The following is a 45200-nucleotide window of genomic DNA, read 5'->3' on the forward strand; positions in this document are numbered from 1 at the left end:
AGACACCCTAATCGTCAGACTGCCTATTTTTTATTTGTCGAATATGCCACTTGCTTAACGTACATATTACGTTTGTTAGGAATGACAAGGGGGTATTCGAATGAACAAACAACGGGCAAAAGAGATCGCCGCATCACCCGTCATGGCCAATGTTACTTGCGACGGAGTTCCTGTCTATATTCAGCATGTCGATGAGGAATCGGAAATGGCTAGAATCTATCCGCTCAATCAACCGGAAAACGAACAAAGCGTGCCGGTGGACAGCTTACGAGAACATCATTAAGTTTGGTCTGTTCCCATCATCATGCCCCACACTATTCAGGGACTCCCTGCTTGTACAATCTCGTTCAAGCGGCGAGTCCCCTCTATGTGTTCTCTTCTATTGTTCTTGCTGGCTTCCTCACTGAGGTCCCACTCGGCATGTCGTACTGGGCCATTCTTTCTAGCACCAAGCATTACTCTCTCGTAGAATTTTGCGCAAACGCTTGCCGCCCATGGCTCAGTAACACCAGGCATTACTCCGAATTTCTTTGTACGGCTTCGAGCCTTCAGGTCCAGGATTCGATATCATCATCATCGATGTCATCTTCGGCAGGATGCTGCTCTCGCTCCTTGCTCGCCGCAGCTTCTTCATGTGCACGAGATTCTGCTGGTACGTAATTGGCGGATTGGCCAGCTCTCGTATCCACCATTCCAATCTCGTGCCACATGGCAGCAGCTCCCCCGATCGAAACTGCCCTTTCTGCCGGGATGTATTTTTGCAAATTCCGGATGCCGTTTGCCGCTACTTCATTTTCAATCAAATAACGAATCGAATCCATCAAATTGGTTTGACTATTGATCCAATCCAAAACGAGCGGGGATTCATTCTTCTTGGTTTTCATGCTGATGTTGTCCCCTGGCTTTTTAGGCTTTTTCATGACGCTCTCCCCCCTCCATGCCTCGTTTTGGCAGCTTCAGGCTACACCGCTTGTTTCGCCCTTTCCTTGAGAGCTTCGTAAATTTTGCCCCGTACAAAAGCATCCAGACCCTTTGCATTCATCGTGACGGCATACTGCGGCGGGATGTACAGCAGCTTGATTTCCCTCTCTTCGCACAGCTCCTTCAGCATGGGATGCAGGATGGAACGCATCAGGATACTTCCCCCGCCATACACACAAATCACGTCAATTTCGTTTCTCGCTTTGGTGAGCTGCTTGCGGATGTTGGTAATGATCTGTTTCGCTTGTCCTTCGAGCGGCCTGCGCAGCGTTTTAATCGCCTTTGCATGGTACTTGTGGGTTGGATTTTTGATGACGTCGCTAAAAAATTGTCTAGGGCTGTCTGGCAGATGAATCAAGCCATTGAATTCATTCAACGCTTCCTCAATGGCATAGCCCGCGCCGTGATTGCTTCCATGGACAAATTGACGCAAGAGCTTGTTGCCTTCCGTAATCGGGTACTCCGTGGATCCATCTCCGATATCCGTGTGCAGGATCCGTTTATCCTTAAAATAGCTGCCGTTGAAATTGCCCTGCAGCTCATAGCTATTTGCAAACTCGTCAAAGATATCCCCTTCTCGCCAATTCCCTTCTTCATCTTTTTGAAGGGCAAAGGTCACCGGGGTTGCCTCCGGTACTACTTTTGCATAATCAAATACGACCTTCACCGTCACCCGCAGCTTTCCCAGGTGAACGGTCACATAATGGGGACCCACCGTGAATTTCCGCTCAAACTTCGCGGATGCTTCGTCCGTATGCTGTGTGATCGGGAGCGCTGTTGCCATGTCCACCTGCACTTCGATCATTTCAGGAATGCCCTTGTCTTCTTCAAACGCTTTTTGCACCGCGACCGACGCGATCTGCCCCAGCGTATTGACGATCGGCAAATCGACATCGTATTTGTAATCTAGTCCCACTTGCATGGCATCCAATAACTCTCCGCTATCTAATGCAAACTTTCCGATGTAATACATCCCAGGTCGTGCAGAAGGTGAATCGATGGTGACAATCAGTTGATCCTGGAGATTTTTCACGATGCCTTCCGGAGCTTGTTCTTCGCTCCAAGGAAGCTCATCGACCGCACAATTCACATTTGGCTGCTGGATCAGTTTTCCGTCAACGAAAATATCATGCTCGCTATTGCCATTGTCGTTCCCCACAAAAAAGTGAAATTGCATACGTAATTCCTCCCCTTGGGTTTTTTTCATTGGACGTAGCCTAAGCCTCGGTAATGCCAAGTGGTATATGGCAAAACATTATATTACATAGTTTTAGTCACCACTGTGCTTGATCCTAATTCGCTTGTTATCTGCGTTGTCCTGCCCTCCCGCACGGAATAGAAACTATCGACCTATCAGCGGTGCAATCTGGTTTTTGCTCAGTAAAAAAGGCATGGATCTTTTTCCATGCCGACTTTCGCCCCAGAAATTCTACCCTTGAAAATACAAAAAACCCGCAAGAAGTCTCCGTTTCACAGGAGCCTTCCGACGGGCCATCGTTTATTCAGTCTCTTTTTCCCACTTCGCTACTTCCTCCCGCACTCGCGGCGCCACTTCTGTACCCAGCAATCGGATTGCATTCATGACATCCTCATGAGGCATCGTGCCCACTGGTACGTGCAGCATAAAACGCGTGACGCCGACGTTTTTGCGCAGGTGAATGATTTTCTGCGCTACCGTCTCGGGATCCCCTACATACAGCGCACCTTCAAAGCTGCTCGCCGCATCGAAGGTCGAACGATCGTAATGCCCCCAGCCGCGTTCACGTCCCAGCACATTCATCGCTTGCTGGGTAGATGGGAAGAATTTATCAGCTGCCGTCTGGGTGTCCTCCGCGATGAAACCGTGAGAGTGCGAGGCAATGGTCAGCTTGGATGGATCGTGGCCCGCTTGAGCAGCCGCCCTCTTATAAAGATCCACGATTGGCGCGAATTGAACCGGACGCCCGCCAATAATCGCGAGCACAAGCGGCAGACCCAAGAGCCCTGCGCGAATAGCCGACTGCGCGTTGCCGCCGCTGCCGATCCACACCGGCAAAGGATCCTGCACCGGACGCGGATAGACACCTAGATTGTTGATCGCTGGCCGATGACCGCCTCTCCAGGTCACTTTCTCTGACGCGCGAATCTTGAGGAGCAGCTCCAGCTTTTCATCGAACAGCTCATCGTAATCCTGCAAGTCATAACCGAACAACGGGAAGGACTCGATAAACGACCCTCTCCCTGCCATGATCTCTGCTCGCCCATTGGAGAGCGCGTCGAGCGTCGCAAAATCCTGAAAGACGCGTACCGGGTCAGCAGACGACAGCACGGTGACTGCGCTCGTCAGCCGAATCCGTTTGGTCTGCGTTGCCGCTGCCGCCAAAATCACCGCTGGAGAAGAAGCCGCATAATCTTTTCGATGATGCTCGCCCACCCCGAAAACGTCCAGACCTACCTGATCGGCCAGGATGATTTCCTCCACCACTTCACGGATGCGCTGCGCATGGCTGATCACCTCACCCGTCTTCACGTCCGGCGTGGTTTCAACAAATGTACTCAAACCTATTTCCACTGGGAAGTCCCCTTTCATCTATCTCGTTTTCATTATTTCTGGCTTGGAGAGTATTTATCATATGACGATATCTCTATTTTGAGATATTTTATATCAAAATACAAGTCATTGACAAGGACAAACTTCAAAACGATCATCAACACCCCCATGCATGCCATCAGGAAGCCATATAAAAAAGAGACTGCGATGTAGCAGTCCCAACTTTTATATATTCCTACTACGGTACAGATCCCGACTCTTGTAACCTGCTCCGAGGATCATTTTCATTTCTTCGCTCCGTTTCGCCCTCGTTGCCTCTTGCTTTGCACTATATACTTATCGGGCCTAATCATTACGGTAGCCCGAAGTAAATGATTGGTAGAGAGAAAGCAGCTCGGGGGTGTCTTACTTATGATAAGGCTCACCCCGACTAATCCGAAACGCCCGATAAACCTGCTCCAACAGCACCAATCGCACCAGCTGATGAGGAAACGTCATCTTAGAAAACGACAACAGCACATCCGCCCGCTTAAGCACGGCATCTGCCAGCCCCAGCGATCCACCGATCACAAACGCCACCTGGCTTTTGCCGTGCAGCGCCAGCCTGTCCATCTCCGCTGACAGCTTTTCCGAGGACCACATCTGCCCGTCGATGGCCAATGCGATAACATACTGATCCTGCTTGATCTGCGCGAGGATGCGCTCGCCTTCCTTGCGCTTCACCTGCTCCATCTCCGCTGCGCTCATCTCTTCCGGCGCCTTTTCGTCGCTGACCTCCACGACCTGCAGCTTGCAGTAAGCGGAGAGGCGCTTGCTGTACTCCTCGATCCCCTCGCGTAAGTACTTTTCCTTCAGCTTTCCTACGGTAATGATCGAAATCTGCACGTGTCTACATTCCCTTCTCTTTCAAAAGCGCGATCTTGGCTGGGGCTCCGCATGCCCGGCAGCGCTTGTCCATGCTCTCGTCTTCGATCAAGTCAGCCCGGTACGTATCGGGAGCGGCCTCGAAATCATTCACATAGTCGTCCAGCTCCTCGTCGAAATGCTCAATGCACGCAAAACGAACCGGAAATTCCGGGAGCAGCTCAACGTCCTTGCCCTCGATTTTCAAGTGATCCAGCTTTCTGTCCATCTCATTGCCTCTTTTCCGTCCATGAATTGATATCGCTCTATATTCTACCCCACATCCGTGAGAAAACAAATCGCCTGCGCAAGAATCGCTACTACTGTGAGCAGGGATTAACCCTGCGGAGCTTGCCATAACAACAACGCTCTGCGCGTCCCCGTTGACTGTTGTCCACCCAAACAAAAAAAGAGCGCCGATCTCTCGGCGCTTTCAAGAAGGGATCTATTAAAAAATAGATAGAGGGGAACTAGGAACTACATATATGCAAACGGGACAAATTTCATCCCGGAATTGCCCGAAAAGGGTAGGGATTGCTACAATATCGCACGCATTTTATGGATTACTCAGGCGTCTTGGTCAGTTTCACAGTGGCTGTTTTCTTGAAGCCATCGCGATAGTAAGTGACCTCTACGGAATCACCAGGCTTTTTGTTCAAGGTCAGGAATTTGCGCAGCTGGGCACCTGTATTGATATCCTTGCCATCCAGCTTGACGATGACGTCGTACTGTTTCAGACCTGCTTCACCAGCCGGCGAGAACTTGCCTACCTCGTTCTGGATCACGACACCCGCTTGGACATCATCCGGAAGATTCAGCGTTTCCTTCCAGTTGTAGCGCGGCACATTCGTCAGGTCGAACGGTTGGACACCCAGGTATGAGCGCTCCAGTTTGCCTTTCTCCATCAGTTCGGCGACGATGGCCTTCACATCGTTGATCGGGAGGGCAAAGCCCAAGCCCTCGACACCTTCTTTGGAGATTTTGAGAGTATTGATCCCGATGACCTGTCCTTGGATATTGACCAATGCGCCACCGCTGTTACCTGGGTTGATCGCGGCATCTGTCTGCAGAACATCCAATTCCCAGTCATCCTGACCATCTTCGTTGAAGTCCATCGGCATCGAGCGCTCCAGGGAGCTGATGATCCCTTGTGTAACGGTACGGGAGAACTTCATGCCCAGCGGGTTCCCGATGGCAATCGCCGGTTCGCCCACCTGCAGGGTAGAAGAGTCACCCAATTCAGCTACGGCACCCACCTTTGCTCCATCGATCTCCAATACAGCCAGGTCGGCGTACATATCGGCACCCAGGATTTTCGCCTCTACTTTTTCACCGGTAGGAAGAGCGATCTCCAGCTTTTGTGCCTGATCGATGACGTGGTAGTTGGTGATGATATGAGCTTTTCCACCCTTTTTCTCAAAGATGACGCCCGAACCTTCGCCCTGCTCGACATCTTGTGAGCTATTACTCATCCAGTTCGTTCTGGTGCGTCCGATGTTGATGACGCCGACGACCGCATTTTCCACTTTCTTGACGGCGTCTACGGTACCTGTGTCCACCTTGACGGAGACCGGTGTCGCAAACAGATTCGCTGCTGGATTGCTCATCACATTCGTGTTGCTTGGCTTCACCATATTGATGTAACCGGCGTTGGAGAGAGTCGGCAGTGCGAGTAGTACGACCATTCCCCCAATCACCGCAGAAGTGACAGACGTCATGATTGTACGTCCTACACCCGACCCACGTCGATTTTTTCGTTCCACGTGAGTTAAATCATCATAAAAACCCATGATTCACACTCTCCTTCCTTACTTATTACTAGGGTAGCAGGATTGCTGTACTCCTATACTTTGGTTGGACAATTTGGAAAACTTACTTTCATGATTTCAATTTCGAGCTTTCCTTTTGACATCCTTAGTATACGAATCGTTTTCGGCAAAATAGCGTGAGAAATAAGGAAAGGTTGTGGAAACGCAAAAGCCCCCGGAATATTTCACCGAGGGCGCGGATATGATAGATTAAAAGCTTTCGAAAGGATTGATAGAACGTGAAAGAAGTGAATCTGATCGCCAAGCTGGCCGACCTCCAAGAAGTAGACTATCAAAATACGCTAGTCCTGCACGCCGTGATCGAACTGCTGGTGGCAAAGGGCCTTTTTACCCGCGATGAGCTCGCCGGCAAAATGAGCGAGCTGGACACGCAGCTATCCTTTCACATCGATACGTATGCCAAGCTGACCGATGCCGCCAGCAGTCGTCAGATGCAGATCAAGCCGCTCCTATAGCTCTTCCAGCTTCGTCGGGCGATCCGGGTACGTATCACGCAAATGGACATCGTCACCCACGACCAGGCCCTTCTCTTCCAAAATGCCCTTCACGGTCAGTCTCGCCAGGTCGATCATGTTGTTTTCCTTGCTCAAGTGAGCCAAATAGACACGCTCGGCTCCTCCACCCAGACAATCAATCAGCGCTTCTCCCGCAGACTCGTTGGACAAGTGTCCCACGTCACTCAGGATCCGTTTCTTGATGCTCCACGGATACCCCGACATGCGCAAGAGCTCCACGTCGTGATTGGATTCAAACACATACGCATCGGCCCCGCGGATCGTCTCCTTGATCTTGTCGCTGACATAGCCGAGATCGGTCGCGACGCTGAGCTTCTTCGAGCCATGGTAAAAGCAAAAGCCCATGGGCTCCGCCGCATCATGGGAGATCCCGAACGATTCGATGCCGAGATCTTCCAGTTCCTGTTTTTCCCCTACTGCAAACAATCGACGCTGCTCTTCTTTGATCGTCCCGATCTGACTGTCCAGCTCGCCCCATGTCTTAGCATTCGCATAGATAGGCAGTCCGTAGCGCCGTGCCATCACACCGACCCCTTTGATATGGTCGACGTGTTCATGCGTGACGAGTATGGCAGAAAGATCCCCCGGGTTCACCCCAATGGTCTGCAGCGCCGCTTCGGCTTGTTTCCCCGTTATCCCTACATCGATCAGCACAGAGACACGGTCAGTGGCCACATAGATGGCATTGCCCGTGCTTCCGCTTGCCAGTACACTAAATCTCACCAAACATCCCTCTTCCCGTTACGTTCCCTGCTGTCTGTCTTTTTCCGAATTCGATATATGCTAGCGCTGCGTCACCATCGGCCTCTCCAGCGCACCTGTAAACGCGTTGATAAAATGCTGTTTGCCGTCGTGAATGACACGCCACACGGGAGCGAGTGCCTGAATATCCGCATCATAGGAGCCGTAGTAGCCGAGACTCACGCTTTCGATCCGCTCTCCCGGCCCAATGATCTGCTTGTCTACCAGCGAACGCAAGGCCGTATACCCTGAGATCACCTGACGGCCGTTCTCTTGCTTGCGCATATGGAAATACGTCTGTCGATATCCCAGGATCGAACCGTTCTCCAGATAGACCTCCAGTGGCGCCACGAACACAGGCATCTTTTGATAGACCTGCCAATACAGCAGTCTTCCTTGGTTGGACTGATACATATCCGCCGTGTAATGATCGGCATACATCAGGCGCGGACCAATTTGCTTCAGCAGCTCGTTTGGCGTAATTTGCCCGCGAATTTGCAAAGGCGGGTTCAGCTTGGCCGCCAGCGACATCTTTTCCATCGTCGCCGTCAGACCGGATATCTCCTGCAGATTCAGCGGATTGATTCCGACGTACTCCGCGTTCAAGTAAGACATCTCCGGTGTTTCCTGCGGCACTTCGGTCACCAGAGCGATATTTTGCTGCTTTAAATACAGCTCCATATCCCACTTGTCTCCCTGCGCTACTTCTTGATTGTTCCAAAAGTTGATTCTCGTGACGTACACCTGATACCCGAGGAACAAATCAAGGAGAAGAAAGGCCCAGATTAGAATGGTTTTGGTTCTACTCCAATCCATGTGCCCCTCCTCCTCTCTGATTGGCTGCAGCAGAAATGTACAAGTCAGCCTGATTGGCCATGACCACTACCCAAATGGGCGTCAGGTCAACGTACCTATCGCCTACCTTGGTTTGATAAGCCAGAAAAGCATTCGTGATTTGATCTGTGTTTCCGAGCTTTTTATCGCGAATGTATTGATAGAGCTCCGGTCCTGACATGACATATGATTCCTTATTGCCGATGTACTTGTCCAAGCTGAGCAGCGAGCGACTGAGCGTCACCACCTGTCCAGCCTCAGAGGTGATCTGGATCGAATCGATCGGTTTATCCCCCTGGCTAAACAGCGGATAAGAACCTAGATACTGACGGAACGTAATCAAGTCTTTCTCGTTGTAGCTTTTTTTCATTCGCTCAAAATGGTAGTCGTCCAGCCAACCCAAGTGCTTGTTGATGAAGTTCACTGCCCCTTGGACCTTCTCTTCATCAGACTGCTCCTGGGCGCGCTGCTGATAAGCCGGATCCGTAAAGGTAAACGCCTGCTGCTCCGACCTCAGCTGAATCGAGCGGCTTCCATCCGTAAAGATAACGGTCTTGTCCCGCTCCATGATCTGCCGCACCAAGGTAGGATCGAGGAAGTAGCCTTCGATCAATTGTTCGTTGCTGATGGTTTCATAGCTATAGCGGAATTGCTGCATGCGCATTTGATTTTTCGGTAGGTAAAAGGTGCTCCATACCGGAAAAGCGCCTTCCACTGCCGAGTAGTTCCGTTCCGGCTTGATTACCTTCATGATTTGCTCGGGCATTTGATTCCCAGTAGCCAGGTACGATTCCCGCAAGTCTTTCGGACTGATGGAGGTCCGCGAGCGCATCATCTGGCCTTCCTCTGCGGAAAGGAACAAGGCGTAGACGAGATCCTCATCCTCTTCATAATACAGCCAGAGACGATCGATTCCTTTTATGCGGGTATCGTACTCATCCCGAAAAGTCACCAGACGCCCGACGATCGACAAGGGTACCGTGCTTTTGAAACGTACTTCCAGCCCCATCTTTTCCCGGGCAATTTCCCCCCACTTATCATTCGAGAGCATGTACGGGGAAAAATCGAGAAAAATCCATTTGGACATTTCCTTCACGACCATGCTATAGGGACCGTCCGTCGCCACCGCTTTCGTATGCCGATCCCCACCATAGTGAAACACGACCGATTCCGGTGTCACCAGCTGCACGAGCTGTTTTTCCTGGACGGGCTTTGATTCCGTGTATTGGGCAGGTTCGATAAATTGAAATTTCGGCTGGTTGCTCCACAGCATCGCAGTCAAGCAAAAGCTCGCCAGCACCAGCAAATTGAGCAATACGGTCTTCGCAGGCTCCAACCACCGCTTCATGCCGTCTTACCCCTTGGGCAAATGGGACCCAGAACGTGACGGTTGTCCCTATGTTCCATTCGCTGGTGATCTCGATATCTGCTCCGTGTGCCTGCACCAATTCTCGGGCAATGGCCAACCCAAGCCCGTACCGCCCTGTCCGCGTGAACGCGCTTTGTCTACGCGATAAAAGCGTTCAAAGATTCGCTTGAGATCACGGCTGGGAATCCCGATCCCGGTATCTTCAATCGAGATGAGAACCCGCTTTTGATGGTTATTGAGCTTGGCACGCAAAACCACCTTCCCCCCTTGGGGCGTGTACTTGATCGCATTGGACAGCAAATTGTCCAACACCTGATTGATCGCATCCAGATCAATGTAGACTGGCGGCAGCTTGGCGGGTACCTCCAAGGTCAGCTGTACGTCCTGTTGCTCGCCAAACATGGAAAAGCGATCTGCGGCATAGCGCAGCAATCGATTGAGATCGGCTTCCTTGCAGTGCAAGCGCACGCCTTGTGAGTCGAATCGGGAAAGCTGCAGCAAGTCATTGACCAATCGAATCATTCGTTCGGTCTCTGACATGGTCACGCGCAAAAAGCGATTGGATAGCTCTGGTTCCTCTACGGCACCGTCCAACAGCGCTTCCACATAGCTTTTGATGGTCGTCAGCGGCGTCCTAAGCTCATGGGATACATTCGCCACGAACTCCCGGCGTTGCTGCTCCAGACGCTGCTGTTCGGTCACATCCGCCAACACGGCGATAATACCGCCCTTTTTGCCGCTGTCATGCTGCAGGGGCGTAAACGTCACACGGAAGATGACCTCATCCCTGTTGGGCAGCAGCATCTCGATGAATAACGGTTCGACCTGTTCGTACAGCGGCATCTCTTCCTCTGGAGGCAAACTCAACAAGTCGTACAGCGTCCGGTCCTTGATCAGGACATCCGCCATCGTCACCTGCAGCATTTCTTCCGCTGCGCGATTGAACAAAATGATCCTGCCCTTCCGATCGGCTGCAATCACCCCGTCCGTCATGTTGCTCAAAATGCCGGCGAGCTTTTCCCGTTCTTCCTCCTGCTGCAAGATCGCTTCCTGCAGCCGGATGGTCATATGGTTAAAAGCCATCCCAAGCTGTCCGATTTCATCGCCGCTGTAAACTTTCACATTTCGATTAAAATCCCCGTCGGCTACGGCTCGCGCTTGGCGTGTCATTTCTTTCACGGGCTTGGTAATGGTCCTGGCGAGCACGACGCCCAGTGCAGCGGTAATCAGCAACGCGAACATCGTCCCCGTGCCTAAGATCCCGTTCATCTTTCGGATCGTCGTATAGGTCCCTTCCATTGATGCGACCATGTAGACTGCTCCGTAGACGATCTGATCTCCCTTGACCGGCAGCACCAGCACTTTTACACGCGCTCCCGTCCGCGGGTCTATCCGCATCGACTCACTGCGCGTTCCCAGCAAGGCGATGGTCACCTCCGGCTGCGACGTCCGCTGACCAATTCTGCTCTTATCCTCCGTGGTGCTCACCACAGTCCCCGTCTGATCGATGATCTGCACGTTCGCTCCATTGATTTTGACCAGGTTGTTGATCAGGTTGTCGATGTCCTGGCGGTTCTGCTCCGAATTTTGTTCCTTTCCGTCTCTCGGCCGCAAATCACTCTCCAGGAGGGTTGCCAAGAGGCTCGCTTGACCGTTCAACGCCTCCGAGAAGTTGTTGATGTAATAGCTCTCCACTTCCCGGGCAAAGTAAGCGCCAATGAATTGCATCGCCAGCAAGATCAGCAGCATGTAAATAACGACCATTTTCCATTGAATCGTTTTGAACAGCCGCCTCATCCAGGCGTTCCTCCCATGCCAGGGTTGCGCAGCGTATAGCCCAAGCCACGGCGCGTAATGATGTATTTCGGCTGGCTCGGATCGTCCTCGATTTTTTCCCGCAATCGGCGGATCGTCACATCCACCGTGCGCACATCGCCAAAGTAATCAAATCCCCACACCGATTGGAGCAAATGCTCACGGGTCAAGACTTGTCCCTGATGACGAGCCAAGTAGACCAAGAGCTCGAATTCTCGATGGGTCAGATCCAGCAGCTCTCCCATTTTCTCTACGGTATACGAATGCAGGTCGATCTCCAGCTCATGGACTCTCACCAGATGCTGCTGTTCCTTTTCTTCGTTCTTTGGCTGATGCCTGCGCAAATGGGCCTTGACCCTTGCCACCAGCTCCCTTGTACTGAAAGGCTTGGTGACGTAATCGTCTGCGCCCAATTCCAGCCCCAGCACTTTGTCCAGCTCGGAGTCTTTGGCGGTCAGCATAATAATCGGCACGTCATGGGATTGCCGAACGGCCCGGCACACATCCATACCGTCTCGCCCGGGCAGCATGACGTCCAGTAAAATCAGGTCGGGCCGCTCGTTTTTTACGACGACCAGCGCTTCTTCTCCATCATAGGCACACACGACCTGATACCCTTCCTTTTCAAAGGTAAACTTCAAAATATCGGCGATTGGTTTTTCATCGTCTACAACTAGGAGTTTTGCCATCTCGCACCCTCCTTTTCTCACGTAAGGATTCCACTTGCAAAGAGTCTATTCCTCTACAATACACCATGTCCAGACTGTAAAGAAGCCCTCTGGAAACCAGTCCCTCGCGCCAGCTGATTCACAAGTGCAAAAAAAAGGGTAATCTCGCGTGGAGACACCCTTTTTCCCTATTCCCAAAAATTACTTATCTATTGTAAGAAACGCATGGGGTTCTGGATTCGTCCATTTTGATGAACCTCAAAATGAAGGTGAACGCCAGTAGAGTCCCCAGTGGATCCTTTGATTCCGATTTTCTTCCCTTGAGCAACCACATCGCCGACCTTGACGCTAATGGTGCTCATGTGACCATACAGAGTCTCCATGCCATTCCCGTGATCGATAATGACGGCTTTCCCATAGTCGCCATCCCATCCGGCAAATTTGACACGTCCGTTATCGGCAGCCAAAACGGAACCAGAACCTGCGATGTCGATCCCTTTGTGCATACGGCCCCAGCGCGTTCCGAATCCGCTGCTGACATAGCCACCCGCCGGCCAGCTCAGACGGCCTGTCCCACGAGATGGAATCACCTTGGTTCCTCGCTCCACGATTTTGGCAACCGGTTGAGCTATCACGTCTTGCTTGATGATGTTTCGTGCAACAACTTGTCCATTTTCCTTGATGACTTCATAATGAACCATCTTGCTGCCGTCCCGACCTTCCTGGACGACCTTGGTTTCTCCCTTAGGCAACTTTTCGTTGTTGTTGATTTGCGTGGAATACGCGATGGTTTCCTTTTGCGATAGATCTTCTTTGACCTGCACCGTCACGAAAGGACGGATGGCAGTCACATTGATTTGTTGCCCCAGCTGGAGCAGCGAGTTTTCTGTAACGCCTGGATTGTTGGCATAAATATCATTCGAGGTAATCCCGTACTTTTTGGCAATACAACCGATGCAATCACCTTCGACAACGGTATGCGTCATCTGCTTGAAGGTGCCTTTCTCCAGCAGTTCCTCTAGCTTGTCCGCAGGCAAAACCTGCGCGGCAGTTACGGAATCGGTCTCTGTATGTACCTGTTCCTTGAAGGTAACTTCTTTGACTGGGCTGCTCTTGGCAGGTGCAGACAAGGATGCAGCAGCAACAGCAACTTTCTTGTCTGCCTGTGGAACGCCCGAATACTTTTCTTTGACATGAGCAAGCACTTGCTCAGCAGTCGCTTGGTCAGCCGCGTACCCGACCACTTTTCCATCTACGACCAGCTTGACTGCTTCGACCTTGATGTCAGCGATGTCTGAGAGGGCACGAAGCGCTGCCTCGTTATCGAACGGCGCCTTGTACTTCTTCTCTTCCTGGAACGTGATATAGTCGCTGAGTGTGAGCGACAAGCCGTTCTTCGCCTTTTCCTCTTCCAGCTTGGCGCTTGTCCAGTCTTTCACCACAGAAGGGTTGTCCACTACGCCAATTTCTTGACCATTCACAAGCACGTGATAAACCGACAAAACGTTGCTCGAGTAGTAATATTGTGCGGATGCTCCAGCTGCCACGGTAAATACCAATGCAGCTGCGACTGATATCGTTTGTTTTTTATGATTTTGAACGTATGTACTTGTTTGTGCTGCTGTACGCTTCGCCAATTCTCTGCAATTCTGAACGATTCTCTCTGACCGTTCCTGCAGCTTGGCCTTCCATTCCGACCATTGCATAACTTGTCCCTCCTGAAAACATATGAAGCTCGCCTTACTTTCGGTATTACCTGAATTGTTTAAATATACCGACTAGGACATATAGCCCAAATTTTTGTTTCCAGTAATCTGCCAAATTGCCTAAAGAAACCAACTATGTCGACTTTACCACATACTTAACGACAACATCAAGTGTAAATTGCTGTCGAATAAAAAAGTTGACGAAGAGTCATCATATGTACATAGAACTGGAATTTTTTAGACGATCAGGAGCGTGATTTATGTGAAAGAGCGCAACATTCTGGCAGGGTTCCATACGGAAGAAGAGGCAGGCAAGGCTGCAGAGGCTCTCAAGCAAGCCGGTTTTTCCATCGTACAGATCGACAGAGTCGGGCAATTCCCCGGCGATGGCAACGAATCGATCATGAATCCCATCTCAGGACAGATACCCAGCCTGGGAAGCATGACCTTGGCTGGCGACTTCCCGAATGGACGCGATGCAAGCGTGTTGGCTGCTGCAAGTCCAGACGCGAGCGGAATGGCGGATCGCGGGGATGACAATCTCAACCGGAGCGTCCTCTTGACCGCAGTCGTGCCGGAGGAACGTGGGGACGAAGCGACTCAGATCGTTACCTCATGCGGCGGAATGGTTTGATCTAGCAAAATAATAGCCACCTGTCCCGGAATGGAAAGGTGGCTCATTGCTGTTTGCTCATTCCATTATCACACCTCGAGCATGGAAGTTACGTCTTTGAGTGGAAAGCGGCGAATCGTCGTTTTTTCCGCATCCTGCTGCTTGTATGTGGTGATGAAGCACAGGTATCCGTTATCGAAATGAGTCATGGTTCCCTTGATCACGACGCCATTGAACATCTTCACCTGTACATTTTTCCCCAGCAGCTTTATGGCTTTTTGATCAAAACCCATCATCACGATCACCTCTCCATTTCCTTGCTATGCTTTACTTTATGCCCAGAACCTGTCGTTTCGTGTCTGTCCCTATGAAAAAAATTTGTTTGTTAAATGAAAAAAGCTGTCGAAAATTCGACAGCTTTTCCTATGACATTGGTACTAATGCTTATCCGTAAATGCCGCGAACGACTACGGTTTGTTCACGGTCTGGGCCTACAGAGAAGATCGACATCGGGATCCCAGTCAATTGCGTGATGCGCTCGATGTAATGACGAGCGTTCTCTGGCAAGTCGTTCAGATTGCGAACGCCGGTGATATCTTCTGTCCAGCCTGGCAGCTCTTCGTATACTGGCTCGCATTTCGCAAGCAGGTTGAGGTTTGCCGGGAATGATTCAATGATTTCGCCGTTGTATTTGTACGCGGTGCAAATACGCAGGGTCTCGATGCCAGTCAATGTGTCAAGCTTGGTGATCGCGAGGCCCGTGATACCGCTGACGCGACGAGCGTGACGCACTACAACGCTGTCAAACCAGCCTACACGGCGTGCACGTCCAGTTGTCGTACCATACTCAGCACCAACCTCACGGATTTGGTCGCCAACAGCATCTGTCAGCTCAGTCAGGAACGGACCGTCCCCTACGCGAGTGGTGTAAGCTTTCGCAACACCGATGACTTGATTGATTTTGGTTGGACCTACACCGGAACCGATGGTGACCCCACCAGCAATCGGGTTGGAAGAAGTAACGTAAGGATACGTACCTTGATCGATATCCAGCAGTACGCCTTGTGCCCCTTCAAACAGCACGCGGTTACCGCGATCGATGGCATCGTTGAGGACAACGGATGTATCTGTTACATACGGACGGATAATTTCGGCAACAGCCAGGTACTCGTCCAGGATTTCTTGCAGTTCAAACCCTGTTGTGTTGTACACTTTCTCCAGCAGATTGTTTTTCTCTGCCAGATTGCGCTCCAGCTTGCGTTTGAACTCTTCAGGGTCGAGCAGATCAGCGATACGGATACCGATGCGAGCAGCTTTATCCATATAAGCAGGACCGATACCTTTGCGAGTCGTACCGATTTTGTTCGCTCCGCGGCTGTCTTCCTCTACGCCATCCAGCTTGATGTGGTATGGCAGGATCACATGCGCGCGATCGCTGATTTTCAGGTTGTTTGTAGTGAAACCAAAGCTGTGGATGTACTCCAGCTCTTTTATCAACGCTCTCGGATCGACAACCATGCCGTTTCCGATAACGCAGGTCTTATCTGTATAAAAAATTCCGGATGGAATCAAATGCAGCTTATATTTGTTACCATCAAAAATAATGGTATGGCCTGCGTTGTTACCACCCTGGTAACGAGCCACTACCTCTGCGCTTTCTGCCAGATAGTCTGTAATTTTACCTTTACCTTCATCGCCCCACTGGGTTCCGACGACAACGACTGTTGACATCGAAAAACACCTCCTGATATCATCATGTCCTTTTGGGCCTGAAACAATCTAAGTGTACTAAACCATTTCCTGTATGTCAACGAAAATACGAACATTAGAATAGTGGAAAGATTATATGTTCGGTAATTAACATACGCTGGCAAGACCCTTTTTGTCCCCGCTTTTTACAAAATGGTCCCATAGAAAAAAGCCGGAAGTTTTTCCGACTTTTCTTTTCCTGACACTATTATCCTGCCTGATTCCGAAAGCGATTATCCAGACTGACGAACTTGTTGAATTCCTTCAAAAACGCCAGCTCTACCGTTCCCGTAGGGCCATTACGCTGTTTGGCAATAATGACTTCAATGACGTTTTTATTCTCGGTTTCTTTGTCGTAGTAGTCATCGCGGTAGAGGAACGCTACGATGTCCGCGTCCTGCTCGATGGAACCGGATTCACGGATATCGGACATCATCGGACGCTTGTCCTGACGCTGCTCTACACCACGGCTGAGCTGCGACAGTGCGATTACCGGCACGTTCAGCTCACGGGCAATCCCTTTCAAGGTACGGGAGATTTCCGATACTTCCTGCTGACGGTTGTCTCCTTTGCCTCGACCATGAATCAGCTGCAAGTAGTCAATGAGGATCAGGCCCAGGCCTTTTTCCGCTTGCAGACGGCGACATTTGGCCCGGATATCCATGACTGTTACCCCAGGCGTATCATCGATGTAAATCGGCGCCTTTGCGAGCGTCCCGATCGCCATCGTCAGCTTCTGCCAGTCATCTTCCTCCAGTGCCCCCGAACGCATCCGAGAGGCATCCAGATTTCCCTCGGCACAAATCATACGCTGAACGAGCTGGGTGGCCCCCATCTCCAGAGAAAAGATGGCGACGGTCTCTCCCGCTCGTGCCGCTACATTCTGTGCCAGATTCAATGCGAATGCCGTTTTCCCTACGGAAGGACGGGCAGCGAGGATGATCAAGTCGCTTCGCTGCAAGCCTGCCGTCATCTTGTCCAGATCGGTATATCCGGTAGAAATCCCGGTAATATCTCCTTTACGCTGGCTCAAGAACTCGATGCGTTCATAGGTCGCCATCAGCGCATCCCGGATCGGAGTAAATCCTCCGCTGTTGCGATTCTGCCCGATCTCCATGATGTACTTCTCGGCGTCTGCGATGATGGCTGTGACCTCATCCTCACGTGAATAGCCGTCATTGGCAATCTTGGTTGCTGTATGAATTAATCGCCTCAAAAGCGATTTTTCTTCCACGATCTTCGCGTAGTACTCGATGTTCGCTGCTGTCGGAACAGAGCTCGCGATCTCCGTCAGATAGGTAACGCCGCCAATCTCATCGAGCAGCTTGTGGTCCTGCAGTTCAGCCGTCACTGTGACCAGATCGACAGGCTCTCCTTTTTCATACAGGTCCACCATCGTTTGAAAGATGCGCTGATGCGCTGTCTTATAGAAATCCTCCGGACGGAGAAGCTCGATGGCCGTGATGAGAGCATCCTTGGACAAGAACACGGCACCCAGTACCGACTGTTCCGCTTCCTTGTTCTGCGGCGGCACACGATCTAAAAACAGGTCGCTCACGTCACACCCTCCAGATGTCTGTCATTATTCTTCCACCACGTGAACTTTTAGGGTTGTCGTTACTTCGTTGTGCAATTTCACTTTGATTTGGGTTACACCCAGTGCGCGGATCGCATCCATTTCAAGTTTTCGCTTATCAACTTTGATATTGAACTGTTCTTCCAGTGCCTGTGCGACTTGCTTGCTGGAAATCGCTCCAAACAGACGACCACCTTCGCCTGCTTTCCCTTTTACCTTGACAGTCAGCTCGCTGAGTTTTTCACCCAACTCGACAGCCTCCTGCTTCTCCTGCTCTTTGCGCTTCTCTTCGCTGCGCTTTTGTGCATCCAACGTCTTCACATTGCTGTCTGTCGCTTCCTTCGCCAATCCGCGTGGCAGCAGGAAGTTGCGTACATAACCTTCAGACAGATCCTTTACTTCGCCTTTTTTTCCTTGGCCTTTTACATCTTGAAGAAAAATGACTTTCATCATCGTTTCCCCCTTCTTCTATTGGCCTATATGACCGAATCGATCGCTTCTTTCAAGCGTTTCACTGCTTCTTTGATGGTAATACCCTCGATTTGTGTCGCTGCCCCGGTCAAGTGACCGCCGCCGCCCAAAAGCTCCATGACGGACTGGACGTTGATATCGCCTAGGGAGCGTCCACTAATCAAGATGACACCGTCCGCTCGCTGTGCGACTACAAACGAAGCCTGGATGCCAGATAAGGTGAGCAGCTGTTCCGCTGCCTGCGCCACCTGGACTTGCGTGTATTCTTCTGCCGGATCACCTGTGGCGATCGCCATATTGTCCCGATACGTCTCGGTGTTCATGATGATTCTCGCCCGTTTGACGTACTGATTTACATCTTCCTTCAGCAAGCGTTGGACCGCGGCCGTATCGGCACCATTGCGGCGCAGGAAGGATGCTGCCTCAAAGGTACGCGAACCGGTGCGGAACGCAAAGCTTTTGGTGTCGACGACAATCCCTGCGAGCAGTGCTGTCGCAATCAGGCTGTCAATGTTCAAGCGCTCGCTTTGGTACTGCAAGAGCTCGGTGACCAGCTCGGATGTAGAGGAAGCGTACGGCTCCAAATACAACAGGACAGGTTCGATAAATTCCTCGGAGCGACGATGGTGGTCGATGACGACGACACGGCTCGTTTCACCCAGGAGTTTGGGCTCAATGACCAAAGATGGACGATGGGTATCGACAACGACGAGCAATGTACGTCCCGTCACCAAACGAATCGCTTGTTCCGGTGTTACGAAGCTCTCCGCCAGCTCCTCGTTGGCGTAAATCTCCCGCATCAGCCGCTCGACCGAATTGTTTCCTTCGTCCATGACGATGTACGCAGCCTTTTTGTGCACCTGCACGGCCTTCAATACTCCGAGTGAAGCACCGATGGAGTCCATATCTGGCTGCTTGTGACCCATGACAATGACATGCTCTGCTTCATGAATCAGGTCACGCAGAGCGTGTGCAATGACACGAGCCCGCACGCGAGTCCGCTTCTCCACGGCATTGGATTTTCCGCCGTAGAAAGTGAGTTTATTGCCCACCTTGACGGCACACTGGTCGCCTCCGCGTCCCAATGCGATGTCCAAGCTGGATTGCGCCATTTGTCCCAATTCGATGTAAGTGCTGGCCGCTGCCCCAACCCCAATACTCAAGGTAATCGGAATCTTGTTGTCGGCCGTCATTTCACGCACCACATCCAAAATGTCAAAACGCGATTCTTCTAATTTATCAAGTGCTTCCCGTTCCATCAGTGCCAAAAATTTGTCAGCCGTGGTGCGGCGAAGATATATGCCATGTTTGGTTGCCCACTCGGTGATCACACCTGCGACGCTCGTCGAAAGCAATGTCCGACTCTGGTCATCCATCACTTGTCCGATCTCATCCAAATTGTCGAGATGGATGATGGCGAGCGCAGCCTTTTCGCGATGGTATTTGGCGGTCAGTTCCTTGTGTTCCGTGATGTCTGTGAAATACAGCAATCGCTCCTCAGAACGGACCAGCACCTCGTACACCCGCTCGTTGTAGGTAAATTCCAGCCGTTTTTGCTCGAGCTTTCCGTTCAGTCCAGGAAAAACTTCCTGCAGGTTTTTACCGATCAAAAGCTCATCCCCGGACATGTGTGTCATGAACGGGTTTACCCACTCAATTGCCTTTTCCTCGTTGTATAAAAGGATCCCGATCGGCAGCTCCTGAATCACACCTTCGCCTGCCTTCTTCACACGATGTGTGACGGTAGCCAGATAAAGACGCAAATCGCGCTGGAACCCCTTCTCAGCCTGGAGGGCATAAAGAACCAGGCCAATCAAGCAGATCATGCCGATCGCCCCGTACATCCAATGGTGCAGGGTCAAAATCCCCAACAACAGCAAGCTAAAGCTGAGTGCCAGGACCATATGCATCCCGTACCAACGCTTTAACAGGAATTTGGGCATTTCCTCAGCCCCTCTTCACTCTTGTTTCCAGTTTTTCACGCAGTCGAATTCCCAAATCAAAGATACCTACTAGACTCAGTATAGTGGTTAGAAAGGGAAAAATAAATAGACAGACAATAAGCACTGGAGTTAATCTCTTCCAGCCGTACAGATAGGCAGCGAACAGGCAAAAGCTAAGGCCTTGCAAAGTAAATACGGCATCCAGCATCACTTTTACATTCAATACGGCGCTTTCCCAGAACGTACCTTGAATGCTTGACCCAAACACCAGCATGCCAATCATGGCGATGAAGTAGTAGTAGAGCAGCGATCGCGGGAAGGCCCACTCCCGAATCGGCTTCAGCGCGGGCACCGGTCTGCGCAGACGCTTGCCGATCAGCCTGGCCAACCAGTGGACAATCGCGCTGGAGCCGAAGCTGAACATGACCAAGCTCACAGGAAGCAGCATCTTGGCCAGCTGCATGTACTGATCGTACTGCTCCTTTGGCATGAACGAAGGCCTCAATAGCGCTGCCTGCTGCAGCATCGAATCAAAGTTCGTTTTCATGCCAAAAATCATAAAGGCCAGCATGAGCACAAAACCAAAAAAGACTGCGACTGCACCTGCTGTAATCCCCGAGAGTGCCGTCCCCCTTTTGGTGTAGAAGATCCCCATCACCGCTCCCCAGACAGCAAACTCCAGAGCTACAAAAGCAGTGATCGGTCCCGTCATGATCCAGCCTAAAAAGGTAAACGCAAGGCAGATCCATACCATATTTGGCATGGTTCTACTCATCCCCAAGATTAAGAAAGGCAGTGGAACCAAAATACTGACTAACGCACCCAGCACCGTATATGTACTGAGGAAAAATAACACTAGTGCGATACCCAGCATTACGGCATTTTCGGCCAATTGCTTGGTTTTCGAAGGCATGTCAGCACCTCATTTGTGGATACGAGAAGATATGGAAAAAAGAGGGCCACGCAATTGTGTCCCCCTTTTTATAGCTTGTAGTAAATTATTCAGCCGTGTAAGGCAGAAGTGCTACTTGACGTGCGCGTTTGATTGCGATCGTCAGTGCACGTTGGTACTTAGCGGAAGTACCGGTTACACGACGAGGCAGGATTTTACCGCGCTCGCTGATGAACTTTTTGAGCAAATCAACATCTTTATAATCGATGTGTTTGATTTTGTTCACTTTGAAAAAGCAAACTTTACGACGCTTATTAGGACGTCCTTTGCGTGCCATGTGAGTTCCTCCTTCTTAAGGAAATGTGAAAGTTATACGATTCTTTAAAACGGCAAGTCATCATCCGAAATGTTGATAGGCTTGCCAGCACTCGCGAAGGGATCACCAAACGGATCAAAGTCGTTTCTCTGGCCTCCGCCGGATGGTTTGTTGCCACCGCCGAAGCCTGGACCCGGATCGTAGCCTGAATTATCTCCGTTTTCGTTGCCTCGCCCGCCCAAAAATTGAACGTTCTCTGCAACTACCTCTGTCACGTATACGCGTTTTCCTTCTTTATTGTCGTAGGAGCGCGTTTGAAGGCGTCCTTCGATGGCGGCTTGTCTGCCCTTGCGCAAATAGCTTGCACACAGGTCAGCCAGCTTTTGCCAAGCGACAATATTAATGAAGTCGGCTTCTCTCTCGCCCGCTTGGTTGGTGCGGGGACGATTGATCGCCACAGTAAACGTAGCAACGGCAACGCCATTTGGCGTGTAACGAAGTTCAGGATCTTTTGTCAGGTTGCCGATGAGAATGACTTTATTCATCTTGGTTCCCCCTCTGACCGCGACAGTGATTACTTCTCATCACGAACGAACATGAAGCGGATTACGTCGTCATTGATTTTCATCAGACGCTCTGCTTCCGCAACTGCATCGGCATTCGATTTGAAGTTCATCAAAACGTAGTAACCTTCACGGAACTTATTGATTTCATAAGCAAGACGACGCTTGCCCATTTCTTGAAGTTTGGAAATTTCGCCGCCGTAGTTGGTTACGATCTCGCTGTAACGAGCTACATTGGATTTCACTTTCTCTTCTTCAAGGTCTGGACGCAATACATACATAACTTCGTATTGACGCATACCTTTTCACCTCCTTATGGACTTTAGCGGCCCTTATAGGGCAAGGAGCGAGTGCTGAAACGAAACGCATAAGACATGCACTCCATAAATACTCGCATTATCGTATTATAGCAAAGCAAATCTCGCGAAGCAAGGTTCAGTTCTAGACGTTGAATCGGAAATGCATGACATCTCCATCGGCTACCACGTACTCTTTCCCTTCAAGACGGTACTTCCCGCGCTCACGAGCAGCAGCGACCGAACCAGCATCTACCAGGTCATTGTAGGCGATTACCTCTGCACGGATAAAGCCGCGCTCGAAATCAGTATGAATAACGCCTGCCGCTCCCGGTGCCTTGGTACCGCGGCGAATGGTCCATGCGCGAACTTCTTGCACGCCAGCTGTAAAGTAAGTGACCAGACCGAGCAGCTCGTACGCTGCGCGAATCAAGCGGTCCAGACCGGATTCAGACAGTCCCAGCTCTTCGAGGAACATGTCCTTATCTTCGCCTTCGAGCTCTGCGATTTCCGCTTCTACTTTAGCGCTGATCACAACGACTTGTGCGCCTTCGTTTGCAGCGTGCTCGCGAACTGTTTGCACATGCGGATTGGTGTCAGCATCGAGAATGCCGTCTTCTGCTACGTTGCACACATACAGCATCGGCTTGATGGTGAGCAGGTGCAGATCGCGAATCCATTTGCGCTCCTCGTCATCCAGCTCCACGCTGCGAGCAGAATTGCCCTCTTCAAAAGCAGCCTTCAGCTTCTCCAGCACATCCAGCTCTTGCTTGGCTTCCTTGTCTCCGGCTTTAACCTTGCGACCAATGCGGTCTATACGTCGCTCAACGGAGTCGAGGTCAGCAAAGATCAGCTCCAGATTGATCGTCTCGATATCGGAAAGCGGATCGACACGACCCGATACGTGCGTAATGTTTTCGTCTTCGAAGCAGCGAACCACGTGAGCAATCGCGTCCACTTCGCGAATGTGGCCCAGGAATTGGTTACCCAAGCCCTCGCCCTTGCTCGCGCCCTTCACCAGACCCGCAATATCCACGAATTCAAATGCGGTCGGAACCACTTTGTTCGGCACAACGATCTCGGTCAATTTGGCCAGACGCGGATCCGGAACCTCCACGATCCCTACATTCGGGTCAATCGTACAGAACGGATAGTTAGCCGATTCTGCACCTGCCTGGGTAATGGCGTTAAACAAGGTGGACTTCCCTACGTTAGGAAGACCTACAATCCCGCATGATGCACCCATCTATATACACTCCTCATCATCATCCTGACATCCTTTTAAGTATATAGATTTGGATATAAGAATACAATTGCATCCTTGTGGCAACTTCCTACTTGAATCCTAGTGCAAACTGGTGGGACAAAAAAAGAAATGCTAGACTGGATCGCAGAAGCAGACGAGCTTTCGGTCATTTAGAAATGAGGTGTTTTTTTGAAATTACTCCTACTGGGTGCCACCGGGCGCGTGGGCAGTCATATTCTCACCCATGCTCTGCAGGATGGACACCACGTCACCACCTTGGTTCGCTCCCCGGAAAAGCTGGCTCACAAGCAAGACGACAACCTTCGCGTCCTCACCGGCAACGTTCTGCACCCAGCTGATGTGCTGCAAGCGATCAAGGGCGCCGATGCCGTCATTAGCACACTGGGGACAGACGGCTCCACGACTTTGTCGGAAGGAACTCCCCACATCATTCATGCGATGAACCACGAAGGCATCAAACGCATCATCACGGTCGGAACAGCAGGGATCCTGCAAAGCAGAGCAGAACCGGAACTCCTCCGCTACCAGTCCAGCGAATCCAAAAGAAAGCTGACACGAGCCGCAGAGGAACACCACAAAGCCTTCACGCTGCTCGAACAGTCCGGTCTCGACTGGACGATCGTTTGCCCTACCTATCTGCCTGATGGCGAGCAGGTCGGTTCATACCGTGTGGAAGCTGACTTTTTACCGGAGAATGGAACAGAAATTTCCGTTCCTGATACAGCAGCCTTTACCTACAGCCTGATTGCCAGCGAGCAGTATATGCGTTCACGCGTTGGCATCGCCTATTAAGCCCACTGTACCGCTCCCATAGGAAAAGCTCCCTCTCTCCAAAGAAAGGGAGCTTTTCCTCTTTTCGTCCGCTTACTTCTCGTTGACCAGTTTCTCCAGCTCTGTCAGTGTTTCCTCAAAAATCTCCATGGCTTGCTCGATTGGCTTGGAGGTGGACATATCCACGCCGGCTGCCTTCAACACCTCGATAGGCGGCGCGGAATTGCCTGCCTCGAGGAAATTGGTGCGGATGCGATCGACAGCTGGTTTGCCTTCATCCAGGATTTGCTTTGCGAGTGCCTGAGACGCGGCAAAGCTCGTGGAGTATTGGTACACGTAGTACTTATAGTTGAAGAAATGGGAAACACGCGCCCACTCCATCGCGATCTCATCATCCGATACCATGTCCTTACCGTAGTACTTTTTGTTGAGATCGATGTAAATCTTCTTGATGGCTTCAGCGTTCAGCGACTCTCCCGCCTGCTCCTTTTCGTGGATCGCCTTCTCGAATTCGGCGAACTGGGTCTGGCGGAACAAGGTCGAGCGGAAATTCTCCAGGTAATGATTCAGCAGATACATCTTTTCTGCCTTGGTTTTCGCCTGGGCGTACATGCTCTTGAACAGCAGTGTCTCGTTCATCGTGGACGCTACCTCTGCGGTGAATGTCGGATAGTTGGAGGAAACGTACGGCTGGGTCTTGTTCGTGTAATACGATTGCATCGCATGTCCCATCTCATGAGCGATGGTAAAGACATCATCCAAGGTTCCCTGGTGATTCAAAAGCACGTAAGGATGGGTATCATAAGCTCCCCACTGATATGCCCCTGTGCGTTTGTCATCCGTCGAGTATACATCCACCCATCCGCCTTCAAGCCCGTCGGACAGCACTTTGACGTAATCATCGCCCATGGCCCCAAGCCCATTTGCGACCATCTTTTTGCCTTCTTCAAACGAAATGTATTTATCGTCGGACGGCACGATCGGCACGTAAATGTCGTACATGTGCAGCTCGTTCACACCGAGCATCTTCTTCTTCAAGGCAATGTAGCGATGCATGAGCGGCAGATTGGCATTCACCGTATCGATCAGCTCGTCGTAAACCTTTGTGGGAATGTTGTTCGGCGTCAGGCTCGACTCCAGTGCGGACTTGTAATGACGGGCATCCGCGTAAAAGTTATCTCCTTTTACTTTTGCAGACAAGGTCTGGGCAAAGCTGTCCTGAAAATCAAGCAGCGAGCTGTAGTACGCTTTGAACGCGTCTTTTCGCACGCGCTGGTCCTTGCTTTCCAGATAAGAAACGAAGTTTGCCCGGGTAAGCTGGACCTCTTTCCCGGTCTCATCTTTGATTTTCGGGAATTTCACATCTTTGGACAGCATGCTGTATATATTCGTAGGCGAATTGCTGAGTGGCGCCGACTTGGCCAGCAGCTCCTCCATCTCTTTAGAGAGCGAGTGCGGTTTGGTACGCAGCATGTCTTCGATAAACAGCTTGTACGGTGCCAGATTCTTGTCCGCCAGCAATTGCTTCATTTTATTATCGGGAATCGCTACGATTTCAGGCTGTACCCATGCCGTTTTTTCAGAAACCAGCGTGTACATTTTTTCAGCACGGTCAGCAAGCTTTTGCAGCTCGGAATTCGCGGAGTTCACATCAAGTGACATATTCGCATACACGTAGGCTTTGTCATTGAGGCGCATCATGCTCATGTAGTCATCAAACGCTTTCAACAAGGAAGCAGAGGAAGTTCCAAGTTTGCCTTGATGCTTGGTAAAGGCCTTGGCCAACTCTTCTACTTTGGCGACATCTTTTTCCCAATCCTGAACGGTCGGATAAATGTGATCAAGCTTCCACTTATACTGATCCGGGATTTCCGCACGTGTCTGATAGACAGGCGCCTTTTCCGCAGCGGCTGCAATGGCAGGAGTGCTGTACGGGATAAAGGGCACTGCTACGGTGGTCAAAGTAATGGCCAAAGCCGTGATGGATGCAAACGCACGCTTCTTCAAATCTCAATCGCCCCTTTTCTACGTCTCACTATCTTTCCCAAATACTAGATACTCTAATTATCTTTTTCCATACAAAATCCCTCCTGATTAATAAAAAATATTTTGAATATTTATTAACAACAGTCAATTTATCCAGAGAAAAATCAGAAATGTGGATAAAGTTGTGGATAAGTAGTGCCGTGTTGATAACTTTTCTTCCTCTCACCCTCTACGCGGTTGTCCTAGTCGATAAAGTTGTCCACAATTTCTGTGGATAGCCTGTGCATAACTTATTTTCTTTTGAACCGTGACATCTGCCCATACCGCCCCTCCGCTTTTTACATAGCATGAGTATTGAAACTAGGTTAGGAGGTGTTAGCAAGTGGGTATCTTTAATGGCTTCGACGACTTCGCGCTGATCTTGGTTCTCTTCATTCTTCTCGTGATTGTTGGTTGTGACTGCAACTAATATTCCCGCTGCGAGCCAACCTATCTGAAGGTAAGCCAACCAATTAGCGCAGCATGCCTTCTTGTCAAAGGTCCGTCAATTTTGGCGATCGTTGCTGACTCGCCATGAACTGTCATAGCGTATGTACTATCCTCCGGGGCAAGCTCGATAGTACAAATAAAAAAGGGATGTCGCTACCTCAGCGCATCCCTTTTTGTTGCGATAATTTATTTGGCCCCTGTCGTAAAGCTGGAGCGCTGGACTGCATTGATGTTGCCCGCCCCATCTCGCAGCAAGCCCGGAACCAGTTCGACCTGATAATTTTTGTATGGCTGCCACTTGCCTCGGGGCTTCACGGTCAGCATCCTCTTGCTCTTGTTCCAGGTGATGCTGTGCGCGATGCTAGCCCCCGTGTCATCTGTCAATCGAACGAGAGCCCCTGCCGTCTTGCTCGCTAAGACATTGCCGTCGACCAAAAATACATCCTCCGCAAATTGCAGCGTTACTTTTTCCGTCAGCTTGACTTGCTTTGCTCCATGGCCCGGAAAGATCGTGGCTCGTGGGGCTATGGTATCCACAGCCTTTTTTGTGGAAAACGTCACGCTCGCTTCCGGATTTGCTTGTCCGCGGTCGTTTTTTACCTTTTTTGCAGGAATCATTACCTCAAACGATTGCCCTGCCTCCAAGTTGCCCACAGGGTCGATCGTGAGTGTTCGCTGTGACTTGCCCCAATTGGCGGTGAACGGCACGCGCTTCTTTTTGCCATCCGTCAGCTTGATAATGGACAACCAAGATGAATTCGTCAGCTCTTTGCTGTTCATTAGACGTACGGGCTGCGCAAACGTGACCGTAATCTGCGTGTCCACAGAAACATCTGTCGCTTTATCCGTTGGTGTCATCTTCATTCCCCAGGATGATCCATCCGCTCCCATGGCCGGCTGTACAGCCAGCAGCAGAAATATCACCATTCCCAGCGTTTGCAGCCATTTGCCTGTCCACTTTTTCATCATATCCCCCCGTATGAACGGCAGAAAGCCATCCCCAGGACAGCTCTCTCTCACCGTTTACGGGCATTGTAAAAAAAGACAACACGGTCCTACAAACATATTTGGAGCTTAAGACTGCGTCTCTTCTCCTGCATGACTTAAGATCTTTTTCAGCTTCCGTTCAAACTCCAGACGTGGAATCATCACGCTGTGGTCACAACCTGTGCATTTGATACGCACATCCATGCCCATCCGGATCACCTTCCACGCATTCGTACCGCACGGGTGCGGTTTTTTCATTTGAACGACATCCCCCAGTTCAAATTGCTTCCGTTCCATCCTTGTCCTTCTCCTTTCTCTCTATGCGTGCCCCACAGTTTGGCCTTGGCCTTTTCCTTGCATCGCAACAATTTTCGGATAGGGAATCTGTATGCCTCGTTTTGTGAATTCCGTACGAATCATAGCCCGCAGGTTCCGATTTACCCCATGATGGGTATTCGGCTTGCATTCGGCCGTCACCCTCATGATCACTTCAGACGGTCCAAATGCATGCACCCCGAGAATTTGGGGCTCAGCCACGATGTCAGTCAGCTCGGTTTGAGCCAGCTGCAGCACTTCCTTCAAGACTTGTTCCACTTGCTTCAGGTCTTCTTCATACGCGACCGAAACATCCACGACGGACATCGTATTTTGCAAAGAAAAGTTGGTCACTTGCGTAATCGTACCGTTGGGGAAAATATGCACTTCCCCCGTCCAGCTTCGGACGCGTGTAATGCGCAAACCAATCTCCTGCACCGTTCCTGTCATATTGTTGATGGTCACGACATCACCGACTGCGAACTGATCCTCAAAAATAATGAAGAATCCGGTAATGATATCCCGTACCAGGCTCTGAGCTCCAAAGCCGACGGCCAGCCCCAATACCCCAGCGCTCACGAGAACCGGCTTCAAGTCAATCCCCAGCAGCTGCAAAATCATGAGGATCGCCAAGAAGTACAGCGTGTAGCGCACGACGTTGTTCACCAGAACCCTCATCGTATCCACACGTCGCTGGTCCATCTGAATCTTGCTGTCCTTCCGGTGCTGAAACACGCGATTGACGGCTGCTTGGACGACTGAGACAACGATGCGTGAAATCACGATTATCGCTACGATTTTAAAGACAATCATCCCGATGTTCATCCACATATCGGCATTCGTCACGGTATCATAAATCTGCATATACAGCCTCTGCCAAAACTTCATTTCATTCAATTCATTCATTTCTCCTGCTCCTTTCTGTTTCCGCTCTCGTCAATTTCCTGATAGCGATCAGCAAACTGCCGAAAATAGCCACGAATGATCACCTGTTGTTCATCCATAATCGTCTTCGCCTGTGAGTAATCTGGCAGTGGAAACTCGATGGAGAGGGCACAGCCCGCCGTTATCTCTTTTGGGGTCGGTCTTGTGTCAATCTCTATATCCGCATACTCCAGCAGCATCTCTGCGCGCAAAGCTTGCTGCGTGGAATCGAATGCAATCAGTACCGTCTCTCCTCCCACTTTTCTCCCTCCCTACGTCCTGCCGACCGACCTTATTGCCGTATCGACCGAGCATCTCCTATTTTACCTGTTCGCTTATGCTCTTGCCAGTTTCGCTGATTTTTCAAAACCTACGTAACCTTCTCATTAGCAGGTATAAAAATGCCTTTTCGGTACTATACTGTGAATACTCTTCAAAACTTATCATTGACGAAAAGCAAGAGTGGGGGTAGCCATGAATACATTTGAGAATCGCAAGGATCATTTCTTGCCACCTTTTAAAGTGGAATACCGCAGTGAAAACGCAGATGAACACCTGGCTCTACACCTTGCTCAACGCTTTCGCCTGAAGCCTTTTGAAGAAGAAATTGTCTTGGTCTGCATTGGGACAGACCGTTCAACTGGCGATGCACTCGGCCCTCTCGTGGGGAGCAAGCTGCAAGCGCACTCAACACGAATGCTGCAAGTGTACGGGACCTTGGATGATCCTGTCCACGCGATGAATCTCACCGAAAAGTTGGAATTCATCCAAAGCAAGCATCCAAAGGCAACCGTAATTGCAGTCGATGCCTGTCTGGGCCAATTCAGCCACGTCGGGAATATCAATGTGATCAATGGACCGCTGAAACCCGGAGCCGGTGTCAAAAAAGAGCTCCCTCCCGTCGGTACTTTTCACATTACGGGAATTGTCAATGTCGGAGGTTTCATGGAGTATTTTGTGCTCCAAAATACCCGCTTGGCAGTTGTCATGAGCATGGCTGACATTATTGCGTCCGGTTTAGCAAAAGCTGTTACGTTAGCCTCTGAGGAAAGCCGCTTGGGCAGTATCTAGATTCACTTACCCTAGCATGTGCTCACCCTCATTCAAATAGGTGAAAAGACTTGTTTCTCCTCCCCCTCTGGTAAAACAAGTCTCTTTTTTTTTACCCGCATATCCGCTGACTCTTCGGTATTACTTCTACACGCAATGGCGTTGAATCCACTATCTCTCCGTCTGCATGGACAAACAAAGGCCTCTGCGCCTCCACCGTGATCTTTTTTCCACGAAAGAAGCTGACCTTTGGATGATTGACATGGGCTCCAGTAAAGATTTGCGGAAATGCCCGCAGCAGACCCCAGCGGCCTACATCATTGACCACGCAAATCTCTGCCATTCCATCGTCGGCTACAGCCCTTGGGCAAATGAGCATACCCCCACCGTAATTCGGGATATTGGCGATCGCAATGAGCCAGGCCTTTTCGACAAAAAACACTTCTCCATCCACCGTCAGTTTTACCTCGCAGGGCTGATACGTAAACAAAACGCGTATGACTGACCACAAATACGCTGCCTTCCCCAGCCTCATCCGGTTCAGCCACTTTTTGTAGCTGGCCGCGTTTGTCGTTTTGGCTACCTGTCCATCGAATCCCGCTCCCACTGAATTAACCGCCAAGCGCCCATTGATTTTCAACAGATCAATCACTTTTTCACGTTTTTCCGACAGGATTCGCTCGATTGCCTCTTCGGGGTCATTCGACAATCCATGTCCACGCGAAAAATCATTCCCGGATCCTGCCGCCACGTGTCCCAGCATGCATGCTTTCCCCGATTGATGAATGCCGTTTACGACCTCATGGATGGTTCCATCCCCTCCGACCGCAACGATTTTATTTACTCCCTCTTTTTCTATCAGTTCAACAGCTATGGTTTGTGCTTCCCCCTCCCTAGATGTCTCCCGCACTCGATAAACGGCTTCTTGCTGCCTTAGAATTTGTTCCAGGACACCCCATACTTCTTTTCCTTTCCCATTCCCCGCCACCGGATTCACGATAAACCCCAGCATCGCTGTTCTCTCCCCAAGCGTCGTTTGAATCGCTTTCTTTCGCCTTGTTTCTTGTTTCTCTACCGTTACAGCTCTTCCTACAGGTATCCCTATGCGATCCTATTGGCAAGCATGCTTCGTGACTTTTCCTGTTTACAACTTTCTTGAATCCTCTCTCATGCGCCTATTCTACCATCCTTGAGCAGTCTTTTGGCTTTGAATGCATCAGTCGTTCGTGATTTCCCATCACTTCTCCTGATTGGGCAAACAAAAAGACTCTTCCCGTTTGAGAAGAGTCTTCTTTCCTATTCCTCAAGAAAACAGCCGCGAAAGCCATCCTACAATCGGAACCCCAAGCGCGGCAATGACCAACGCAGGCAGCATATTCGCGACATTGATCCTTTTGATCTCCAAAACGTTGATGCCGATCGCGATGATCATCAATCCGCCCACTGCTGTCAATTCGACCAGCATGGCATCGAGCGTCGCTTGGCTGACAACGTTGTAAATTTGAGTCGATAATAAGGCGATTATCCCTTGGTACACAAAGACGGGAACTGCTGAGAACAATACGCCAATCCCCAGCGTGGAGCTAAAGATAATGGCTGAAAAGCCGTCAATTAACGCCTTTGTGTACAGAATGTCGTGGTTATCTCGCAATCCGCTATCCATGGCCCCTAAGACTCCCATGGCTCCAATGCAATAGACTAACGTCGCAGTGACAAAACCTGTTGCGATACTGCCTTCTCTGTTACCGCCAAGCTTTCTCTCCAGCCATTGACCGAGGCTATTCAAGCCTTTTTCAATGCCAATCCATTCACCTATGATCGCTCCCAGCACGATGCTCACAATCATCAGCAAAAAGTTATTCGTTCCAAGACTCATCTTGATTCCCAGCAGAATGACAGCCAATCCGATTCCTTGCATGACAGTCTGGCGAATCGAATCGGGGATTCGGCTCAACAGTCGCCCTAACAAGGCTCCGACAATGATAGCTGCCGCATTCACCAGGGTTCCCAACAGGATCACGTTTTGTCTCCCCCTACAGATACGTTACACGAAGGCAGATGCGATCTCCCGCACCGCTTGAATAAGCGCCTCTACATCTTTGTCTGTATTGAAAATGCCATAGCTCGCACGAACAGCGCCTCGTTGTTCCGTTCCTGCCGTTTGGTGGCCTAGCGGCGTACAATGGTAGCCGGATCTCGTAGCAATCCCGTACTGTTGGTCGAGAATAAAGGAAACCTCGGATGCGTCGACTCCTGCGACGTTAAAGGAGACGACTGCTACCCGTTCCGTTTGAATGCCGGGTCCATATACCTCTACCCCTGGGATTTCTCCCAATGCGGATATCGTTTTTTTGACCAACTCCCATTCATGCTGGCGGATCTGTTCTACCCCTTTTTCCATCACATACGTGACGCCAGCTAACAAGCCGGCCAGCCCGACGGTATTCACCGTTCCACTCTCGTAGCGATCCGGTCTTGTCGTAGGCTGATCGATCGCTTCGGACTGGCTTCCGGTTCCCCCATGGATTAACGGCTCCAGATCAATGTCGTTATGCACGTACAATGCGCCTGTTCCCTGAGGGCCGTACAAGCCTTTGTGCCCCGGGAAAGCCAGCATGTCAATGTTCATCTCTTCCACATGAATCGGCAATACACCGGCAGACTGCGAGGCATCGACCAGAAGCGAAATACCGTGCTCCTTGGCTAATGCCCCCAATTCCGCAATAGGCAAAATGACTCCTGTCAAATTCGACGCATGGCTGACGACCAGCAGTCGTGTATTTGGCTGAATTACCTGCTTAAAATCTTCTACATGAAAAAGATGATCGGCTCTAGGGCCTACAAACGTTACTTCCACTCCGCTAGTTTTGCGCATATACTCCAATGGTCGTCTCACAGAGTTATGCTCCACGGAAGAGGAAATGACGTGATCACCCGGCTTTAAAAAGCCCTTGATGGCTTGATTCAGAGCCTGTGTAGCATTTAGATAAAAAAAGAGGTTATTCGGATTTTGAATCCCGAACAACCGCGATAATTGCACTCGTGTACGAAACACGGTTTTGCTAGCTTTCATCGCCAAAGTGTGTCCGCCTCTGCCCGGGTTTGCAGCAAAGTCCTCAATAACCTCTGCCATCATTTCCTTCACTGTCGGCGGCTTTGGCCAGGTAGAAGCTGCGTTATCCAAATAGATGATCGCCATGACTACCTCCTGCACTACTTCTCTGCTTGTAATAGATCGATGATTCGCTGCAGATCTTCCTGAGAGTAGAAATCAATTTCGATCTTCCCCCGCTTGGTTCCCTTCTTGATCTTCACCGAGGTACCAAATCTGCTTCTCAATCGCTCTTCCATTTCTACGAGAACAGGCTCATTCTTTACCGGTTTCTTCTTCTTTGTTTCACGTGAAACACTCAGCTGTTTCACAAGCTCTTCCAATTGGCGAACACTCAGGCCTTTGTCGACCACGTCTTTTGCCAACTGGAGCTGAACCTGTTCTTTTTCCACTGCCAGCAGCGCACGGGCATGTCCCATCGAAAGAACTGCGGCCGACACCATCTTCCGAATTTTATCCGGCAGTTGAAGCAGTCGCAGCATATTGGCGACATGCGGCCTGCTCTTTCCGATCCGTTGTGCCAGCTGTTCTTGCGTATACTCGTGATGGGCAATGAGCTTTTCGTAGGCTTCCGCTTCTTCCAGCGGATTTAGGTTTTCCCGCTGGAGGTTTTCGATCAGCGCGATCTCCATCAACTGCTGATCCGTATATGCTTTTACTACGACGGGGACCTGTTTCAGACCACAGAGCTTGGCAGCACGCAGCCTTCTTTCACCCGCAACAAGTTCGTATCCCTTGATGCTTTTTCGTACGATCAACGGCTGGATAATCCCGTGTTCCTTGATCGATTGGGCTAGTTCGTCAATCGCCGACTGTTCGAATTCTTTCCTGGGCTGATATGGATTGGGACGAATCTCACTGACGGCAACCTCTTTGACTTGTTCGCCTTCCTCAATGAGATTGGACGTAATGAGTGCGTTCAGCCCTTTTCCCAAACCTCTACTCATACCCCGACCACTTCCTTCGCCAAATCGGTATAGACTTCCGCCCCTCTGGAGCGTGGATCGTACGTGATGATGGCTTGTCCGTGTGAAGGTGCTTCACTTAGGCGGACATTTCGGGGAATGATCGTTTTATATACTTTTTCCTGGAAGTATTTCTTTACCTCTTCGATGACCTGGATCCCCAGATTGGTCCGAGCATCCAGCATGGTCAAGACGACACCTTCAATAGCAAGCTGTGAGTTGAGGTGCTTCTGTACCAGGCGAATCGTATTCAGCAGCTGGCTCAGCCCTTCCAAAGCATAGTACTCGCATTGAATCGGAATGAGCACAGAATCGGCTGCAGTCAGAGAATTCACAGTCAAAATGCCCAAAGAAGGCGGGCAATCAATAATCACATAATCGTATTTGTCCTTCACAACTTCCAGAGCCTTTTTCAAACGAACTTCACGAGAGATCGTTGGTACTAGCTCAATTTCCGCACCTGCCAGCTGAATGGTGGCCGGGATGATCATCAAACCTTCAATGTCCGTTGGCAAAGTAGCATCGACCGGGCTAATGTCGTTGATCAGTACATCATAGATACAATAACGCACATCCGCCTTGTTGACTCCGATCCCGCTGGTCGCGTTCCCCTGTGGGTCAATGTCCACCAGTAGCACCTTTTTCCCCAATGCGGCCAAACAAGCGCTTAGATTGACGGACGTAGTCGTTTTCCCGACGCCGCCTTTCTGGTTCGCAACCGCAATGATTTTACCCAACTTCTCCACCTCATTTTTTTCGTGTAGGAAAGTTTGAGATCGCTACAGTATATCGCCGATTCCTCTACTGAACTTTCCGTGACGCATAGCCGAGCCCTCAAGCAAACGGCTCTGCCATTTAATCAGACCTGTTCTCTGCCAGGGAGAACTTCAAAAAAATAGTTCGGCCTATTCCTTTTGGTATAACCATGTTACCAGATTTAGCCCCTTGCCGTACGCTGTTTTTTTCATATTGGGACAATTTGTCTGTAATTTTGTTCGACCTTACATGGAAGTTTCTGTTTTTCTCGTAAATCTCTTGCCGTACTTGAAGTGCCACGATCTCATTTGTCCTGATGAAGGCATTGAACGGGTGTATATTTCCCCATTCTCCGGAACTCTCTTCTTCTTGTCCTGACAAGAAGTTTTTCGGCGGCTCCTCCCCGTTTTATCCTCTTTATGCTTGAAGGAAAACAGGTTGTGACCAAAAAGAACGGCGGCCCAATCAGCCACCGTCCTCTCCCCTCTTCGGGAACCTGAACCGATCTTTATTCGATTTGATTTTACTTGTTTGTATCCTTGTTTTTCGGGATCCGAATGGTAAATTGATAAAACTCGTCATGATCTTCTTCATCAGTCTCGACAGGCAATCCCGTTTGCATCACCATATCAATAGATTGTCGCACGGTATTGATGGCAATTCGCGCATCCCGGGAAAAGGCTTTCCACCTCGGTTTCGCTTCCTTTTCCTGCTTTGGATTTTCTGCCGCCTCCAGAAGCTGCTTTACCCTCACTTCTGTTTGCTTGACGTTCCATTCCCGCTCGAGAATTTCTTGGAGCACTTTTACTTGCAGTTCACTTTGTTTCAATGGAATCAACGCACGAGCATGACGCTCGGTCACCAGACGGGCTAGCAGCGCATCCTGGATTTCTTGCGGCAGATGAAGCAATCGCAGCTTGTTGGCAATCGTGGACTGCCCTTTGCCAAGGCGCTGTGCCAGACTCTCCTGCGTCAGATTGTGCAGATCAATCAGCTTTTGATAGGCTACAGCCTCTTCAATAGCGGTCAATCCTTCTCGCTGCAGGTTTTCAATCAACGCGATCGAGGCAGTCTGCGCGTCGTTAAACTCTTTGACAATCGCAGGAATGCGCTCCATGCCCAATTTTTTCGTTGCACGCAAACGCCGTTCTCCAGCAATCAATTCATAATGACCGTCCCTGATTCGAACGACGATCGGCTGAATCAATCCATGAGTCCGAATGGTTTGACACAACTCTTCAATTTTCTCGTCATCAAAAACCGTGCGAGGTTGGTATGGATTTGGCACAATCTCCTCTACCGGAATTTGCCTGATTTCTTCGTTGTCTGTTTTGTCGGTCAACCCGAATATGCGAGAAAATGAATCCTTCACTGCCATAGAAAATCCCCCACTTCTACCCGTTCCATCCTTGCTATTTGAACCTCTATTAAATTTTTCGGAAATCTTGGGCGCATTCTTGATGGTTTCGTACACTTGCTGCAAGAAACAGAACAAGCTCTGATATACGCAACTGTGACAACATGAGCCGCTTCTCCCAATACGGGTGCGGTCGTTCCAGCCAGTCCGGTTGCTCAACTCGTTACCCACTCAAAAGACACGAATTCTCCTAGCTTCTCGATACAAAAATGAAAAGCGCCAGATTCGTGCTTGCATCAGGTCATGAAGGTATAGCCTCTTATTTCCATCTGGGAAAAACAGCTGGCATGACCTTGTGACATATGAAGTGGGGCCTGTACACCCGGAACTGAACGAAAAGGGGCTTGCGTCCTATAGAAAAAGACGATCACTGCCCTTTCTCTGCGATGTTTAAAATTCTTTTGGCCTACATTCGTTCTGCTCGTTCTTCTGCTTGCGATTCTTATCTAATTGTAATTCTGCAAGATTCGTCCAATTCCTGCTAATGAAAAACGTTTCACGTGAAACATCAGTCATGATCGTCATCATAAAAGGCAGGATTTCTACGCTCTTTTTGATGGTCTTCCTCTTCTAGACGATCATCGAAGAAATGTGAAATTTTGGTGGCGTGAAACAGCCTCGGAAATAATCTGTGAAAATCAAGAGTCAAATAGGCAAGGAAGGCAGCGATGATCGCGGTAACGTACATCCCTGCACTAAACATCAAGCCGATAGCAGATGCCACCCACATCCCCGCAGCAGTAGTGAGTCCTTTAACGGATCCGTTGAATTTGATGATAGCACCCGCTCCTAAAAAACCCATTCCAGTGACCACTTGTGCTGCTACCCGCCCTGGATCATGATTCACTCCGCTGGAAGAAAAGCCGTATATCGAAGCCAGTCCAAACAAACAGGAACCAAAGCAAACGAGGCTGTATGTACGAAATCCAGCCCCGCGCCCTCGGTGAACATCTTTAATAAAGCGCTCCCTCTCCCATCCCATGATCGCTCCTGCCAAAAACGCCAAAAACAAACGCAATAAAATCGTCGGGAGCTCTGGCGGGATAAAGACGGCTAGCGCAGTTTGCATGGATGATCCATCCTCTCAACAAGGCATCAATCTCAGAAAAAGTTACTTGTATGTATATGCCGAAAGAAGGTGAGACATGCCCTGGCAGCGCAGGAATCTCTTGTGATGCACCGCTGGGGAAATGGCCAGCCGTTCAGAGCACAAAGGTTATTCGAAAGATGCTCTCACTTGCTTGTATCCGATCAACAGGGAAATAAAAAGGCCGCGGCTATATGCCACGACCTTTCTTCGCCAATTCTTGTTAGATGATTGGTTTCTTTGCAGGAATGCCTGCCTTTCGCGGGTAGCTCTTCGGCGTGGCTTCTACTTTCTCCACGATCACGATGTTGCGTTCTCCTGCTTCCTCCATCAGCTGGAAGGTTTCCACTTTTCTCGTCTTGCCGCCCAATGTTTTGATTGCCTTTTTCGCTTCATTCAGCTCAAGTGTCATTTCAGCCCCTTTGAGAGCTACGAAATGCCCGCCGACTTTGGCGAATGGGAGGCAAAACTCGGACAACAAGTTCATTCTCGCCACGGCACGGGCGACGACGAGCTGGTATTTTTCCCGATGGGCCGGCTCTTGCCCGCGTTCCTCTGCACGGCCATGCACCGGATTCACATGTTCCAGCCCCAATTCATTCGCTACGTGCTGCAGAAAATTCATGCGCTTGTTCAAGGAATCGATTATCGTCATTTTCAGGTGCGGAAAACAGATTTTCAGTGGGATGCTAGGAAAGCCCGCTCCCCCTCCGATATCGACTACGGATTCCACTTTGTCAAACGGGAAGAAGAATGCTGGTGTAATCGAATCGTAAAAGTGCTTGTTATACACCTGTCCTTCTTCCGTAATGCCCGTCAGATTCATTTTTTCATTCCATTCGACCAATAGGTGAAAAAACTGATCGAATTGTTCCATTTGACGCTCTGTCAACACAATGCCTTTGGCACCAAGCGCCTCGGCAAATTGCTCTTTCGTCATCCGCTATTCTCCTTACTCTGCCGCTCCTACGCGATTGTACTGCTCCAAATAGACCATCAGCACCGAAATATCAGCAGGAGTAACCCCCGCGATGCGAGCGCCCTGACCGATATTCAGCGGGCGAATCTTCGACATGTTTTCGCGCGCTTCCTTGGACATCCCCGAGATTTGATGATAATCCAGATTTTCCGGAATTCGGCGTTCCTCCATCTTTTTCATGCGCTCTACTTGCTGGAGCGATTTTTTGATGTAGCCGTCGTATTTGATCTGAATCTCTACCTGCTCCGCTACCTCGTCTGGCAGCGGCTCAGCTGGAGGCATCATCTGAACGATGTGGCTGTAGTTCAATTCCGGGCGACGCAGGAGCTGTGCCAGCTCGATCACCTCGGTCAGCTCAGGAGAGCCGGCTGTACGCAGTACTTCTTGGACGTGCTCCATATCCGGACGTACACGGGTATTGTTGACCCGCTCTTTCTCCCTTTCGATCAATTCACGCTTCTGATTAAAACGATTGTGGCGCTCTTCGCCGATCAGGCCAATCTCGTAGCCGATATCTGTCAATCGCAGATCCGCATTATCGTGACGCAAAAGCAAGCGGTACTCGGCACGGGAAGTGAGCAAACGGTATGGCTCATGCGTTCCTTTGGTGACCAGATCGTCAATCAGTACGCCGATGTAAGCTTCTTCACGGCCCAACACGACAGGCGGTTTGTCCTGTACACGGCGTGCAGCGTTAATTCCCGCCATGAGGCCCTGGCCTGCTGCTTCCTCATATCCCGATGTGCCGTTGATTTGTCCGGCTGTAAAGAGGCCTGGCAGGATTTTCGTCTCCAAGGATGGCCAGAGCTGTGTCGGCACAACAGAGTCATACTCGATCGCGTAGCCTGGCCGCATCATTTTGACTTCTTCCATCCCTGACATCGAGCGGAGCATGGACAACTGCACGTCTTCCGGCAAGCTGGTAGACAAACCTTGCACGTACATTTCCTCCGTGTGTCGTCCCTCTGGCTCCAGGAAGATCTGATGGCGAGGCTTATCGTTGAAGCGAACGACTTTATCCTCGATGGATGGGCAATAACGTGGCCCTGTCCCCTCGATCATGCCCGAGTACATCGGGGCACGATGCAGATTTCCGTTGATCAGCTCGTGCGTCTCTTCATTCGTGTAGGTAAGCCAGCATGGCAGCTGGTCGGTAATAAACTCTGTTGTTTCATAGGAGAATGCGCGTGGAACCTCGTCTCCAGGCTGGATCTCCATCTTGCTGAAATCGATCGTGTGTTTATGGACACGGGGAGGTGTACCTGTTTTGAAACGCGTCATCTCAAATCCGAGCTCTTTCAAGTGATGAGCCAAGCGGATGGAAGGACGCATGTTGTTTGGGCCGCTCTCATATTGAAGATCGCCCAAAATGATTTTTCCGCGCAAATACGTGCCTGTCGTCAGTACAACCGACTTCGCTTTGTAGCGAGCGCCTGTCTGGGTCACTACTCCTTCACAGACACCATCATTCACGATCAGCTCTTCCACCATCGCCTGACGGAGCAGCAGGTTTGGCGTATTCTCGATGGTTCGCTTCATTTCATGCTGGTAAGCGAATTTATCCGCTTGCGCACGCAGCGCATGAACAGCAGGTCCTTTTCCCGTGTTCAGCATCCGCATTTGGATATGCGTTTTATCTGTATTTCGGCCCATTTCTCCGCCCAATGCGTCAATTTCTCTGACCACATGTCCTTTTGCAGGACCGCCGACGGACGGGTTGCATGGCATGAATGCGACAGCATCCAGATTGATGGTCAACAGCATGGTGCTGCATCCCATCCGGGCAGCTGCCAGTGCCGCTTCACACCCCGCATGCCCAGCCCCAATCACGATGACATCAAACGAGCCAGCTTCATACATAGGTACTGCGTTCACTTCGTTTTCCTCCTCCTCATGCGTACTGTTTCACGTATAGAAATTGATAAGCATTACATTTATGAATTCTTGAGCCCATGGCGAAGGGCCTCAGCGTCCGCTTCTGGCATCACTTCGGTACGAAGTGCCACGTCGCTCCTTCTTGAGAGTGCCTCGATAGAGGTTTTCTCACTTGCCGAGACAGAACTGGGAGAAGATCTGGTCGATCAAATCCTCGCCGACGCTTTCCCCGATGACCTCTCCCAGCAGCTCCCACGCTTTTTTGATATCAATCTGGATCATATCGACAGGCATCAGCGCATCAATGCCACCCAAAGCATCGTTCATGGCCAGCTCAGCCTGTCTCAACAGGTGAATATGGCGAGCATTGCTCACATAGGTCAGGTCATCCTGTTGAACGCGGCCGCTGAAGAAAATCTCGCTGATCGCCTGTTCCAACAGCTCGATGCCGGTCTCCTCCCGCGCAGAAGTCATAATCAACGGCTGCTGAGGGAAATGTCGCTTGACCTCTTCCAAATCGATCTTTTGCGGCAGGTCGAACTTGTTGACGATCACGATGACGGAAAACCCTTTGGCTGCCTCGAAGATTGCATAGTCATCTGCGCTCAAAGGTTCATTATAATTGAGCACTAGCAGCACGAGGTCTGCCTTTTGCAATAGCTGTCTGGATTTCTCCACGCCGATTTTTTCGACAATATCTTCCGTGTCGCGGATCCCCGCCGTATCGATCAAACGCAGCGGAACACCGCGGACATTGACATACTCTTCAATCACATCGCGAGTCGTACCAGCTACATCCGTGACAATCGCCTTTTCCTCTTGCACCAGACTATTCAACAACGACGATTTTCCTACATTGGGTCGCCCGATAATCGCAGTCGACAACCCTTCCCGCAGGATCTTCCCTTGCTTCGCCGTCTGCAAAAGCCGTTTGATCTCTGCTTTGACCTCATCGCACTTGCCACGCAAGAAATTTTGGGTAAATTCCTCTACGTCATGCTCTGGATAATCGAGTGTTACTTCTATATGAGCCATCGCTTCGATCAAATTTTGACGCAGCTGCCGAATCAAACGGGAAAGCTTCCCTTCCACCTGATTCAGCGCCACTTTCATCGCCCGATCGGTTTTCGCCCGGATCAAATCGATGACGGCCTCTGCCTGGGACAAATCGACGCGCCCATTGAGAAACGCCCGTTTGGTGAACTCGCCGGGCTCAGCCAATCTGGCGCCATTCTCCAGGATCAATTGCAGCACACGCTCGACAGAAACGATTCCTCCGTGGCAGTTGACCTCCACGACATCCTCCCGCGTAAACGTGCGCGGTGCCTTCATGACCGAAACCAGAACCTCTTCTACGAGGCTGCCAGTCTGTGGATCGTGCAAATGTCCGTAATGAATCGTGTGAGTGTCCACAGTGGACAACTCTTTTTTTCCTTTGTATATCTTATCCACAACTTCGATCGCTTCCGGACCACTTACCCGGATCACGGCAATGCCGCCTTCACCCATCGGTGTCGCGACCGCAGCTATCGTATCGAATTTCATGCTGTTCACCTCAAGCTTTCCATCAAAACAAGTCAGCCACTAACATACTAGCTTAACAGATCGCCTCGAAAAATACCAAAAGAAAGTGCAAGCCTCAGGCAGCCCCTACACTTCAACGGGAAAAAGCAACCCTGCGCTTCAAGGTTGCTCGCCGCGATTCTTATCCACAGTATGATCTTTTTCACTGCGCCCCAACCCCTCTGTCAGTTATCCACAGTGGATAATGTTTGGAAGGTCATCAGACATGCATTTCTAAATCAAAGTCAAAAAAAGGAAGCCTACTTGGAGGCTTCCTTCGGTGCAATGACAATATAGCGATTCGGTTCGTCGCCTTCACTAAACGTAACGACATCGGAGCGTTTTTGCAGAAAGGCGTGAATGACTTTCCGCTCTGCTGCCGACATAGGCTCCAAGCGGACATCTCGCTTGGTCGAAAGAGCTTTTTTCGCGACCCGATCCGCCAGCTGCTCCAATGTTTCCTTGCGGCGCAGCCGGTAGTTTTCAGCGTCCAATGTGATGCGTACGTGTTTGTCCGCATGACGGTTCGCTACGACGTTTACGAGATACTGCAGTGAATCAAGAGTTTGTCCCCTACGGCCAATAATGATTCCCAGATTCGTTCCCTGGATGTCAAACAGCACGCCTTCTTCATGTGAACGTTGCTCCACTTTGGCATCTACCTTCATGTTGGATAACACGTCTTGAAGAAATTCACGTCCCTGTGCAACCGGGTCAAAATGAAATTCCACTTCCACTTTGGCATCCCTGGTACCGATGAGCCCAAACAATCCTCTGCTCGGTTCTTCCAGTACCCTGATGCTTGCCTTATCTCGAGGCACACCCAATTCCAGCAAAGCTTTCTGCACAGCATCGTCTATCGTTTTTGCCGTAGCTACCACCTTTTTCACTTGGAGGCTCCCTCCTTAGGAGTAAGCTTTTTGCCTTTATCGCGGTACAGGAAATAGGTTTGAACGATGGTAAACAGGTTACCGTACACCCAATACAGCGAGAGCGCCGACGGCAACGTCACAGCGATAGCCAGGATCATCAGCGGCATCATGACGAGCATCATTTGCATCTGCGGATTTCCTTGTGTAGCCTGTCCCATCATCTTCGACTGCAAATAGGTCGTAATCGCTGCTACGATTGGCAGGATATAATATGGGTCCTTTGCGCCCAGAGTCAGCCACAGGAACGTTTGAGACTTGATTTCGGACGTCCGGATGATCGCGTGGTAGAAAGCGATCAAAATCGGCATTTGTACCAGCATCGGCAAGCATCCAGCGAGCGGATTGACTCCGTTCTTTTGGAAGATGGCCATCGTCTCTTGCTGTGCTTTTTGCGGATCATTTTTGTACTTCTCGCGGATTTTTTGCATTTCCGGTTGAAGCTCTTGCATTTTCTTGGAGCTCTTGATCTGCTTGACCATTAAAGGAAGCACAATCAGACGGATAATGATCGTGGCTACCAGAATACCCAGACCATAGCTGTTGCCGAGTACCAGCGCACTCTCTTTAATCAACCAGGACAAGGGGTAAACCAGATACTTGTCCCAGATGCCGGTTGCGTCAGGGCCGATTGGTGCTGCTGTCTGAGGGTTACAGCCCGACAAAACGAGAACCAGCAAGGTCAGCATAAGTATGCTGAGGGTACGTCTACTCAAGGGATGATCCTCCTTTTCCCCGCTTCATTGAGGTTATTGATTATTTGTGCTGTTCCGGGACCGGATCAAACCCGCCCGGGTGGAACGGATGGCACTTTAGGATGCGACGAAGAGCCAGCCATCCTCCCTTCCACGCTCCAAATCTCCGAATGGATTCGATCGCGTAGTGAGAGCATGTAGGCGCGAATCTGCATGAAGGTGGTTTCATCGGGGATATAAACAGCTGATACCCACGGATTAGTCCCATCATGATTTTCGCAATCATCGCTTCACCCTCTTTTCCCATTATGTACGGGTGCCTGCTTGATCACCTTCGCCCTCTTCATGACATGCAAAAGTGATTGCTCGATGGCTTCAAGCGACATGTTCTCCACTCCCGGGCGTGCAATGATCACGAGATCCAGCCCGAGTGGGATCATCTTTTCCAGACGCGCGACTGCTTCGCGAATCAGGCGCTTGACCCTGTTACGGATAACGGCATTGCCAATCTTTTTGCTGACGGAAATTCCGGCACGAAATGCAGCCCGTCCCTCCTGTCTGGCAGAATACAGGACAAACTGCTTGTTTGCAGCCGAACTTCCTCGTTGAAACACTTCTTGAAACTGCTCATTCTTTTTGAGCCGGTGTGAACGATGCAAGGTGAACAACCCCTAACATCACAATTATAGTAGAAAACACAAACAGCATCTACCAGTATATCCTTGTTTCGTTCACTTTTTTCCGTATTTGGCCCTTAGAATACAAGAAATCGATAAAAAGAGAATCATTGATCCTCTCTTTAAATGAAAAAAGCCGGTAAATTCCTTGTCCTGTTTCAAAAAGGCCCCTCTGCCTCCTGCATGCCTCATCCTTTCGGTAGCTAGGTAATCATTTTCCTTCCAAAAGGTTCAACACTCGTGCAGAACTTCCTCTTTTATAGAAACAAAGAATTTTCCGACTTTACAAGTAAACAAAAAAGGCCACTAAAAGTGTGGCCTAAGCGGAAAGAACTTTTCTTCCTCTTTGACGACGAGCAGCCAAGATTTTACGGCCATTCTTTGTGCTCATGCGCTTACGGAATCCGTGATCCTTTTTGCGCTTGCGATTGTTAGGATTGAAAGATGGTTTCATTACGTATACACCTCCGCCTTTACAGACATTCTTTCGCATTATAAAAAGATATGCCTAAAAAGTCAAGTGACAGTGGAATTTGATTACCAAGGCAAATATCCCCACAAAACTATTTCCCGAGTGTTATACTTGCCTGTGGATATCATTTTATCCACAAAAACATATTTCGACAAGATTATCTACAGCTTGTACACAAAATATAGACGTGTGAATATGTGACTAGCACCAGTGGTTGTGTTTGTGGATAAGTATGAAAAAACCATTGATGCCAAGCCTTATATCTGTTATTATGTTTTTGTTTTGAAGCGTGAATAACTCCGATAGGTCAATTGGTTTTTCCACAGCATGTGGATAAGTTTGTGGACAGATTCCCACCTGTGTGTATTTTGTTACACACAAGGATGCGGATAACCGTCTGCTTTTTTTCTCTTCTCCGAGTGGAATCCCTTTTTTTCGACTTTTTTTATCCACAGTCGACTACCTATGACCGTGTTGACAACCGGGTCAAACATACGCGGATAATTGCAATTTTCTATGTCATTTCCTAACTTGTACTTTTATTATTCGGATTGCCCAGAAGGAGGGATTCTGG

47 protein-coding genes and 2 pseudogenes are annotated in these 45200 nt (G+C 50.2%); 6 read left to right on the forward strand and 43 right to left on the reverse strand.

Annotation, left to right across the window (positions count from 1 at the left end; all coding sequences use genetic code 11):
• The first annotated feature begins 100 nt into the window (after positions 1 to 100).
• Positions 101 to 283 carry a small acid-soluble spore protein H gene (locus JNE38_RS30250; RefSeq protein ID WP_203354704.1) on the forward strand — a complete coding sequence of 61 codons (183 nt, stop codon included), beginning with the start codon at positions 101 to 103 and terminating at the stop codon, positions 281 to 283.
• A 265-nt stretch (positions 284 to 548) separates the two neighbouring features.
• On the opposite strand, the gene JNE38_RS30255 is transcribed toward JNE38_RS30250, so the two are convergent.
• The 7 genes and pseudogenes from JNE38_RS30255 to JNE38_RS30280 all read right to left on the reverse strand — a co-directional run bounded on the left by JNE38_RS30255 (position 549) and on the right by JNE38_RS30280 (position 6204).
• The gene (locus JNE38_RS30255; protein WP_203354705.1) at positions 549 to 920 is read right to left on the reverse strand and encodes a hypothetical protein; all 372 of its coding nucleotides are present in this window, start codon (positions 918 to 920) and stop codon (positions 549 to 551) included.
• A gap of 41 nt (positions 921 to 961) precedes the next feature.
• Positions 962 to 2158, reverse strand: coding sequence for a ParM/StbA family protein (locus JNE38_RS30260; protein ID WP_203354706.1), 1197 nt, complete (start codon positions 2156 to 2158; stop codon positions 962 to 964).
• Positions 2159 to 2479: 321 nt separating this feature from the next.
• A complete protein-coding gene (locus JNE38_RS30265) occupies positions 2480 to 3532 on the reverse strand; it encodes an LLM class flavin-dependent oxidoreductase (protein ID WP_203354707.1) in 1053 nt (350 codons plus the stop codon).
• A gap of 204 nt (positions 3533 to 3736) precedes the next feature.
• A pseudogene (locus JNE38_RS31265) lies at positions 3737 to 3847 on the reverse strand (YdeI/OmpD-associated family protein); the annotation flags it as partial.
• Between the two features lie 69 nt (positions 3848 to 3916).
• A complete protein-coding gene (gene rlmH / locus JNE38_RS30270) occupies positions 3917 to 4396 on the reverse strand; it encodes a 23S rRNA (pseudouridine(1915)-N(3))-methyltransferase RlmH (RefSeq protein ID WP_203354708.1) in 480 nt (159 codons plus the stop codon).
• 4 nt (positions 4397 to 4400) lie between these two features.
• A complete protein-coding gene (locus JNE38_RS30275; protein WP_203354709.1) occupies positions 4401 to 4643 on the reverse strand; it encodes a CxxH/CxxC protein in 243 nt (80 codons plus the stop codon).
• Positions 4644 to 4977: 334 nt separating this feature from the next.
• A complete protein-coding gene (locus JNE38_RS30280) occupies positions 4978 to 6204 on the reverse strand; it encodes a S1C family serine protease (RefSeq protein WP_203354710.1) in 1227 nt (408 codons plus the stop codon).
• A 257-nt stretch (positions 6205 to 6461) separates the two neighbouring features.
• Here JNE38_RS30280 and JNE38_RS30285 point away from each other — a divergent pair, with 257 nt between their 5' ends.
• A complete protein-coding gene (locus JNE38_RS30285) occupies positions 6462 to 6698 on the forward strand; it encodes a hypothetical protein (protein WP_203354711.1) in 237 nt (78 codons plus the stop codon).
• On the opposite strand, the gene JNE38_RS30290 is transcribed toward JNE38_RS30285, so the two are convergent.
• The 6 genes and pseudogenes from JNE38_RS30290 to JNE38_RS30315 form a co-directional block, all read right to left on the reverse strand.
• Positions 6693 to 7481, reverse strand: a complete 789-nt coding sequence (locus JNE38_RS30290) for an MBL fold metallo-hydrolase (protein ID WP_203354712.1) — start codon at positions 7479 to 7481, stop codon at positions 6693 to 6695. The genes JNE38_RS30285 and JNE38_RS30290 overlap by 6 nt on opposite strands.
• Positions 7482 to 7541: 60 nt before the next feature.
• Positions 7542 to 8315, reverse strand: coding sequence for a two-component system regulatory protein YycI (locus JNE38_RS30295; RefSeq protein WP_203354713.1), 774 nt, complete (start codon positions 8313 to 8315; stop codon positions 7542 to 7544).
• Positions 8302 to 9681, reverse strand: coding sequence for a YycH family regulatory protein (locus tag JNE38_RS30300; protein WP_203354714.1), 1380 nt, complete (start codon positions 9679 to 9681; stop codon positions 8302 to 8304). The genes JNE38_RS30295 and JNE38_RS30300 overlap by 14 nt, the downstream gene beginning before the upstream one ends.
• A gap of 10 nt (positions 9682 to 9691) precedes the next feature.
• Positions 9692 to 11499: pseudogene (gene walK / locus JNE38_RS30305) on the reverse strand (cell wall metabolism sensor histidine kinase WalK); the annotation flags it as partial.
• Positions 11496 to 12206: a response regulator YycF gene (gene yycF, locus JNE38_RS30310; RefSeq protein WP_203354715.1), complete on the reverse strand. Its 711-nt coding sequence runs from the start codon at positions 12204 to 12206 to the stop codon at positions 11496 to 11498. The pseudogene walK and the gene yycF, both read right to left, overlap by 4 nt.
• A 188-nt stretch (positions 12207 to 12394) precedes the next feature.
• The gene (locus tag JNE38_RS30315; protein WP_203354716.1) at positions 12395 to 13891 is read right to left on the reverse strand and encodes a LysM peptidoglycan-binding domain-containing M23 family metallopeptidase; all 1497 of its coding nucleotides are present in this window, start codon (positions 13889 to 13891) and stop codon (positions 12395 to 12397) included.
• A gap of 262 nt (positions 13892 to 14153) precedes the next feature.
• Here JNE38_RS30315 and JNE38_RS30320 point away from each other — a divergent pair, with 262 nt between their 5' ends.
• Positions 14154 to 14525, forward strand: coding sequence for a hypothetical protein (locus tag JNE38_RS30320; protein ID WP_203354717.1), 372 nt, complete (start codon positions 14154 to 14156; stop codon positions 14523 to 14525).
• 68 nt (positions 14526 to 14593) lie between these two features.
• On the opposite strand, the gene JNE38_RS30325 is transcribed toward JNE38_RS30320, so the two are convergent.
• The 10 genes from JNE38_RS30325 to ychF form a co-directional block, all read right to left on the reverse strand.
• The gene (locus tag JNE38_RS30325) at positions 14594 to 14797 is read right to left on the reverse strand and encodes a hypothetical protein (RefSeq protein ID WP_203357815.1); all 204 of its coding nucleotides are present in this window, start codon (positions 14795 to 14797) and stop codon (positions 14594 to 14596) included.
• A 151-nt stretch (positions 14798 to 14948) separates the two neighbouring features.
• Positions 14949 to 16235, reverse strand: coding sequence for an adenylosuccinate synthase (locus JNE38_RS30330; protein WP_203354718.1), 1287 nt, complete (start codon positions 16233 to 16235; stop codon positions 14949 to 14951).
• Between the two features lie 226 nt (positions 16236 to 16461).
• Positions 16462 to 17811 (reverse strand): replicative DNA helicase, encoded by a 1350-nt coding sequence (gene dnaB, locus JNE38_RS30335; RefSeq protein ID WP_203354719.1) that lies wholly within the window; start codon positions 17809 to 17811, stop codon positions 16462 to 16464.
• A 24-nt stretch (positions 17812 to 17835) separates the two neighbouring features.
• A complete protein-coding gene (rplI, locus tag JNE38_RS30340; protein ID WP_203357816.1) occupies positions 17836 to 18279 on the reverse strand; it encodes a 50S ribosomal protein L9 in 444 nt (147 codons plus the stop codon).
• Between the two features lie 26 nt (positions 18280 to 18305).
• Entirely contained in the window at positions 18306 to 20243 is a 1938-nt protein-coding gene (locus JNE38_RS30345) for a DHH family phosphoesterase (RefSeq protein WP_203354720.1), read from the reverse strand.
• 4 nt (positions 20244 to 20247) lie between these two features.
• Positions 20248 to 21156 carry a DUF2232 domain-containing protein gene (locus JNE38_RS30350; protein WP_203354721.1) on the reverse strand — a complete coding sequence of 303 codons (909 nt, stop codon included), beginning with the start codon at positions 21154 to 21156 and terminating at the stop codon, positions 20248 to 20250.
• An 85-nt stretch (positions 21157 to 21241) separates the two neighbouring features.
• Complete coding sequence (gene rpsR, locus JNE38_RS30355; protein ID WP_005831740.1) at positions 21242 to 21472, reverse strand: 30S ribosomal protein S18; 231 nt, start codon at positions 21470 to 21472, stop codon at positions 21242 to 21244.
• A 44-nt stretch (positions 21473 to 21516) separates the two neighbouring features.
• The gene (locus JNE38_RS30360; protein ID WP_092271174.1) at positions 21517 to 21996 is read right to left on the reverse strand and encodes a single-stranded DNA-binding protein; all 480 of its coding nucleotides are present in this window, start codon (positions 21994 to 21996) and stop codon (positions 21517 to 21519) included.
• A 29-nt stretch (positions 21997 to 22025) separates the two neighbouring features.
• Positions 22026 to 22313 (reverse strand): 30S ribosomal protein S6, encoded by a 288-nt coding sequence (rpsF, locus tag JNE38_RS30365; protein WP_092271171.1) that lies wholly within the window; start codon positions 22311 to 22313, stop codon positions 22026 to 22028.
• Between the two features lie 142 nt (positions 22314 to 22455).
• Positions 22456 to 23556 carry a redox-regulated ATPase YchF gene (gene ychF, locus JNE38_RS30370; RefSeq protein WP_203354722.1) on the reverse strand — a complete coding sequence of 367 codons (1101 nt, stop codon included), beginning with the start codon at positions 23554 to 23556 and terminating at the stop codon, positions 22456 to 22458.
• Between the two features lie 189 nt (positions 23557 to 23745).
• Here ychF and JNE38_RS30375 point away from each other — a divergent pair, with 189 nt between their 5' ends.
• Positions 23746 to 24369 carry an NAD(P)-dependent oxidoreductase gene (locus JNE38_RS30375; RefSeq protein ID WP_203354723.1) on the forward strand — a complete coding sequence of 208 codons (624 nt, stop codon included), beginning with the start codon at positions 23746 to 23748 and terminating at the stop codon, positions 24367 to 24369.
• 72 nt (positions 24370 to 24441) lie between these two features.
• On the opposite strand, the gene pepF is transcribed toward JNE38_RS30375, so the two are convergent.
• Positions 24442 to 26355, reverse strand: a complete 1914-nt coding sequence (gene pepF / locus JNE38_RS30380) for an oligoendopeptidase F (protein WP_203354724.1) — start codon at positions 26353 to 26355, stop codon at positions 24442 to 24444.
• 361 nt (positions 26356 to 26716) lie between these two features.
• On the opposite strand from pepF, the gene JNE38_RS30385 reads away from it, so the two are divergent.
• Positions 26717 to 26803, forward strand: coding sequence for a YjcZ family sporulation protein (locus JNE38_RS30385; protein WP_016739383.1), 87 nt, complete (start codon positions 26717 to 26719; stop codon positions 26801 to 26803).
• 206 nt (positions 26804 to 27009) lie between these two features.
• Here JNE38_RS30385 and JNE38_RS30390 read toward each other — a convergent pair whose 3' ends face one another.
• From JNE38_RS30390 to JNE38_RS30405, 4 genes are all read right to left on the reverse strand, one after another.
• Positions 27010 to 27789, reverse strand: coding sequence for an Ig-like domain-containing domain (locus JNE38_RS30390; protein ID WP_203354725.1), 780 nt, complete (start codon positions 27787 to 27789; stop codon positions 27010 to 27012).
• Between the two features lie 108 nt (positions 27790 to 27897).
• A complete protein-coding gene (locus tag JNE38_RS30395) occupies positions 27898 to 28107 on the reverse strand; it encodes a DUF951 domain-containing protein (RefSeq protein ID WP_203354726.1) in 210 nt (69 codons plus the stop codon).
• A gap of 21 nt (positions 28108 to 28128) precedes the next feature.
• Positions 28129 to 29013 (reverse strand): mechanosensitive ion channel family protein, encoded by an 885-nt coding sequence (locus tag JNE38_RS30400; protein WP_428993746.1) that lies wholly within the window; start codon positions 29011 to 29013, stop codon positions 28129 to 28131.
• A 14-nt stretch (positions 29014 to 29027) separates the two neighbouring features.
• The gene (locus JNE38_RS30405) at positions 29028 to 29309 is read right to left on the reverse strand and encodes a putative Se/S carrier protein (RefSeq protein ID WP_203354727.1); all 282 of its coding nucleotides are present in this window, start codon (positions 29307 to 29309) and stop codon (positions 29028 to 29030) included.
• A gap of 214 nt (positions 29310 to 29523) precedes the next feature.
• On the opposite strand from JNE38_RS30405, the gene yyaC reads away from it, so the two are divergent.
• Positions 29524 to 30120 carry a spore protease YyaC gene (yyaC, locus tag JNE38_RS30410; protein WP_203354728.1) on the forward strand — a complete coding sequence of 199 codons (597 nt, stop codon included), beginning with the start codon at positions 29524 to 29526 and terminating at the stop codon, positions 30118 to 30120.
• Positions 30121 to 30211: 91 nt separating this feature from the next.
• Here yyaC and JNE38_RS30415 read toward each other — a convergent pair whose 3' ends face one another.
• The 15 genes from JNE38_RS30415 to rpmH form a co-directional block, all read right to left on the reverse strand.
• Positions 30212 to 31111 (reverse strand): diacylglycerol/lipid kinase family protein, encoded by a 900-nt coding sequence (locus JNE38_RS30415; RefSeq protein WP_203354729.1) that lies wholly within the window; start codon positions 31109 to 31111, stop codon positions 30212 to 30214.
• A 291-nt stretch (positions 31112 to 31402) separates the two neighbouring features.
• Entirely contained in the window at positions 31403 to 32119 is a 717-nt protein-coding gene (locus JNE38_RS30420) for a DUF554 domain-containing protein (protein ID WP_203354730.1), read from the reverse strand.
• A 24-nt stretch (positions 32120 to 32143) separates the two neighbouring features.
• Positions 32144 to 33298, reverse strand: coding sequence for an aminotransferase class V-fold PLP-dependent enzyme (locus tag JNE38_RS30425; RefSeq protein WP_203354731.1), 1155 nt, complete (start codon positions 33296 to 33298; stop codon positions 32144 to 32146).
• 14 nt (positions 33299 to 33312) lie between these two features.
• Complete coding sequence (locus JNE38_RS30430; RefSeq protein WP_203354732.1) at positions 33313 to 34158, reverse strand: ParB/RepB/Spo0J family partition protein; 846 nt, start codon at positions 34156 to 34158, stop codon at positions 33313 to 33315.
• Complete coding sequence (locus JNE38_RS30435; protein WP_049740466.1) at positions 34155 to 34913, reverse strand: ParA family protein; 759 nt, start codon at positions 34911 to 34913, stop codon at positions 34155 to 34157. The genes JNE38_RS30430 and JNE38_RS30435 overlap by 4 nt, the downstream gene beginning before the upstream one ends.
• 542 nt (positions 34914 to 35455) lie before the next feature.
• A complete protein-coding gene (gene noc, locus JNE38_RS30440) occupies positions 35456 to 36310 on the reverse strand; it encodes a nucleoid occlusion protein (RefSeq protein WP_203354733.1) in 855 nt (284 codons plus the stop codon).
• A gap of 547 nt (positions 36311 to 36857) precedes the next feature.
• Positions 36858 to 37418: an MgtC/SapB family protein gene (locus JNE38_RS30445; RefSeq protein ID WP_203354734.1), complete on the reverse strand. Its 561-nt coding sequence runs from the start codon at positions 37416 to 37418 to the stop codon at positions 36858 to 36860.
• A gap of 241 nt (positions 37419 to 37659) precedes the next feature.
• On the reverse strand, positions 37660 to 38376 hold the full coding sequence (rsmG, locus tag JNE38_RS30450; RefSeq protein ID WP_203354735.1) for a 16S rRNA (guanine(527)-N(7))-methyltransferase RsmG: 717 nt from the start codon (positions 38374 to 38376) through the stop codon (positions 37660 to 37662).
• Between the two features lie 12 nt (positions 38377 to 38388).
• A complete protein-coding gene (gene mnmG / locus JNE38_RS30455; RefSeq protein ID WP_275296670.1) occupies positions 38389 to 40290 on the reverse strand; it encodes a tRNA uridine-5-carboxymethylaminomethyl(34) synthesis enzyme MnmG in 1902 nt (633 codons plus the stop codon).
• A gap of 168 nt (positions 40291 to 40458) precedes the next feature.
• Positions 40459 to 41835, reverse strand: a complete 1377-nt coding sequence (mnmE, locus tag JNE38_RS30460) for a tRNA uridine-5-carboxymethylaminomethyl(34) synthesis GTPase MnmE (RefSeq protein WP_203354736.1) — start codon at positions 41833 to 41835, stop codon at positions 40459 to 40461.
• Between the two features lie 278 nt (positions 41836 to 42113).
• A complete protein-coding gene (gene jag, locus JNE38_RS30465; protein ID WP_203354737.1) occupies positions 42114 to 42743 on the reverse strand; it encodes an RNA-binding cell elongation regulator Jag/EloR in 630 nt (209 codons plus the stop codon).
• Entirely contained in the window at positions 42740 to 43498 is a 759-nt protein-coding gene (gene yidC, locus JNE38_RS30470) for a membrane protein insertase YidC (RefSeq protein ID WP_203354738.1), read from the reverse strand. Before yidC ends, jag begins: the two co-directional genes overlap by 4 nt.
• 40 nt (positions 43499 to 43538) lie before the next feature.
• The gene (yidD, locus tag JNE38_RS30475) at positions 43539 to 43763 is read right to left on the reverse strand and encodes a membrane protein insertion efficiency factor YidD (RefSeq protein ID WP_203354739.1); all 225 of its coding nucleotides are present in this window, start codon (positions 43761 to 43763) and stop codon (positions 43539 to 43541) included.
• 4 nt (positions 43764 to 43767) lie between these two features.
• Complete coding sequence (gene rnpA / locus JNE38_RS30480; protein ID WP_203354740.1) at positions 43768 to 44136, reverse strand: ribonuclease P protein component; 369 nt, start codon at positions 44134 to 44136, stop codon at positions 43768 to 43770.
• Positions 44137 to 44473: 337 nt separating this feature from the next.
• Positions 44474 to 44608, reverse strand: a complete 135-nt coding sequence (gene rpmH / locus JNE38_RS30485) for a 50S ribosomal protein L34 (protein ID WP_007720125.1) — start codon at positions 44606 to 44608, stop codon at positions 44474 to 44476.
• Between the last annotated feature and the right edge of the window lie 592 nt (positions 44609 to 45200).

The organism is Brevibacillus choshinensis (genome assembly GCF_016811915.1).
GTDB lineage: Bacteria > Bacillota > Bacilli > Brevibacillales > Brevibacillaceae > Brevibacillus > Brevibacillus choshinensis_A.

Coding starts and splice junctions, on each gene's coding strand:
- JNE38_RS30315 (WP_203354716.1), bottom strand. CDS start 13,891: ATGCAATGGTCGGAATGGAAGGCCAAGCTGCAGGAACGGTCAGAGAGA.
- yidD (WP_203354739.1), bottom strand. CDS start 43,763: ATGATTGCGAAAATCATGATGGGACTAATCCGTGGGTATCAGCTGTTT.
- JNE38_RS30330 (WP_203354718.1), bottom strand. CDS start 16,235: ATGTCAACAGTCGTTGTCGTCGGAACCCAGTGGGGCGATGAAGGTAAA.
- JNE38_RS30415 (WP_203354729.1), bottom strand. CDS start 31,111: ATGCTGGGGTTTATCGTGAATCCGGTGGCGGGGAATGGGAAAGGAAAA.
- yycF (WP_203354715.1), bottom strand. CDS start 12,206: ATGGCAAAACTCCTAGTTGTAGACGATGAAAAACCAATCGCCGATATT.
- rpsF (WP_092271171.1), bottom strand. CDS start 22,313: ATGCGTCAATACGAAGTTATGTATGTATTGCGTCCAGACCTTGAAGAA.
- yyaC (WP_203354728.1), top strand. CDS start 29,524: ATGAATACATTTGAGAATCGCAAGGATCATTTCTTGCCACCTTTTAAA.
- JNE38_RS30345 (WP_203354720.1), bottom strand. CDS start 20,243: ATGCCCAAATTCCTGTTAAAGCGTTGGTACGGGATGCATATGGTCCTG.
- JNE38_RS30390 (WP_203354725.1), bottom strand. CDS start 27,789: ATGAAAAAGTGGACAGGCAAATGGCTGCAAACGCTGGGAATGGTGATA.
- noc (WP_203354733.1), bottom strand. CDS start 36,310: ATGGCAGTGAAGGATTCATTTTCTCGCATATTCGGGTTGACCGACAAA.
- rplI (WP_203357816.1), bottom strand. CDS start 18,279: ATGAAAGTCATTTTTCTTCAAGATGTAAAAGGCCAAGGAAAAAAAGGC.
- JNE38_RS30425 (WP_203354731.1), bottom strand. CDS start 33,298: ATGGCGATCATCTATTTGGATAACGCAGCTTCTACCTGGCCAAAGCCG.
- JNE38_RS30350 (WP_203354721.1), bottom strand. CDS start 21,156: ATGCCTTCGAAAACCAAGCAATTGGCCGAAAATGCCGTAATGCTGGGT.
- rpsR (WP_005831740.1), bottom strand. CDS start 21,472: ATGGCACGCAAAGGACGTCCTAATAAGCGTCGTAAAGTTTGCTTTTTC.
- JNE38_RS30400 (WP_428993746.1), bottom strand. CDS start 29,013: ATGAAGTTTTGGCAGAGGCTGTATATGCAGATTTATGATACCGTGACG.
- JNE38_RS30395 (WP_203354726.1), bottom strand. CDS start 28,107: ATGGAACGGAAGCAATTTGAACTGGGGGATGTCGTTCAAATGAAAAAA.
- JNE38_RS30275 (WP_203354709.1), bottom strand. CDS start 4,643: ATGGACAGAAAGCTGGATCACTTGAAAATCGAGGGCAAGGACGTTGAG.
- JNE38_RS30260 (WP_203354706.1), bottom strand. CDS start 2,158: ATGCAATTTCACTTTTTTGTGGGGAACGACAATGGCAATAGCGAGCAT.
- JNE38_RS30255 (WP_203354705.1), bottom strand. CDS start 920: ATGAAAAAGCCTAAAAAGCCAGGGGACAACATCAGCATGAAAACCAAG.
- JNE38_RS30300 (WP_203354714.1), bottom strand. CDS start 9,681: ATGAAGCGGTGGTTGGAGCCTGCGAAGACCGTATTGCTCAATTTGCTG.
- JNE38_RS30445 (WP_203354734.1), bottom strand. CDS start 37,418: ATGCAAACTGCGCTAGCCGTCTTTATCCCGCCAGAGCTCCCGACGATT.
- ychF (WP_203354722.1), bottom strand. CDS start 23,556: ATGGGTGCATCATGCGGGATTGTAGGTCTTCCTAACGTAGGGAAGTCC.
- JNE38_RS30325 (WP_203357815.1), bottom strand. CDS start 14,797: ATGGGTTTTGATCAAAAAGCCATAAAGCTGCTGGGGAAAAATGTACAG.
- rsmG (WP_203354735.1), bottom strand. CDS start 38,376: ATGACGAAAGAGCAATTTGCCGAGGCGCTTGGTGCCAAAGGCATTGTG.
- JNE38_RS30430 (WP_203354732.1), bottom strand. CDS start 34,158: ATGAGTAGAGGTTTGGGAAAAGGGCTGAACGCACTCATTACGTCCAAT.
- JNE38_RS30250 (WP_203354704.1), top strand. CDS start 101: ATGAACAAACAACGGGCAAAAGAGATCGCCGCATCACCCGTCATGGCC.
- mnmE (WP_203354736.1), bottom strand. CDS start 41,835: ATGAAATTCGATACGATAGCTGCGGTCGCGACACCGATGGGTGAAGGC.
- rpmH (WP_007720125.1), bottom strand. CDS start 44,608: ATGAAACCATCTTTCAATCCTAACAATCGCAAGCGCAAAAAGGATCAC.
- JNE38_RS30360 (WP_092271174.1), bottom strand. CDS start 21,996: ATGAATAAAGTCATTCTCATCGGCAACCTGACAAAAGATCCTGAACTT.
- JNE38_RS30280 (WP_203354710.1), bottom strand. CDS start 6,204: ATGGGTTTTTATGATGATTTAACTCACGTGGAACGAAAAAATCGACGT.
- JNE38_RS30295 (WP_203354713.1), bottom strand. CDS start 8,315: ATGGATTGGAGTAGAACCAAAACCATTCTAATCTGGGCCTTTCTTCTC.